The sequence below is a fragment of the Clostridium sp. CAG:221 genome (genome assembly GCA_000435835.1).
Taxonomy (GTDB): Bacteria; Bacillota; Clostridia; order Clostridiales; family Clostridiaceae; genus Clostridium.
The window spans coordinates 57,672-106,273 of sequence record FR883405.1 but is presented as its reverse complement, the minus strand read 5'-3'; the positions used below and the strand labels follow the sequence as shown (position 1 = coordinate 106,273).

Here is a 48,602-nt window from a genome sequence, read left to right as displayed (position 1 = left end):
AGATTAGTAGGAGCTCTTCCAACAATCAAATACTTAGTAGAAAATGGAGCTAAAGTTATACTTTGCTCACACTTAGGAAAAGATGCTTCTAAGACATTAGCACCAGTTGCTGTAAGATTAAGCGAAATGTTAGGTAAAGAAGTAGTTTTCGCTAGAGACGAAGAAGTAGTTGGAGAAAACGCTAGAAAAGCTGTTGCTGATATGAAAGACGGAGACGTTGTATTATTAGAAAACACTAGATGTAGAAAAGAAGAAACTAAGAACGGTGAAGAATTATCTAAGGAATTAGCTAGTCTTTGCGATATCTACGTTAACGATGCATTCGGAACTGCACATAGAGCTCACTCTTCAACTGAAGGTGTAACAAAATTCGTTGATACAGCTGTATGTGGATACTTAATCCAAAAAGAATTAAAATTCTTAGGAGAAGCTGTAAACAATCCAGTTAGACCATTCGTAGCTATATTAGGTGGATCTAAAGTTTCTGATAAGATTGCTGTTATCAACAACCTTTTAGAAAAAGTTAACACAATAATCATCGGTGGAGGAATGGCTTACACATTCTTAAAAGCTCAAGGATATGAAATAGGAACTTCTTTATGTGAAGATGATAGATTAGACTACGCTAAAGAAATGATAGCTAAAGCTGAAGCTAACGGAGTTAGATTCTTATTACCAGTAGACCACAGAATAGCATCTGAATTCAAAGATGTTGAAGCTACTGTAACAGAAGATCAAAACATACCAGCTGGATTCATGGGATTAGATATCGGACCTAAGACAGAAGCTTTATATGCTGATGCAATCAAAGATGCTAAGACAGTAATCTGGAACGGACCAATGGGAGTATTCGAATTTGAAAACTTCAACAAAGGAACAATTGCAGTTGCTAAAGCTATGGCAGATGCAGATGCTACAACAGTTATCGGTGGAGGAGACTCAGCTGCTGCTGTTAACATCTTAGGATTTGGAGACAAGATGACTCACATCTCTACAGGTGGTGGAGCTTCACTTGAATTCTTAGAAGGTAAAACTTTACCAGGAATAGCTGCTTTAAACGATAAATAATCGTTTAAAATTATAAATTATAAATTATGAATGATGAATGATGAATTTAGGAATAAACTCCTTAAAGGAGTTTAGAAATAGAACTTTATTTCAAAAATTCTCTAAGAATTTTATCCTTAATTCATCATTCGTAATTCTTCATTCATAATTAAAATTTTAAAAAATTTTATGAGGTGAATATAATGAGAAAAGCAATAATCGCTGGAAACTGGAAAATGCACTATACTCCAGAAGAAGCTGTTAAATTAGTAAACGAATTAAAACCATTAGTAAAGGATGCTACTTGTGATGTAGTAGTTTGTCCTACTTTTGTATGCTTAGATGCAGTATTAAAAGCTGTTGAAGGGTCAAACATTAAAGTTGCTGCACAAAACATGCACTTTGAAGAAAAAGGAGCTTTCACAGGAGAAATCGCTCCAGGTATGTTAGAAGCTATGGGAGTTAGCTATGTTGTTTTAGGACACAGTGAAAGAAGAGAATACTTCAATGAAACTGATGAAGCTTTAAATAAAAAAGTTAAAGCTGCATTTGCTCACAACTTAACTCCAATCCTTTGCTGTGGAGAAACTTTAGAAGAAAGAGAAAACGGAACAACTAACGATGTTGTTGGAGCTCAAATAAAAGCTGATTTAGAAGGTTTAGCACCAGAATTAGCAGAAAAAGTTGTTATAGCTTACGAACCAATCTGGGCTATAGGAACAGGTAAAACTGCTACTGATGAACAAGCTAACGAAACAATTATGGCAATCAGAAACATCTTAGCTGAAATGTTTGGAAAAGAAGTTGCTGATAAGATAAGAATCCAATACGGCGGATCAGTTAAGCCAGGAACAATCAAAGCTCAAATGGCTATGTCTGACATAGACGGTGCTTTAGTTGGTGGAGCTAGCTTAGTTGCTACTGATTTTGCACAAATAGTTAACTACTAATTAGAAAAAAAGGAGCCTTAGGGCTTCTTTTTTATGTTTTTAGAAGCATTTAAGGTATATGTAAGTTATAAGTGTATAAGAAAATTTTAATGAGGAAATATTAAAATTTTAGCTGATGAATAATATTTGTAGGCAAACCTTTACAAAAATAGCTATTTTATTGTTATACACGTATAATTATAGTATAATAAATGTGAATTAAATTAAAGATAATAAATATAAAGTAATTTATTGTTTTTAATCTATTTAAAGCATTAATTGATAAACTTTACAATAATTTGTGTTATTGTATAAAAAAATGATTTACGATATTTGGAGGGAATTATGGCTAAAAAACCAGTAATGTTAATGATATTAGACGGATTTGGAATAGCTCCAAAAGGCGATGGAAATGCTGTTGAAGCAGCAAAAAAAGAGAATTTTGACAAATTAGTTGCTAAATATCCACATAGTGAATTACAAGCAAGTGGAATGTCAGTGGGATTACCTGAAGGACAAATGGGGAACTCAGAAGTTGGACACTTAAATATAGGTGCAGGAAGAATTATATATCAAGAATTAACTAGAATAACTAAAGAAATTCAAGATGGTGGATTCTTTACAAATGAAGCTCTTTTAGCTGCAATGAATAATGCTAAGAAAAATAATGCAGCTTTACACTTAATGGGATTATTATCTGATGGTGGAGTTCATTCTCACATCGATCATTTAAAAGGTTTATTAAGATTAGCTAAAGAACAAGAAGTTCAAAATGTATATGTTCACTGCTTCATGGATGGTAGAGATGTTGCTCCAGGTTCAGGAATTGAATTTGTTAAAGATTTAGAAAGCTATATGGCTGAAATAGGTGTAGGACAAATAGCTACTTTATCAGGTAGATATTATGCTATGGATAGAGATAATAGATGGGAAAGAGTTGAACTTGCATATAATGCTATGGTTCTAGGAAAAGGTGAAAAAGCAGCTAGTGCTGTAGAAGCTTTAGAAGCATCTTACTATGACAATAAATCAGATGAATTCGTATTACCATGTGTTGTAAATGAAAATGGTAAAATTAAGAATGGAGATTCAGTAGTATTCTTCAACTTTAGACCAGATAGAGCTAGAGAAATAACTAGAGCTATCAACGATAAGGTATTTGATGGATTTAAGAGAGAAACATTAGATCTAGTATTTGTTACTATGACTCAATATGATAAGACATTAGAAGGTGTTGAAGTTGCTTACAGACCACAAGTAATTACAAACACTTTAGGTGAATATGTTGCAAGCAAGGGATTAAACCAATTAAGAATTGCTGAAACTGAAAAATATGCTCACGTAACATTCTTCTTCAACGGTGGTGTTGAAAAAGAAAATGAAGGTGAAGATAGAGCTTTAATTGCTTCTCCAAAGGTTGCTACTTATGATTTAAAACCTGAAATGAGTGCACCAGAAGTTACTGAAGAATTAATAGCAAGATTAGATTCAGGAAAATACGATATGGTTATCTTAAACTTTGCAAACCCAGATATGGTTGGACATACAGGAGTTTTAGAAGCTGCTAAGAAAGCTATTGAAGCAGTTGATACATGCTTAGGAAAAGTTGTAGATAAAGTATTAGAATTAGATGGTACTGTATTTATAACAGCTGACCACGGTAATGCTGAAGTTATGATTGATTACTCAAATGGTAAGCCATTCACAGCTCACACTACTGATCCAGTACCATTCGTATGGGTTTCAAACCATACTGAAGGTAAAACTTTAAAGAATGGTAAGTTAGCTGATATAGCTCCAACTATGTTAAATGTAATGGGACTAGAAGCTCCAGCTGAAATGACAGGAGAAAACTTAATAGTTTCTAAATAATAAAAAAATACCCTTTCGGGTATTTTTTTATTATAATAATGTTTGATAATCGAAATGTTTGACATTCTAAGATAGTACTAATATAATGACAATATATTAAATGTGAAAATATTTGGGAGGTTATAATGTCTATTAAGATAATAACAGATTCATCTTGTGATTTAGGAATTAATTTTATTGAAGAAAATAATATAGAACTTATTCCATTATTATTAAATTTAGATGGTGAAACTTTAAAGGATGATTTAGGTAAGAGTTTAGGATATAGAGAGTTTTATGAAAAATTAAGGGCAGGAAGTATGCCTAGTACTTCACAAATAAATATTTATACTTTTGAGGAAAAGTTTAAAGAGCTATTAGATAAAGGATATGAAATATTATATATAGGACTATCTTCTGCTTTAAGCGGAACCTTTAATAGTGCCAATATGGCTAGGAATAATATCTTGGAGGAAAATCCAAATGCTAAAATAGCTGTAGTTGATAGTATATCAGTGAGCATGGGCCTTGGAATGCTGATAAAAAAAGCTTGCAAGATGATAGAAGAAGGTAAGATGCTAGAAGATATTGTACAGTGGATTGAAGAAAATAAAAGTAAAGTAATCCATGCTATATTGGTGGATGATTTAAAACATTTAAAAAGAGGTGGAAGACTATCAGCATCATCTGCAGCAGTAGGATCAATATTAAATATAAAACCTTTACTTAAATTAAATAACAGTGGAGCAGTTGAAGTTTCAGAAAAAATCAAAGGGAAAAAGAAAGGGTTAAAGCGTTTAGCTTCTATTGTAAAAGAAAACGCAATAAATATTGAAAATGAAATACTATATATAATGCATGGTGATGTGTTAGAAGAAGCTCAATATTTAAAGGGAATAATTTTACAGGAATTAAACTTTAAGGATGTTAAAGTAGAATATATAGGAACAGTCATAGGAACTCATGGAGGACCTGGAACTATTGCAACTGTATTTTGGGGAAATGAAAGATAAAGTTTAAATGAATTTTATATGAAGATAAAAACTATTAAAAATATTAATTTGGAAAATAGAGAAAATTATTTCTTTGTTTTTCTAAATTAATATTATTTTTTTTATAAATAAAAATAATTTCTTGTCGATAATTAATTAGTAAAAATAGTTGATTTGATAGGAGAGTGTAAAATGAAAAAGAAGAAGAAGAAGATAGGCTTACGAACTATTATTACCTCAACGGTAGTAGTATTAGTTAGTATAATATTATTAGTGTCCACAGTAATTAATTATTTTGTAGTAAAAAGTAAGGTAATAAAAGAATTAGATGAAAAAGCAATACTAGTAGTTGAAAAGTATGGTGACAGAATTAATGATTGGATAAATAAAGAAGTGACGTCCCTAGAGGAATTATCAAGAATTTTATCTTTGGCTAATAATTTTAAAAGTGATTATATTAAAAAATGTTTAGAAGAAGTTGGAAACGATAATGAAAATGTTTTAGTATACTATGTAGCATTAAATGATGGTACTTACATTGGTACTGATCAATGGACACCAAGTGCTGATTACAATGCTTTATCAATGGAATGGTATAAAAGTGCTTATGAAACAAAAAAGGTAGCAATAAGCAAGCCTTACATTGATTCAGCAACAGGAAGTACTGTAATAACAATTTCAGTTCCTTTAGGAAATGAAGAGATAGTAGGTGTTCTAGCTACGGATATATCTATAGATAGTCTTTTACAAGTGGTAAATGAAGTTAAAAGAGAGAAAGACGAATACTCATTTATAGTTGATGAAAATGGAGAGATACTTATTCATATTAATGAAGAATTTGTTAATAGTAAAAAAGACCTAGCTTCAATAAACAATGGAAGTTTAAGTAGATTAAATGAAGCTATACAAAATAGCAACACAGGCGTAATAAAAGCAGTAGATTATGATAAAGTGACAAAATATTTTGCATATACCACTATAGATGGAGTAAATTGGAAGTGTGTTATGGCTATTCCAAAAAACCAATATTTATATAGTGTAGGCATATTATTAGTAATATCTATAGTAATTTTTGTCGTAGCTGTAATAACAACTTGGGTGATAGGATATTCTGCACTAGCATTATTAGTTAAGCCAATAAAGAGAGTGCAAGAAGAAGCTGTTCTATTAGCAGAAGGTGATTTTAGTGGTTTTATTGAAAGCAATTCTAGAAGTGAAATTGGTGAATTAATAGCTAGCGTTAATTCAATTAATGAAAAGCAAAGTATATTTATTAGTGATCTTAAAGATATAGTAAGAGATACTAATATAAAAAATACTGAATGTAAAAATCAAATGGATAAGATTTCAGATTCAGCAAAAGAAATAAATAATGGTGTTGAAAGTGTCACAATGGGAATTAATGAACAGGCACAAGATATGATTAACATGGTTGATGAGTTAAATAATTTAGCAGATGGAATTGTTAATATTGAAGGTATGTCAAAAGAATTATTAAATATGAGTGATATAGTTAAGACTAAAAATTCAGAATCTATTGAGCTTATTAATAATATTAAAGAAAATATACTAGCTAATTTAAATAGTGCAGAAAATTTAAATGAAGAAATTATCAGCTTATCAGATAAGTTTAATTCAATAAACATTATTACTAATACTATAAGAGGAATTGCTGAGCAAACTAATCTTTTAGCATTAAATGCAGCAATTGAAGCAGCAAGAGCTGGGGAGCAAGGAAAAGGATTCTCTGTTGTAGCTGATGAAGTAAGAGAACTTGCTAATCAATCATCAGAATCAGTAAATGAAATACAAGAAATAATAAAAGAAATAGTATCATCAGTAGCAAATGTTAAAGGTGAAGTAACAGAAACTTTATCAATTGCTAAAAAGTCAGATGAGCAAATAAATAAGACTATGGAAGAGTATGAGGAGATTGTAGAAGCTTCTGAAAAGTTAATAACAGAAATATATAACGTAGGTAATGAAATTAATAAAGTAAATGAAAATCAAAAAGAAGTTATGATTAAGGTTGATAGCGTTACCCAAATAACAGAAGAACAGTCAGCACATATAGAAGAGATTAATGCTACAATACAAACTCAAACAGAATCTATTGAAGAAGTAACAAAAGTAGTTTATGAAATAAATGAAATAAGCAAGAGAATTGATGAGAAGGTAGCTAAGTATAAAATTAGAGAAGAAATAGTAAGTATAAACACTGAAGAAGAATAGTATAATTAAGTAAGCATTTATTTTAGGTAGGTATAATGGCTAGGACATATGCATATTCGGCAAACTTTAATAAGGAAGTAGAAAAGCTTTTTAGAGAAGCGAAGCTTTTAGGGGAGGGGCATAATGGAATAGTTTATGAGCTCCCTGATAATAAGGCTGTTAAGATATTTATTGATAAAGACATATGCAGGGAAGAGGCAAAAATATTATATAAAGTGAGAAAATCTAAATTTTTTCCGAAAATCTTTAAGTATGATGAAAATTATATACTTAGGGAAATGGTTCCAGGAAAGAGGCTTGATCACTATATTAAGGAAAATGGAATGTCTAAAAAACTTGTGATGAATTTATATAAACTTTTTAATGAAATGAAAAGATTAAAGTTTTCTAAGCTAGATGCAAGATGTAGGGATATATATGTTGACGAAGAAGAAAATATCAAGGTAATAGATCCTAAGCAATGCTATACAAGAAAAGTTTCATTTCCAAGGCACTTAATGAAGGGGTTAAAAGGGATAGATTCCTTAGATATATTCTTAAATTATATGAGAGAAATTGATTATAAAAGTGCAAAATACTGGGAAATAAAATTTGAAGAATATTGTAATGAAGAAGAGTAAAAAATGGACTGTTTTATAGATAAACGGTCCATTTTTTATAACTAAAATTTTATGAATATTATTTTATATAGATGCGAAAAATAATGAAGTAGTTTAAAGTGCTTATTATTTTTTTACATAAAGGAGGAAATATTCATGAAAAATTATGTTGAAATAGTAGATGTAGTTGCTAGACAAATATTGGATTCAAGATGCTTTCCAACAGTAGAAGTAGAAGTCTATCTTGAAGATGGAACTATGGGTAGAGCTGCAGTTCCTTCAGGAGCATCTACAGGTATTTATGAAGCAGTTGAATTAAGAGACGGAGACAAAGACTACTTTATGGGAAAAGGAGTCTTAAAGGCAGTGGAAAATGTTAATGATACTATTGGAGAAGAGTTAATAGGCTGTAACGTATTTGATCAAACTTATATTGATAAAATGTTAATTGAACTTGATGGTACTAGCAATAAGGGTAAATTAGGAGCTAATGCTATCCTAGGAGTTTCATTAGCAGTGGCACAAGCTGCAGCAAATTATTTAGGAATACCACTATATCAATATGTAGGTGGAGTTAATGCTAAAGTTCTTCCAGTGCCTATGATGAATATTATAAATGGTGGTTCCCATGCAGATAACTCTGTAGATTTACAAGAATTTATGATAATGCCAGTAGGATTTAACTCATTTGATAAAGCAGTTCAAGCTTGTGGGGAAATTTATCATTCATTAAAGAAAACATTGAATGATAAAGGATATTCAACAGGTGTAGGTGATGAAGGTGGATTTGCACCTAATTTAAAATCAAATGCAGAAGCAATTGATGTTATCCTAGAAGCAATTACTAAAGCTGGATATGAACCAGGAAAGGAAATTTTTATTGCCATTGATGCAGCTTCATCTGAATATTACAAAGATGGAAAATATGTATTAGAACATGAAGGTAAGACTTTAACTGCATCTGAAATGGTAGATTTCTTTGAAGATTGGGTGAATAAGTATCCAATAATTTCAATTGAAGATGGTATGGCAGAAGAAGATTGGGAAGGTTGGAAGCTATTAACTGATAGATTGGGAGATAGAGTACAACTAGTAGGTGATGATTTATTTGTTACTAATACAGACAGATTAAGTGATGGAATATATAGAGGAGTTGCTAATTCAATACTTATTAAATTAAATCAAATTGGAACACTTACAGAAACTTTAAATGCAATAGAAATGGCAAATAGAGCTGGATATACAGCAGTTATTTCACATAGAAGTGGTGAAACAGAAGATACTACTATTGCAGATCTTGTTGTGGCAGTAAATGCAGGACAAATAAAGACTGGTGCTCCTGCTAGATCTGAAAGAGTTGCAAAATATAATCAATTAATAAGGATAGAAGAAGAATTAGATGATGTTGCTGAATACAGAGGTAGAAAAGCATTCTTTAATTTAAAATAATATATATTAAGGGTGTTTCCTAGTAATTAGGAAACACTTTTGTTATAAAATGAAGTTACATATTATGTAACTTCTTGTAATTTAAATTTTATTATGTTATGATAAAATTATATGATTAAGAGCGTACATATGGGAGGTGCACCATGTTAACTAAAGTTTTATTTGGAATTGAAATTGTGTTAGGATTAATAGTTATAGTGTCAGTATTAATGCAAAAAAGTAAAGCAGATGCTTTAAGCGGACTTGTTCAAGGAAGTAAGAATGAAACTTTCTTTTCTAAAAATAAGGGAAGAACAAAAGATGCATTATTAGCAAAGATTACAATGATATCAATGTTATTATTTGCTATTAATACAGTAGTTTTAAACATAGTTTAATAGATTATACATAGACCGCTATAAAGTATAGTGGTCTATTTTATTGTTAATAATAAAATAGAATAAATATCTTAGAATATAAATTTATATGAATAAAATATAGATATAAAAATGGAGGAATAAATTTATATGGGAATAAAAGAAACATTGTTAAGCTTCATGAGAGAAGAAGCATATAGACCGATGGATATTCAAGAGCTTGTTGATGTTTTTGATATAAGTCAAAATGAGTATACGGACTTTAAATGGACGTTGAAGATTATGGAAAAGGAAGGGCTTATTGTAAGAACTAAGAAGGATAAGTTTGCAGTTCCAGAGAGAATGGGATTAATAACAGGAAAATTACAGGTACACAAAAAGGGCTTTGGTTTTTTAATACCTGAAAATGAAGATGAAAATGATGTATTTATACCTAGCTCATGTATGAATGGGGCCATGAATGGAGATAGGATATTAGTTCAAATTACAAGAGACGATTTAAATGGTAAGAAGAGAGAAGGAGAAGTTGCTGAGATTCTAGAAAGAGCTAATACAAAAGTTATTGGTGTTTATGAAGAAAGTAGAAACTTTGGGTTTGTAGTGCCAGAAGATACAAGACTTACACAAGACATTTTCATTTCTAAGAAAGATAGTAATGGAGCAAAGCATGGGGATGTGGTAATAGTCAAAGTTGTTAAATGGGCAGATAAAAGAAGAAGTCCAGAGGGAATTATAACTGAAGTATTAGGAAAGAAAGGCGAAAAGGGTCTTGATATTTTAACAATAATCAAAAAACACGGACTTCCAGAGGAGTTCCCAGAAAAAGTTTTAAAATATGCTGAAGGAATATCAGAAGAAATAGATCCTGCTGAAATTGCTAGAAGAAAAGATATAAGAGATTTAAGAATGGTTACAATTGACGGAGAAGATGCTAAGGATTTAGATGATGCTGTATCTATTGAAAGATTAGATAATGGTAATTATAGATTAGGTGTGCATATTGCTGACGTTTCACATTATGTTAGAGAAAAAAATCCACTAGATAAAGAAGCCTTAAAAAGAGCAACTTCTGTATATTTAATAGATAGAGTTATTCCAATGCTTCCTAAAAAGCTATCAAATGGTATATGTTCATTAAATCCAAATGTTGATAGACTTACATTAAGTTGCTTCATGGAAATAGATAAAAAAGGTAAAGTTCTAGCTCATGAAATTGATGAAACAGTAATTAAAACAAATGAAAGAATGACTTATACTGATGTAACTAAAATACTTGAAGGCAAAGCTGATGAAGAGTTATTAAAGAGATATGATTATTTAATAGAAGACTTTAAGACTATGGAAGAACTATGCTTAATCTTAAGAGAAAAGAGAAGAAAAAGAGGGGCAATAGACTTTGAATTTGAAGAATCAAAAATAATACTTAATGAGCTTGGACGTCCAATTGATATCAAGCCATATGAGAGAGCAATAGCAAATAGAATAATAGAAGAATTTATGCTTGTATGTAATGAAACTATTGCTGAAAATATGTATTGGCAGAACCTTCCGTTTGTTTATAGAGTCCATGAAGAACCAGATGATGAAAAGCTTCAAAGATTTAAAGATTTTATTCATAACTTAGGATATACAATTAAGTCTTCACAAGAGATTCATCCAAGAGCTCTGCAAGAAATCTTAGAAAAGGTTCAAGGTAAGCCAGAAGAAACAGTAGTAAGTACACTTTTACTTAGAAGTATGATGCAGGCTAGATATTCACCAGAATGTGCAGGACACTTTGGTTTAGCAGCACAATATTATTGTCATTTCACTTCTCCTATAAGAAGATATCCTGATTTACAAATTCATAGAATAATTAAGGAAAACCTAAATGGTAAGATAAATGATAAGAGAAGAGAAAGACTTGCAGTTATTGTAGACGAAGCAGCAAAACAATCATCTGAAATGGAAAGACTAGCAGAAGATGCTGAAAGAGAAGTTGATGATTTAAAGAAAGCTGAATATATGATGGATAGAATAGGTGAAGAGTATGATGGAATAATTTCATCAGTAACTTCATTTGGTATTTTTGTTGAGTTATCAAACACTATAGAAGGATTAGTTCATATAACAGATTTAGATGATGATTACTATGTATATGATGAAGCTCATTTAATGCTTATTGGTGAAAGAACAAAGAATATCTATAGATTAGGTGATACAGTAAAAGTAAGATGTAGCAGAGTAGATATTGATAATAGAGAAATATTCTTTGATATAGTGAAGAATGAAGGAGAAAAAGAAGAAATAGTTCCAAGTGAAAGAACAGCTTCAATAATTGCTGAAATCAAAAAAGAATTTGGAACAAAAGAAGGAAACCAAGAAGAGAAAGATGTGGCAGAGAGCAAAGCTGAAGATGAAGACATGTAAATAATTGCGTAGAAATTATTTACAGTTAAACGCTATGCTAATTAAACGCTACAGCTAATGAGCACTGCATTAATATAATTCATAATTAAAATTTACTCAATATTAATTTATTGAGTAAATTTTAGGTAGTTGTTATAATAAAAGAAAAAAGTACGTAATAAATAAAGTGGGTGGAAAAAGTGGCAAGGGTTAAAAACAAAAACAACTTAGCTGAAAATAGAAAGGCTCGTCATGATTATTTTGTAGAGGAGACTATAGAAGCAGGGATAGCTCTAGTTGGAACTGAAGTAAAATCTATTAGAGCTGGTAAATGTAATTTAAAAGATTGTTATGCAGATGTAAGAAATGGTGAAGTTTTTATTTACAACATGCATATCAGTCCTTACGAACAAGGTAATATATTTAATGTTGATCCATTAAGGGAAAGAAAGTTACTTTTGCATAAAGAGCAAATATCTAGATTTAATGGGTTAATAGCAAGAGAAGGATATACATTAATTCCTTTATCTCTATATTTAAAAGAGGGAAAAGTTAAGGTGGCTTTAGGATTATGTAGAGGTAAAAAGAATTATGATAAGAGAGATTCTATGTTAGAAAAAGCCCATAAGAGAGATATGGAAAGAGCACTTAAAGAGAGAAATAGATAATTATAAAAACAGATGTATTAGAAAAATTTTAGGTACATCTGTTTTTTTTATCATAAAATCACCAAAAATGAAGCTAGGTATATTATAAAGTATAGGACTAGCTAAGATACTTATTTCACTTTACGAGAATAGGGGGTGTGTCATATATCCCATAATAAATATAAAAAAGACAAAAATGCTGGAAGAAATGAAACTGGTTATTCTGAAGAAACAATTAATAAATATAATAATTATACATTACAAGATTTGCAAGATATAGAATTATTGCAGACCCAATGGAAAGCTCAATTAATTTTAGTATTAGGATATTTATTAGAATATACAGCTTCAGTTCAAGGGATAAATATATTACAATTTAGAATTAAAAGGAGAAATGAAATTTTTCAAGCTGGCCAATATGGTGATAAAGAAGAAAGTGAGCTAATTAATGAAGTTGCAGATGAATTTGAAGATATGGGAATTAATGTTGATGCTACAGCAGTATTAGCAGCTCAATTAGAATTATTTGGACAAACTATATTAACACCGATTTATTGGACAAAGTATCAAAGATTACCACATAATTTAGATACTGAAGATTTTTTAGTTACTAAAAGTGCAAATAAAGAAATATTTATTGGAGCTGTATTAGAAGAAATAGCATATATTTTTAATTTGATAGGAACCACTGCATTATATCGGGAGAATAGTACAGGTGATACAAATAATGTAGATGATTAGTTTTTATATTTTTTATATAGGATGTTTAGTATTTTGAGTATAATACCATATAGTATATATTACTATAAAAATAAGTATATATTTATAGTAATATATACTATAATAGTAATAATGGATAAGTGTAGGAGATAGAGAGGACTAGAATATATCCTGCTGATATATAAAGTGAGGGATAAGAAATGACATTAAATATAATTGATATAGCCAAATTAGCAGGCGTATCAAAATCTACAGTTTCAAGATACTTAAATAATGGCTATGTTGGAGCAGAATCCAGGGAAAAAATAAAGAAGGTAATTGATGAGACTGGTTTTATGCCACAAAGTTATGCTAAATCATTAAGGACTGGTAAGACAAACCTTATTGGAGTAATAGTGCCAAAGATATCTACAGAAACAGCACCAAGAGTTGTACAAGGAATCACAGAAGTGTTATCGGAAAATAATTATGATGTACTGATAGCTAACACTAACCTTTCAGTGGAAAAGGAATTTGAATATTTAAATATTTTTAAAAACAATCAAGTGGATGGCGTAATATTTATGGGAACTAAAATAACGCCAAGGCATAAGGAAATTATGAATAAATTAAATGTGCCTATAGTTGTGGTGGCACAGTATATGGATAATTATCCTTGTGTATATCATGATGATTTTAATGCTGCAAAATATATGACAGAATATCTTATTGGAAAAGGTCATAAGAATATTGGTTTCATAGGAGTTTATGAGGAAGATAGATCTGTAGGTCTTGAAAGAGAAAATGGTTATATAGCTGCTTTAAAGGAAAATGATTTAGAAGTAGACATGGAAAATTTAAAATTAGGAGATTTCTCTTATGAAAGTGGTTATGAATTAACTAAGAAGCTTATTAAGCAAAAAAATATACCAACAGCAATTTTTGCAGTTACTGATAATCTAGCTATAGCTACCATAGATTGTTTGAAAGATAATGGGTTAAATGTACCAGAGGATGTGGCAGTGGTGAGTATTGGTGATACTAGGATTTCACAAGTTGTATCTCCAAAGTTAACTACAATCCACTATCATTATAAGACATCTGGTAGAAAGAGTGCAGAAATAATGATAGAATTGTTAAAAAGTGGTATAAGAACATCAAAAACTATCAAAAAAGACATAAAACTTTCATATAGACTTATAGAAAGAAACAGTGTATAATAAAATCAGCTTAAGACGAGAATGTTATATTTAAAAATGTGGGAACGATACCTTATCTTGCAAATTTATTTTGAAACTTATGAAAAGGTTTTATGTAGTAAGATATTACCAGTTAATACTGGTAAACATTTTTATGAGATGTAGGAACGTTCACGCAAATACATAATATTAAAATCTAGTTTAAATGTAGCAAGGATAATTAGATGGTGCTGCAATTGGTGGTGCAGCAGCTGGAGCTTATGTAGTAGCTACTAAAGTTCAAATGACAGCAGTTGGTGTTACAGCTTTACCAGCTATAGCTATTACAACTAGTAATACAATGTTAAATTACTGCATAGGATTAATTATTGCAGGAGCAGTTTCTTTCATTGCTACTTTTATTATGGGAATTAAAGAAGAAGCATAAAATAGTGTCAAAAAGTATAAAAATGAATATACTATAAATTATAAAGGTGATAGAAGTTATTAAGTTTGGGTAGCTTTTATCACTTTTTTTATTAAAAATTATCAGCTAATGTTTTACATTTTATTAAAGAAAATAATTCTTATGGACGAAAGACTATATTATAAGGAAATAGTTTATAATATGTGTTTGGGGAGTATTGAAGAGGAAAAAGGTGGGCAGAAGATGAAAAAGTATGTTCTAGGAAATGTACTAAGATTATTTAGTTATATTCTTAAGGGAATAGATGAAGAATTATTTTTACACGGTCACAGAGTTGCATATATATTATTAAAATATTTGGAAGAACAAGGTAAATATAGTGAATATGAAATAAACCAAATGGTACAGATAGCTATTTTACATGATATTGGAGCTTGCAAATTAGAAGAACGATTTAAACATGAATTTCCAGAAGCTGATTTAAGTAATCATTCAGTATGCGGATATATTTTTTTAGAAAATTATACTGTTTATTCTACAGATATGGCTGAGATATGTTTATATCACCATTTGCCATATGAGAAATACTCTTTAATTAATAGTAGATATAAAGAAATAGCCATGTTGTTTAATATATTAAATGATATCGATAATATATATATAAATAAGCTTCTCTTAGATATGGAAGATATATTAAGTAATGTTGATGAAAATTTTATAACAGAAGTTAGTAATATTTTTTTAAAAATAAACAAAGATAATATTTTATACAAGAAGATAATTAGTGGTGAATATTGGAATGAGCTTTATGATTATTTAGACACTATAGAAATATCCAAAGAAGAATTAGAACAATTTACTAAGATGGTAGTTCAATGTAATAATTTTAGAAGTAAAGGTACATTAGAACATTCCATAACAGTAGAGGTAATTACATATAATTTATATAAGCTTTTAGGAATAGTAAGAGAAGATATGAATACTATTCTCTTTGCGGCTTTTTGCCATGATTTAGGGAAATTATTAACACCAATTGAAATATTAGAAAAGCCAGCTAAATTAACTTATGAAGAAATGGAAATAATGAAGGATCATGTAATACAAACAGGTATGATTTTAAAAGGACTTGGTTTAGAAGAAGTAGGAAGAATAGCAGAAATGCATCATGAAAAGTTAGATGGCACTGGGTATCCATATGGACTTAAAGATGAAGAAATACCTATGGAAGCTAAGATATTGGCGGTAGCTGACATTTTAAGTGCATTAATGGAAAAGAGGTCTTATAAAGAAAAGTTCTCTAAAGATAGAACTCTTGATATATTACAAGCTATGGCAGAGGAAAATAAAATTGATAAAAATGTTGTAAGGGTAGTTGTAGAAAATTATGACCATCTTGTTAATATATGTGAAAGAGTAAAAAGAAAAAATAATTTTAAGTATAGGGATATAATTAGAAGGTATAATGAAGTAAATAATAAATATGAAGAACTTTGTAAGGGATAAAACTGTAAGTTGACAATAAATTTTATATAGATTATAATTAAATCCTGATAAGAAATTTATCAGGATTAAAAACTTAATATGGATGATAATTAAGCTATCATTCCATGTTACTACATGGGGGCGTTTTGGCTTCGACGGGGGTAAGATGGGTTTGATAAGCGAGCCGAGGCAAGCATGTCACCTCGATAATAAAGTATGCATTAAATATAAACGCAGAAGACAATTTTGCATTAGCAGCTTAATTTAACGCTGCTCATCAGCCCTGTGTGCCCACGCATAGGATTACTGGTGTCATTAAAGTGGGGAACGAAGTTTAGCAAAGCTTTGAGCTAAAGGGGTATTTATGAAGCTAGGGAATCAGGAGTTTGTTTGTGAGCGAACTGAGGACCGAAATTTTAGTCACAAACTACGCTCGTAGAAAGTCAGACTGGTCTGCTTTCGGACATGGGTTCGACACCCATCGCCTCCACCACAATAAGCCGTGAAAATTTTTCACGGCTTATTTCTTGTATAAAGAAAACCCTTGCTATGAAAAGGTGTTTAGAAAAGCTTTAGTATTCAGTATGTTAAAAAACCTCCTTTTGTTAATACTTTAAGGTTTGTCGGCCAGATTTAAATAACAAAAGGAGGGACAATATAATAATATGGATACTAATAGTTTAGCACATACTAAATGGAATTGTAAGTATCATTTAGTGTTTGCACTTAAATTTAGGAGAAAAGAAATATATGGAGAACAAAAAGCGGAAATAGGAAAAATTTTAAGGCAATTATGTGAATGGAAGGGCGTAAATATCATGGTAGATCAAATAAGTTTTAGGTGTATAAAAACACTCCCACTGTATAGAGATTAATAATTAGTTGGATTATCAAAATATTGACCCAATATGTATATAATGGTAGAATGACGTGTAAAAATAATAGGTAAACTCTTTAGAGTAGCTTTTTTTTTATATCAACTTAATGTACTTATGAGACAATAAATTACTTTGGGGGAGAAATATGCACAGAAGAAAACTATCAGCCTTAATTATGTTAGCAACCACTTTTAACTTTTCAGCACAAACTATAGATGTTTTTGCTAGTGAGATAAAAGAAGATATCAAATTATCTAGAAGTATATCAAATGAAGAAAATGGAAATATACAATTAAATCAATCTAAAGTAAGTAAGTTTGATTTACTTAATAGTAGTTATTTAGAAGAGTATAATAAAGCTTTTAAATTAGATAATTCTAAAATAATTTCAATAGCTAATAACGGAGGACAATATTCATCATCAAACATATCTAAAGCTATTGATGGAAACTTTAGTACTCATTGGGAAACAGGAAAAGTTAACAGTGAAACCTTTGAAAATGAAGTAATACTTACACTAGAGGAAGTGACGAAATTAAATAGAATAGTATATGGTGCAAGACAAGATGGTGCCAAAGGTAAAGGTTTTGCTGAAGAATTTGAAATATACTCTTCACTTACAGACAATGGGGATGATTTCACTTTAGTAAGCCAAGGAAAATATACAGATTCTACTAGAGATATAGTAGAAATAGAATTTGAAGAAACAGAATTTAAAAGAGTAAAATTTAAATTCAAAAAAGCTAATCAAAATTGGGCATCTGCCTCAGAGTTTATGCTTTATAAAAAGGATACACTATCTGAAATAATAAATAATATTTTTACAGATGGTACAATGACAAAGTTAAAAGATGAATATAACAATATAGATGTAATAAATAATTTAGAAGCGGAACTTAATAATCATCCTTTAAAAGAACAATTAGTATATTCTATAGATTTAGCAAAAGAAATTTTAAAAGGTGATAAAGATTACTCAGATAGAACATTTACACTGACACAATATGGTGATACACATGCAAAAGCAAGAAATCAATTAAAAATGTCTACTTTTGGTACAGACTTACAATCTACAGGTATAGTGGCAAAACCAGGACAAGTATTTAGAGTTTTTGTTGATGCAGAAGACGGGGCACCACTTCCAATAATTGCATTTACTCAGCAAGAAGGTAGATTTGGTTACTGGAAAAAAGAGTATCAATTACAAAAGGGTATGAATGTTATAACAGTACCTGAAATATATAGTGACTCATGGAGTATGAAATCTACAAAGGGTGGAGCAGTATATTTAATAAACAAATATACACCTGAACAACAAGGAAAAGCTCCAGTTGTACGTATAGAAGGTGGAGAATTCTTCCCATCATTCAAACCAGGAGATGATAAAGAAAAATTCTTAAAATTATTAAAAGAATATAAAGAAAAGCTAGATAAAGATCCTGAAAATACAGTTGATATATATGAATTCAGTACAAAAAGAGTATTATACACAGGAACTGCAAAAGCAGCATATAAAGTATATGTAAATGAAAACGTAGATGTTGAAGAAAGTGTAGATGTTTGGAATAAGAAATTCCAAGAAGCATTTGATTTTGCTGGATTAAAAGATGATACTAGCGATCCAGATAATGATTCTACAAATGTTAGAACAGCAGTAAGGTTAATGCAACCTTATGGTGCAGCTTATGCATATACTGATCATATAGGTATTCAAAGACATATACAAGAAATTGTATTAAGAACTGATGAAAGTAGTATAAACAGTATACTTTGGGGAATGCTTCATGAAGCCGGACACCAAATGGATATAAAGGCAAGAGAGTGGGGCGAAGTTACTAATAATATGTGGGCAAACAATGCTTATATAAAAAATGGATTAAATGATAGAGTACAATATGATAAATTATATGAGTATTTAGCACCAGAGAAATCATTAAAAACGTACGAAGAATTAGATTATTCTGAAAAACTAGGAATGTTCTGGCAACTACAAATAAAGAAAAATACTTATTGGCCAGAGTTAGAAGCATTATATAGAAAGAGAAAACCTAATCCTAGCACTACACAAGAAAAGCAAGATTTATTTGCTGAATATTCATCAGAAATTATAGGTATGAATCTAAGTAATTATTTTGACAAATATGGATTTAAATTATCAGATGAATGTAAAAATAGATTAAAAGAGAAATATTCAAATGTAGGACAAAAAATATGGTATTTAAATACTAGTGCTATGAATTATGAAGGAAATGGATTTGAAAACAAAGATACTTCTTTAGAAGTTTCATTATCAAAATCAAATTCTGGAATAAAACTAAGCATGAGTATTGCTAGTGAAGCAAAAGATGACTTCCTTGGTTATGAAATAGTGAAAAATGGAAAAGTGATAGGGTTTACTACATCTGGAACTTATACAGATTCAGAGGCAACTAATATAAGTGAAAATATAAATTATGAAGTAATACCTTATGCAAAAAATTTATCAACAGGTGATAAAGTACAAATAAATTCATTAACACCAAGCATAAGTATTCAACAAGAAACTATAACATTAAATTTAAATGAAGAATTTAATGCTATGGATTATGTTAAAGGATTTACTCACTCAGGAAGTGACATAACATCAAAAGTTAAATTTGAAAGTAATGTAGATACTACTAAGCATGGAAACTATCAAGTTAAATATACAGTAGAAGATAATGATGTAACTTTTAATAAAATATTAAATGTAAAAGTAGTAAGTGACTATGATTATTTATCAGATTTTGAGTGGAAATCTGTATCAACAGCATGGGGGACTCCAAGAAGAAACTCTAATATACAAGGTAGAGTAAATGGAAATATAAAAACATTTGAAAAAGGTTTTGGAATACATGCTAATGGTAAGATAACTTATGATTTATCAGATAAAGAATATGATACATTTGAGGCATTACTTGGAGTTGATCAATCATCAATACAACCAAATAATAATTCAAGTATCAAATTTAAAATAATAGCAGATGGTAAAGTTTTAGCATCTACAGATGTTTTAGGATATTATGACAACATGGCTTATGTAAATGTTCCTGTATCAGGTGTTAAAGAGCTTGTAATTGAAGTTTCTGATGCTGAAAATGGAAATACAGCAGACCATGGACTAATAGCTAATCCAAAATTAACTACAAATAATGCTAAACCAAAAATTATAGCAGAAAATAAAAACTTAAAACTTGGACAAGATTTCAATCCAAGAGAAGGTGTTGAAGCAATTGATGTGGAAGATGGAAATTTAACATCAAAAATTGAAATTGAATCAAATAGTTTTGAAAAAGATAAAATAGGAAAATTTGAAGTTGTATATAAAGTAACTGATAAAGATAACAATGTAACAAGTAAAAAAATATATGTTACAGTATCTGAAGATTATACAGTTACAAAATCTAAGTATGGGCAGTTCTCAAATTTAGATGGATATAACGAAGAGTTTAAATTACCTATAGTATCTGCAAAAAATAATGCAGGAAATTACGGAAACAGTGTAATAGGCAATGCAATAGATGGAAAAATAAATACTCATTGGGAGACAAACTCTCCAAATAATAGTTCATTTAAAAATGAAGTAACATTTGATTTAGGTGAAGTTCAAGAAATAAGCAAGATGGCATATGCATCAAGACGTGACGGAAATAACAAAGGTTTTGCTATTGAATTTGAAATATATGTATCAGAAAGTGAATCAGGAGATGATTTCTATTTAGCAGGACAAGGCTCATATTCTGGAGCAATAAGCGATACTGTTGAATTTAATATGAGCAAAGTAAATGCAAGAAGAGTGAAGTTTAAATTTGTAAAAGCAAGTGGAGAATGGGCAAGCTTCGGTGAAGTGGCATTTTATAAAGAAGATAAATTAGCAGATAAAATGGCTGGTTTATTTACAGATGAAAACAAAACAGAAGTAGCACAAAGCTATAATACTTTAGAAAAATTAGAAGCTTTAAGAGAAGAGGTTAAAAATCATCCAGCATATGAATTATTCAAAGTTGAATTGGATAATGCTGAAAAAATAATAAAAGCTAAATTCCCAACTTTAACATTTGAAGAATTTACAATGATTGAGAAAAATACTGAATTAAATTTAATGGATGGAGTAGTTGCAAGTGATCAAGAAGATGGCAACATAACTTCAAATATAGTAGTAAATGATGGTGGATTTTCATCAAACAAAGTAGGAACATACAAAGTAACATACACAGTAACTGATAGTGATTCAAATATAACTACAAAGGAAAGAACAATAGTAGTTTATGGTCAAAGCAAATATTTATCAGATATGAATTGGGAGTCAGCTACAACTGGATGGAGAAGTGTTGTTAAAGATATGGCAGTTGGCTCAACTAATAAGATTAAACTTAACGTAGATGGAACTGTTAAAACTTTTGATAAAGGTATTGGTGCTGCAACAAATGCTAAAATAGTATATAATTTAGATGGAAATTACAACTATTTTACAACATATGTGGGAACAGATAAAAACTATAACTTAGGAAGTACAACAATAAGATTTAGAATACTTGCTGATGGAAAAGAAGTTTATACTTCTGATGTAATAAAAACAAATACTCCTGCAGAATATGTAAGATTAGATGTTACAGGAGTTAAAGAACTTACTTTAATTGCTGATGATGTAGATGGAAACTTAGTAGGAGATTTTGCATCTTGGGCAGATACTAAATTATATAAAAATTATTCAAAACCAGTAATAGAAGGTAAAGATTTAGCAGTATTTAATGTAAATGAGGAAGTAGATTTACTTCAAGGAATAACAGCAACTGATTATGAAGATGGAAACTTAACTTCTAAAATAAATGTAAAAACAGATTATGAAAAAGGAAAAGTTGGAATATTTGATGTTGTATATTCTGTAACAGACAGTGATAACTTAACAACTGAATTTACAAGAAAAGTAGCAATTACAGATGAAGAAACTTATGTATCTGATTTAGAATGGAAATCAGCAACAATAGGTTCAGGGGCTATAGGTAAAGATAAATCAGTAAGACAACAACCTATAAAACTTTTAAATGAAAATGGAACTTATGATACTTTTAAAAAGGGTATAGGAACTCATTCTTATTCAGAAATAGTATATGATTCAACAGGATATGATATATTTGATACTTGGGTAGGTCTTGATGAATTTGTATCAAATCAAAGTGCATCAAGTGTTATATTTAAGGTTTATGTAGATGGTAAATTAAAAGCAGAAACTGATGTTATGAAATCAAATTCACCAAAACAACGTTTAATGGTAGATGTTAGAAACTCTAATGAAGTTAAATTAGTAGTAGATTCAGCAACTAATGGTATTACTTGGGATCATGCAGACTGGGCAGAGGCAAGATTTAGAAATATAGCAAAATTTAATACAGCTAAATTAGAAGAAGTTTTAACAAAAGCTGAAAATATAAATTTAAATAATTATACTCAAGAATCTATTGAAAGATTAGAAAATGCAATAAATGTTGGTAAAGAAGCTTTAAGTTCAGCTAATCAAGAAACAATAGACAAAGCTATTGAAAAATTAAAAGAAGCTATGGATTCATTAGTAGAAGTTAATTTAAATGAAACAGTGCAAATAAAAGATGAATTTTTAAAAGCTAGTATACAAAAAGAACTTGGAATATCAGGTGAAATAACAGTTGGAGAAATGAGAAAGCTTACTTCACTAAAAGTATCACAAGTAGAAAGTTTAGAAGGGTTACAACATGCCATAAACTTAGAATCATTAGATATAGACTATAATGAAATAAGAGATTTATCACCACTTAAAAATCTTAAAAAATTAAAAGATTTAAAAGCAAATGTTTTAGGTGGATTAATGCCAGGGAGTATTTATTCAAAAGATAATAAAGCAACTGTAAACTTGGATGTTATAAATAGAAATGGTGAAAAATTATTACCAAAATCAGTAATAGTGAAGCATAATAAAACACATGAATATACTACTTTAGATATAAAAGATTGTGTAGATGAAAATGGAGTTGTAACAATAGATACTACAAATTTTGACTCATATATATATACAATTACTTTAGTATATGAAGATGAAGTTGATAATTATACATCACAATTTATGTTTATGCTTGATAATAGATAATAATATATAGAATAGTAAAATTAATTATTTTTAATATGCACTTTGACTGTTTTTAGGCTTTTTCAGTGTTTATGCACATCTCTTAGTTGAATTTTTACTAGGGGGTGTGCATTTTTATGCAAATGGTGCTGGAGTAGGGGGTGTAATGTCTTTTGCAGCACTTTATAGTTTAGAAACTGTAGGGTTGGCAGGAGATGTTAAAGTAAAACAGAAGAAAAATGAATATGTGAATAATAATATTCCATATGCACATATGTAATAATCATCCTCAGCATTATAAGTCATATCTTCTCTCTTACTAATATCATTTTTAAATTTTTTACTTTTTGACTTTTTGTAGTTTTGTGGTTTAATATATGGATTTTGATTATGTTCACTTAAATATTTATAATTTTCTTCACTTTCGTATCCAGCGTCAGCTATAACATTTTTAAATTTTTCAGGTAAATCATTTTCAAGTTTATTAAGAAATGGTATGAATGTTAATTGATCTGCTCTTTCACTTGAAACATCAACACCGACTATGTATTCTCCTTCAACACCAATTTGAATATTATACCCTGGTTTAAGTTGACCATTTTTCATATGGTCTTCTTTCATATGCATGAAAGTCGCGTCTTTATCAGTTTTTGAAAAGCTATTTCGACCATCAAAGATGCTATTATATTCATCATATTTACTTTGTTTTTCTATAAATTCTTCAAGTGATTCAAAGTATTTTTGCAATTTGCTTTTTCTTTTACCTTTTCCATGAACAAATTCAATTTTATTTTCAATTTTAATAGTATCTAACTTGTGTAATATTTTAGATACGAAATCAACTGTTATTTTATCATTGTTAATATTGATTTTTATACCTAACTCATCTTTTAAATGTTTTAAAGTATCTTTAATTTTTTCTTGTAGTTTATTTTCAAATTTATCAGTTGCTTTTTTCCATATAAAAGTATACTTATTAGCATTCGCTTCGATTTTTGTACCATCTACAAATAAATTTTCATATTGAATTTCATTATTTTCTCCTAAATAAATAATAAGTTGATTAAATAAATCACGAAGGCAATTTGCTAAACGTTGACTTCTAAATCTAGCAATTGTATTATGATCCGGAGCCTTTTGCCCCTGCAAAAGCCAAATAAAGTTTATATCACGTTTGCAAGCTTTTTCTAATTCTCTACTGGAGTATATTTTATTCATATCTCCATATATTAATAGCCTAAATAAAGTGACTGGATCGACTGCTGGATTTCTACCTAATGTAGAGTATGTTTTATATAAATTTGTATAATCTAATCCCTCCGTAACTTCAAATAGCAGTCTTACAGGATCATTTTCTTTAGGTATAAAAGGGACCTGTATTGGAAAACCTATTTGTTGCATAGGTATCACATTCTTTTTGAAGTTTTTCATAACGATATTATATGCAAAAAAGGGAATTCAAATACGAATTCCCTTTTTTTATCGGTTAGTATCAAATATTATTTTGATACAGCCCCTTCTTTGTTATTAGATGCAAGTTTTAATTCTCTTTTATTGAGATACATATTTTTATCAGCTTTTTTATAAACTTCTTTCAATGATATAATTTCATCTTTTTTTCTTATAGCATATCCACATGAAGCTGATATTTTATATTTCTTATTATTTATTGTATTAAAGCTTAATATATTATTATTAAATTCTCGTATAATTTTTTTAACCTTAGTTACGTCATATCCACTTAATATAACAATGAATTCATCTCCCCCCATACGTCCAATAAATCCATATTTTTCAAAGGTTAATTTTAATATTTTTGCAAAATCACATAAAAGCTCATCTCCAACATTATGTCCCATTGTATCATTCACAATTTTAAAGTCATTTAAATCTATGGATATTATAGCCAAGTCTTCTTTGTAACCATTATCAATTCTAGTAAATATATAATTACATTTATTTCTATTAGCAATTTGAGTTAATGAATCTATATATACCAACTTATCATTTCTTATATACTTTGCAATTATACGTACAATAAGACCTAGCAAAATTATGAACAACATTGTACTAAAATACTGTAAATACTTGATATTTCTAATTTCCTCTAAAACTTCCCTTACAGACACAACAAAAACAACTTTCCAAGGTACACCATCCAGTAATGAATAATTTGCATAATAATTCTCCCCATTAATTACCATTAATCCATTATCATTTTTCTTGTCACTATCTAATAATGTAGCATCATAATTTTCAAGTTCAAAAATATTAATTTTGTTATGAACTAGATTCATATCATTACTTACAACATAATTACCATTATTATTAATTACAAAGCCAAAACCGCTTTTCTTAACTTTCACACTTTGAATCTTATCGTTTATTTCCTTTAAATTCAGAGCACCACATAAAGTTCCAACTCTATTTCCATTATTATAAATTGCAACACTTATAGTTGTAATTGATCTATTTTGGTACTCTTCTAAAAATGGTTCCGTTATATATTCTTCTTTATCTTTAATATTCTGAAAAAACTCTTCATGTGATTGTTCTTTAATTTCATCACTTTGAACATAATAACCATATCCTTCATTATCCAAAATAAACATATGCTCAAATTTTGAATATATTGTTTTCTCTTTTAAAAATTTATACTGTTCATCCCAATTCATATTGTATATTTCAGGAAATGATGCTATAAATTTTAACAAATCAATTTTTTCCTTAAGAAAACCATCTACATTATCTTTAAAATCCATAGTTAGAGTTGCTAAATATTGTTCTACTTCTTCAATTTTGCTTTTTGTTATATTATCTATACTCACCACTGTAAGAATTAGTGAAATTATTATAAGTATAACAGTTGCACTTAAAACTATCTTATCATATAACTTCAGTGTTGATAAAGATTTTTTCACCCTTTTCCCCATATTTATCCTGTATAACTACTTTAAACTTATTATTATACATTATCCTTTCTTCTATTATTTAACATATTATTATTTTCGTATAATCTTTGTATAATATTAAGTATTTTTTATATATTTTGTCAATTTAATTAAAACTTTTTTAACTTCCTATTTTTAATTCTATATCTTTAAATTTACTTATTATCAAATTTCATATTGCCAAGTAAAGCTGCAAATGGATTATCCTCCATTGCTTCCTTTTCTGCTTCTTTTTTCATCTTAGCCATGATTCTTTGAGTTTCTCTTTTATCTACTTTTCCCTTTTTATCAAATCTTTTTTCAAAGGAAGATGCTTTTTCTCTAAAGTTACAATTAGTTCCTGTACAAACGTATATCTTTCCTTCACCTTGTCCTCTAATTTCTAATTTCTTCTTACATTCAGGACATCTTGCATTGGTAATTCTAGATACACTTTCTCTATAACCACATTCTCTATCTTGGCAAACATTCATTGTGCCATTTTTACCTTTAACTTCTAATAGGTATTTACCACAGTTAGGGCATTTCTTACCTGTTTTATTATCATGAACAAATTTAGAATTAGCACTCTTAACATCTTCCACTAAAGCCACAGAATAATTTTTCATATCTTTAATAAATCCATGATCATTTCTCTTACCTTTAGCTATTTCATCAAGCTGCTTTTCCCATTTAGCTGTTAAAAGTGGTGATTTTAAATCAGCTGGTACAAGCTCTATAAGTTGCTTTCCTTTTGAAGTAGGTACTATTTCTTTACCTTTCTTTTCTATAACAAAAGAATTACATAGCTTTTCAATAATATCAGCTCTTGTGGCAACTGTTCCAAGACCACCTGTTTCACCTAAAGTCTTAGCTGCTTCTTTTCCTACATTAATATACTTATGAGGATTTTCCATAGCTGATAAAAGTGTAGCTTCGGTAAATCTTGCTGGTGCTTTAGTTTGACCTGTCTTTAATTCAATCTTAGTTAAACTAACTTTATCACCTTTATTTACTTTAGGAAGTACTTGCTCTTTTATATCATCTTCGCAGTTATCTTCTTCTAAATGATCATATAACTTTTTCCACCCCTTTGATTTAACCACTTTACCTTTAGCAATAAGTCTTTCACCTTCTACATTTGCTTCAATGGTAGTTTGCACATATTCAAATGGTGGAAGCATTACGCTTAAGAATCTCTTCACCACTAAATCATAAATTTTTCTTTCTTCTGAAGAAAGTAATGCTAAATTTGGCTTTTGTTCTGTAGGAATAATGGCATGGTGATCACTTACCTTAGAATTATCTACAAATCCCTTATGACCATTTATCTTAGTTTTTAATAGTGCATCAGCTGTGGCTCTATACTCACCAATGGCAATAGCTTTTAATCTATCTGGAATAGTTGCAACTATATCAGTGGTTATATATCTTGAATCAGTTCTTGGATAAGTTAATATCTTATAATTTTCATAAAGTCTTTGCATTATGCTTAAAGTTTGCTTTGCTGAATATCCCCATATCTTATTGGCATCTCTTTGAAGTTCAGTTAAATCATATAAAGCTGGTGAATATTTCTTTTTATTAGCTTCTACGATATTTACAATTTGTCCTTCAGCATTTCTTAGCTTTCCTTCAATTTTCTTAGCAAATTCTTCATCAAATATTCTTGGCTTATTATCCTTGTTAACCCATGATAATTTATATCCATTGGCATTAGCCCCTAAAGTATAATATGTTTTAGGCTTAAAACTTCTAATTTCTTCTTCTCTATTAACTATCATGGCAAGTGTTGGAGATTGAACTCTACCTGCTGATAATTGAGCATTATGCTTACAAGTTAAGGCTCTAGTCACATTTAAACCTACTAGCCAATCTGCCTCTGCTCTACAAACAGCTGCTTTATATAAATTGTCATAGTCACTGCCTGGCTTTAAATTTTTAAAACCATCTAAGATAGCTTTATCAGTTTGTGATGAAATCCATAATCTTTTAAGTGGCTTATTAACTCCTGCCTTTTCAATAATCCATCTAGCTACAAGCTCACCTTCTCTTCCTGCATCTGTGGCAATAACTATTTCACTAACATCGCCTCTGTTCATAAGCTTTTTAACTTCATTATACTGTTTAGCAGTTTTTTTAAGCACAGTAAGCTTCATATACTTTGGTAGCATTGGTAGTGTTTCCATCTTCCATTCTTTATATTTATTATCATATCCTTCTGGATCCATAAGTCCAACTAAGTGTCCCATTGCCCAAGTAACTATATACTTGTTTCCTTCTATATATGAACCTTTATTTTGATTACACTTTAATACTCTTGCTAAATCTCTTCCTACTGAAGGTTTTTCAGCTAAAACTAATATTTTACTCATATTTTTACCTCTTCATTGTAGTTTTACTTTATTATATCATATAACATTTTATCAGTATTAATATCTTCTTCTGCGTCTATTTTTTCTATAGTCTGCATGTCTTCTTTCTCTAAATCTATAATCATATCTTTCTTTTTTAGAATCATTTATTATTTTACACATTCTACATCTATCGCTTGGATAATCCCAAGATAGTTTCTTACCACAACCTATACATACTCTTTCATGATCAAGAAGGTTTGTTAAAAGTAATTCATTTATCTTATTTGCTGTATTTTCTTTTTCACTGCAAATAAATCTATTATTAATCATCATATTAAAATTCTTACCAAAGGAATAATTTAAATCCAGTGATTTATAATAACTTTCTAGCTCATCAAGCTCTTTTTTTGCACTGGCATTTTTCTTTAATGTTGGTTTCATTAAATTTACTGCACCAGCACTATACATCATGCAATATTCTTCCCACAAAGCAAAAACTGTCTTATTATTTTCTTCAAAGGGAATTGTTGCCATCTTAATGATATCCTCATTAGATACATCTATATCCAACTTTTTAAGTCTATTTAAAAGATAAATAATTCTTGTAATATCAGTTTTTTCATAGAAACCTTTCAGTGACATAGAACTCCAAGTCTTTAATGCATCTATGATATCTATATCAATATTTATTAGCGACTCTGGAATGCCAACATAACACTTTTCAATTTTCTTTGGCTTTGCTTTTAATGCATCTCTTATAAGATCAATGTCCTTGGTTGTTGCAACATAGCCTTTATCGTAAATACCTTTACGTCCTGCTCTACCAGCTATCTGTTTTATTTCAGATACCCTTAATTTTCTCATGGACACTCCATCATACTTTCTAGTTTCTAAAAATACAATACGTTTTATAGGTAAATTCACTCCCATACCTATGGCATCTGTACATACTATTACTTCAGTTTCACCACTTAAAAATCTATCAAACTGCTTTTTTCTTGTGGAATATGGTAGCGAGCCATAAATAATACTTGTCTTTATGTTATTATTAAGCAATTGTGCAGAAACTGCCAAAGCTTTTTTCTTTCCAAATACAACTAAAGCATCACCTTTTTTAACATCTCTCTCCAAATTAAACTTCTTATCTTCAACAATTAATTCAGTATCTCTTTTATGACGTATAACTTCATATGTGTCATCACAATCTTTTATTAGCTTAATTACTATATCAAGTGCTTCTGGTGCCATACAAATATGCACTTCCGGTGCTAATACTCCAATTATAGCTCTCGTCCATGCCCAACCTCTTTGGTTGTCAGCAATCATTTGTGCTTCATCAATGACACATACATCATAAGGCGTGCCTAATTGTAATTTTTCAATGGTAGATGATACATGATAAGCATAAGTAATGATGTCCTCTTCTTCTCCTGTTAAAAGAGAACAAGCTATATTTTCACTATTAAGCTTATCTTGAATTTCTAAGGCTAACAATCTAAGTGGTGCTAAATACACTCCACTTTCAGCTTCCATGAGCCTTTTAATACTTGAATAAGTTTTACCTGTATTAGTTTCACCAACATGAAGATAAAAGTGTCTTTTCATACGTCTTGTTTCTTTATATTCATCTATCGGATTATCTAAAATTATTTCTTTAATTTCATCTTTTGCTTTATTTTTAATATAAATATTTTCTGATGCCCATACTAACCCTTTTAAGCATATCCATGGAATACACTCCTTAAACTCTTCCATTTCTTCCAATGATGGTGCATTTTCATTTTTCTCTAAATAATTATTGTATATGATATTTTCAACTATAGCTATTCTTCTTATTATCTGCTTAATTTTATCTTCCTTATATATAAGTTGATTTCTAAATCCTTTTAAATTTACGCTTTTATAATAGCCAAAGACCATTTCTCTAGCATTTTCTAAGAATAAATTCATATGATCTTCAGTTTTATAAATCTTCATATTAATAAGATTATCAAGCTTACTATCAATGGAATTAATAACCTTAACCTTAAGTCTATTGATACCTTTAGCCATTGAAACAGCTTCTTTAACATTCTTTTCCATAAGTTTTATTAGAGCTTCTTCATTATAGCTATTATCTTCACTTACAAATTCTATATAATATTCATTTTCTACTCCTAAAAGACTGCATCCTCTTTCATATATATCTAAAAGCAATTTATCTTCTAGTGAAGACACTTTACTTGCTACAGGACTTCCCCATCTGCTTTTAAAGGCATTTCCTACCTCAGTCTTTATCATTTCTTGTAAGCTTCTTTTTTTATCATCACTTATTTCTTCTAAATCTATATCATAATAAATTTTACCTTCACGGCTTCTCTTATACCACCTAACACTATTAAAAAGATATTCTTCAGTATATCTCTTTTTAAATTCTTTATATAGCTTACCTTTCTTTGTTTCCATGATAGCATCTACTTTTTCATATATAACAGTAGCTATATCCTTGCCTTCATACTTAAACACTTTTTTACCTTCAATAGTATCTTCATCTTCTTCTAAAACTTCAACATATGAACCTTCCCAAGATAATTCATAAAGAAAGTCCTTCACATACATATAATCATGGATATTAAAAGCTCCATTATCTTTTAATTCCACTCTAGAGTCTATATCACTTTCATCATAATTAGAGTCATCAATTACAACCTTACTGGTTGTCTTTATGTAATTAACAATTTCCTTCATGGTTTCATTCATAAATTCATTGTCTATGTATTTTGCTATTTCATTTTTAATTTCTTTTCTTAAAGTACATTTATTTGAACCCATCTCCATATCACATCCTTTATAATTTAACCTTATTATATATTATAAATTTTCTTCTGTCATAAACTATAATAAAAAATGATAAATCAAATAAAAAAGATTAATTATCATTTTTAGATAATTAATCTTTTTTCTTTTTTATCTAACAAACCTTCTAGTTAAAATTCCAATTGCTATTCCCATCATAATAAATCCTAGTATCATCTCAATATTTGCAATAACGTAGCCATAAGCACCAGGAATACAATTAACTACTCCTACCCCTGCAAACATCCCTACACTTAAGGTAAATGCTTCATTAAAATCAAATATAAAAGTTTTTATATCAAAATTTTTTATAGTATGCAATCCATATCTTACCATATTATCTTCAATATCAATTCCCACTACTAAATATGCTATTGCACAAATAATAATTATAATTAGAGATGTTATAAATGGTGCTAAAACCCTTTCACCATATCCTGTAGCAATCCAATTAATATATGAAAAAAACTTAGGTACTATTTTTAATGATTTTCTTTGAACGTTTCTACATAAATAATAATATTCACCAAAATTATTTTTTAAATTATTATCTTTAAATTTATCAGCGATATTTTCATATATTTCATATATACCCTCGTATTCATCTCTATTGTTATATTTTAAAGTAATCTTATCAAAAAATGTTTTTTCATCCATTTTTGTTTTAAGATTATCATTGAAGCTAAAATCAATCATATAATTATTTAAAAATTTCCCACCACTAAGATCACTATCTACTATTTCCATCTTATCAATATTGCACTTATTAATTATTATGCTTCTCATATTAGTAAGTTCTAAGATAGTATTTTTTATAAGGGAATCTTCTATTATCAAATATGAAATATCAGAGCCTTGAAATTTTACATACATATTACAATTTATAAATTCACAAGATAAATTTTCCTTAACATTTAACGATGGAGTCTTTTCTGTTTCCACTTTAACTAAAGTACAATTTTCAAATATTACTCCACCTCCACTAAAATCACAATTTTCAAAAATACATCCATAAAAATTACATTCCTTAAACTTAATATTATAAAACTTACAATTGATAAACCTAGCACATATAATTGTTTCATTGGCTATTTCTAAAAATTCATCTTCTTTTAGTGTTTTAGAATTATTAATAACCCTATCAGTAATGTTTCTAAAACTATATTTTTTATCATATTCAATATTTAAGCTTTCTTTATGTTCTGTAAGATTTTTAATTATATGTGCATTGTTTTCCCTTCGTACTTTTAATTGATTTTCTGTTTTAAATTTTTCTTCTTTAAAGTTTACATATGACATAAATATTACCTCTATTATTATCCCTAGTATTATTCTCTATATATTATCTATCATTCTTTCTTAAATATACTAAAAAGAGGAAGTACCTAAATTGATATTTCCTCCTCTAAATATAAACTTAGCTCCATTTCAGGTTCTTTAATGCTAAGTCCAAGCCTTTCATAAAACTCAACGGCATACTTATTAAATTCCCATATAGTCATTTGAAAAGCTACTGCCTTTTCCTTTCGCACAAAATTAACAATGTGATTAAAGAACTTATTTCCAATACCTGCTGATTTATACTTTTCCTTTATAGCAAAGGAATCTAAGAACGCTATTTTACCATTATTTCTATTAATGTTCCTTGATGATACAATTTTTAATATGGCATAAGCCACTAATTCATTTTCTTCTCTATTTTCTGCCACAAATACCTTATTATTGCCTTCATTAATAAAAGCAATAAAATGATCTCTACCATTTTTATTGTCTTCATCTAAATATACATCCGGTCTATTATCATATTCAATATTATGTATATCTTTTATAAGACTGTTTATGTCATCATAATCTTCTGCTACAGCTTGTCTTATATAGTAATTCATTAAAACTCACCTCTGTTATTATTTTGAAATAATTATCATTTATTACATTTATTATATACAAAAAACAGCAGTATTTCTACTGCTGCTTCTTCTTTATCCATGAAAATACCCTGTTCTTGCATTTACTGTAACGTAAGGAACTTCTTTTCCATCCTTTATAACATATGCAGTGTACAAGTCACCTTCTAAATATTCTACTTTACTTATTTTTTCTCCATAAGTGCTATTTATTTCTTTTTTAAACATTTCTTGCCAGTTACTTGGAATTGGTGCATTTTCAGTAACGTACTTAGCTACAGCTTCTACATCTACTGCATTTCCTCCATTAGCTACATATTCATTATAAAGTGAATCTATATCAACTTCTTCAAGGAATCTTGCATTCCATTTCAACTGTTCTGCCGCTGGCTTTTCCACTTGTCCAAGAAGAATATAATCTTTCACCTTTTGACTCATATTTTCATCAGCAATTTCATTATCATCTGGTAAAGTTTCTTCTTCTTTTACTGGCTGCTCTATTGTAACAGTCCCTTCAACATTCTCAGAAATCTTTTCTGTATTATCTTCATTAGAAACTATCTCTGTACTTTCACCAGTAGAAGAATTTTCACTTTCACTTATTGTTGTCTTATCATCGGTAGATTTATTGGAACCATCTGAGTTTCCAGTAGAACAAGACATTAATAAAACTGCACAAAGTGATAAACATATCAGCATCTTTCTCTTCATATCAATATCACTCCTTTATTTTTGTTTTATTTTTGAAACATCCTTAAGATAAAACTCAATATATCCACATTTTGGACATACAGCACAGCTTACCTTACCTAAATTATCTGTAAATATGCCTTGCTTGGTTATCTTAAGTCCATAAGCACCTCCCTCTACCTTAACATCAAGGTTTTCGACCATTTCACGGGTACATCTAATACATTTCCTCATATTTCAATAACCCCCAAATCTACTTTAAAAATTTTATTACCGCATCGGCAATTTCATTTGGTGCATATTCATATACCGCATGCGGACCTGAAACGTACTTTATATCTATATTCCCTAATGCTTCTATATATTCTAACTTATCTGTTAAAAGCTCCTTGCCTTTTTCTATTTTTTCTTCTATTTTCTCATTATCTCCATCATATTCCTTATTTAATCGCTCTTTATAGACATTATCAAAATAAGCTCCATTATAACTATTTGCTACTATATATAATTTAAGTATATCTTTAATTTCTCTGCTATTAAGCACTTTTCTTGCATTATCATAATAAAGTTTCATTTCAGAATATGTTGCTCTTGAATAAGTATTTCTATACATAAGTGATAACCGTAATTCCTCTTCCTTATCAGTATAAATATCATTTTCATCCTTACCAATTAGCATATCTTTGGAAACTAGTAATCGCTGTAGTCCTGTGCTACAAAAAATATTTTCTGCTTTAGCTATTGCTAGAGTGCTAACTTTAGGTTTTCCTTCTTCTACATAGCATTCAGCTGGTGTGGCATCTAAATAAATTATAGCTTCAACCTCATCTAGATAGAGACTTGCCCAGTATTCTGCATACATTCCCCCTATAGAATGGGCCATTAAAATATACTTTTTATTGGAACTACTTTGCTTCAATGCCAAACGATATTCTTCTACAATTTCCTCTACTGTTCTATCAGCTTTTGTATCACTGCTCATACCATTCCCTGCACGATCTATTAGATAGATATGAAAATCATTTTTTAGTTTATCAAAAAGTGGCCTTGTTGAAATAATTGTATCCCCACTTCCTAGCCCTTGTATATAAACAATAGTTTGCTGGGAATCTTGTTTTCCTATTTGATATACGTTAATATCTTTTCCATCTACATTTATAATTTCTCCCACTCCATACTCTTCTAACTCCCTCTTTTCCTGTACAAGCCGATAATTGTGATAAATCTTCATCAATATAATAAACGCCAATAAGACTCCTAATGCTGTAATACATATCTTTTTATTCTTCCTCTTCATAATTCTCCTTAAATTTCCATTTGTAATTATATTATATCATTAAAAAAATAAGTAATATAAAAAAAGAAACTTTCCCCTAAAGAAAGTTTCCTCCTTAATTTTTCATTTTAATTTTTCACTTTTAATTTTGTTATTCTTCATTTTCCATTTCTAAGATATAATCTGTAAATCTATGCTCATCAGCATAAGAGCCCAGTGCTAAAATAAGACTACATATAAATGATCCTGCATTTAACAAATCAGTTCCATATCTGCGTATATGATAAACAGAGTATAATAAAACTACTGTAGAAATAATTGTTACAATATTACAGATTTTTATTTTCTTATCTAGTCTACAAAGTAGTTTTTCAGTTTCCTCATCTATAAGTTCTTCCTTTACCTCTTCTTCTAAACTATTATTCTCCATTTCCATATTCTCCTCCTAAAAGTCACTATAAATTCACGTCAATATATTAATATAATTATACTCCCATAAGGTCTATACAGCAATATTTTCTATTATTTAAGCAAAATGTATTATTATCAAATTGTATACATATACTTTAATAAAGTATAAATAATAAAAAAGAGGTGCCTATTTCATTGGCAAAGATTATTAAAATTGAAGATGACTTGATTTTTATCGGCCTTGATGATGGTAGTATTAAAAAGGTTAATAAATCTTTTTGTAATTTTTCGCCTGACATAAATGATGAAGTGGAAATTTATGAATCTGAAGGCTGTATAGTAGTCAATAAAATAAATACAACTAAAAAAAAGAATAATGCCACCGACCAAAAAATAGACATTAATGTCAATAATAATTCACCAACAGGTAGTCCTGTATATGTAGCCAATAATAAAAAAGCAGTAAATAAGGTTATTTATTGTGTCCTTGCCCTTTTGCTAGGATGGATTGGCGCTCATAAATTTTATGCAGGAAAAATTGCCGCTGGAATATTATATTTATTATTTTCTTGGACATGTATTCCTGCCATAATTGCTTTTATTGAATTTATACTTGCATTATGCAAGACTGAAGATAGCAATGGTAATATTTTGGTATAAATGACAAGGGGCATTAAATTACTCTTTCACCACTTCACTCCAATAAGCTCACATTAATGTTCCCTTAATTTATATATTTTTTTGCAAATGAAAAATATGAGACATATGTTGCTTTCGTACTCCCCTTTCTATATTAAAGTGATGAAAGCCTCATATGTCTCATTATATTTTATTATCAATGATTTCTCTGTTTATCAATTATATCATCAATAATTACCACTAAAGCTATGATAAATGCTTCATTATCATAATTAATATCTACATAATAATTATCAGTAAAGGCTAGTATCTCCTTATTTATTTCTGCTATAACTCTACCTCCAGCAATAATTCTATAGTTAAAATCAAAGAAATCTCCTTCTATTTGAAAGTCACCATACTTACTCTCCACTTCTATACTATCCCTAAAAAATGTGAAGTTTTTTCGTACTCTGGCAATTAAATCATTATTTTCATTAAATACTTCATAGCTTGGTAAAAACTTAAAAAGCTTTTCTCGTACTCTATATCTTATCATATTATTTTGTTCAACCTTAAATTGAAGACCAAAAGTAAAAAACTCCTTATCTACAAAAAAGCACTTATTACCACTTCCATCAGTAACCCAAAAATCCTCTTTGATTTTAAATAACTTTGATTTCATGTAATATCTCATAAAATTCTCCTAAATTATAATAATTCTTTATAAAGCCTTAATACATTTTTAGAAAATATCTTTTCCACTTCATCATAAGTAAATTTATTCTTTAATAACTCATGAGCCAACCTAGGCATATATGAGCAGTCTTTCATTTCAATATTTCCTGGTATACCATCATAATCAGAACCTAAACCAATACAATCAATTCCAGCAATATTTCTTATGTATTTTATATGTTCAATGGTATCACTTATAGTTCCAAAAACATGTCCATTAGTTGCTGGTGATATAAATGCAGCACAAAAGTTTATTCCCATGACTCCACCTTTATTAGCCAGTAGCTTAATCATTTCATCATCCATATTTCTTACATGATTGCAAATGCTTCTTGCATTACTATGACTTGCTACAAAAGGCTTTTTGCTATGCTTTAATACATCATAAAAACCTGCATCTGATAAATGTGATACATCAGGTATTATTCCTAAATACTCCATGGCTTCTAATAGTTCAAATCCCCATGGTGTAAGACCATTATTCTTATCTGCCTTAGTAAAATCAGGCTTTTCAATTATCTTTCCATTTTTATCAACATTAATTTTTACATTAGGGTGCCCTACTCCATTGGGATAGTTCCAATTAAGAGTAATCATTCTAATACCTCTCTTATATATATGCTGTAAATTTTCTAAGCTCCCTTCTAATGCTCCACCTTCTTCTAAAGTTAAAAGGCTTGATATTTTCCCATTGGCTTCATTTTCTACAATATCTTCATATTTTAAAACTTTAGCAAGCTTATCTTTATTATCTTCTATTTCCTTATCATAGCACTCTATCATACCCAATAATGTTTTATAAGGATTTTTATATCTTTTAAGATCAATAAACATGGCAAAATTCTGCATAAGATAATTTCCCTGTTCCATTTTATTTACATCAAGGTGTAAATCATTCTTCCTTAAATTACAGGCTATCCCCTTATTCCTTTTTTCAAATATTGCTCCTATAGTATCACAGTGCATATCAACAACCTTCATAAAAATGCCCCCTATTTTTATTATCTTCATTTTCTTCATTATATCATATATAGATAAAAGGCAGGATACCTAAGTTTATCAAGTACCCTGCTATGAGTTTCTTATTATTTCTTTTCCTTTTCTTCTTTTTGCACCCTTGCAATGAATTCTTCCAATGATGTGCTTCCTTCATCTCCGCCTTCTCTGCTTCTTAAGGAAATATTGCCATGAGTTTTTTCTTGTTCCCCTACTATAATCATGTATGGAACTCTTTCATTTCTTGCTTCTCTAATCTTATAGCCTATTTTTTCACTTCTATTATCTATTTCACATCTTATGCCAGCTTCTCTTAATTTACCAATAACTTCACTGCCATATTCTACAAAGTTATCAGAAATTGGCAGAACCTTTACTTGTACTGGTGCAAGCCATACTGGGAATTTTCCAGCAAAGTGTTCAATTAATATACCAATAAATCTTTCAATACTTCCAAAGATTACTCTATGGATAACTATTGGTCTATGCTTTTCTCCATCACTGCCTATATATTCAAGTTCAAATCTTTGTGGTAATTGGAAATCAAGCTGAATAGTTCCACATTGCCAGCTTCTGCCTAAGCTATCTTCAATATGAAAGTCTATCTTAGGTCCATAAAAGGCTCCGTCTCCTTCATTAATCTTATAATTTAGTCCACCTTCATCTAAAGCTTCTTTTAATGAACTTTCTGCCATAGTCCATTCTTCATCACTTCCCATAGAATCTTCTGGTCTTGTTGAAAGCTCTATATTATATTTAAATCCTAATGTGCCATAGACTTCATCAATAAGCTTTATTACTCCAAGAATTTCAGATTTTATTTGTTCAGGTAACATAAAAATATGTGCATCATCTTGAGTAAAAGCTCTTACTCTCATAAGCCCGTGCAATGCTCCTGAAAGCTCATGTCTATGAACTCTTCCAAGTTCTCCTACCCTAAGTGGTAAATCTCTGTATGAATGTCCTTCGCTCTTATAAACAAGCATTCCTCCTGGGCAATTCATTGGTTTTAAAGCAAACTCTTTATCATCAATCATTGATGTATACATATTTTCCTTATAATGATCCCAATGTCCTGATCTAATCCAAAGTTCTTTATTAAGCATTATAGGAGTTTCTATTTCCACATATCCTGCTTTATTATGAAGCTTTCTCCAGTAATCTATAAGAATATTTTTAAGAACTACTCCCTTAGGAAGGAAAAATGGGAATCCTGGTCCTTCATCCATGATTTCAAAAAGTCTAAGTTCCCTGCCAAGCTTTCTATGGTCTCTTTTTTTAGCCTCTTCTATCATATTTAAATACTTATCTAATTCCTTTTTAGTGGCAAAGGCCACCCCATAAATTCTTTGAAGCATCTTGTTCTTTTCACTGCCTCTCCAATATGCTCCTGCAACAGAAGTAAGCTTAAAAGCTTTAATAAATTTGGTAGATGGAATATGTGGTCCTCTACAAAGATCTGTAAAATCTCCTTGCTCATATAAGGAAATATTTTCACTTTCATCAAGATCATTAATTAGCTGAACCTTATAATCCTCACCTTTTTCACTCATAAGCTTTAAGGCTTCTTCCCTTGATACATCTTTTCTCTTAAACTTTAAATCCTCATTTATAATTTTATTCATTTCCTCTTCTATTTTTTCAATATCGCCATGTGTAAGTGGTGTATCTAAATCAAAATCATAATAAAATCCATTCTTAACAGTAGGTCCTATGGCAAGTTTCACATTCCCATAAATCCTTTTTACTGCTTGAGCCATTACATGGGCAGTAGAGTGTCTAATTATTTCTATCCCCTCTTCACTGTCTACAGTAATTATTTCCACCTGATCACTTTCCTTAAGCTCATGACTTAAATCTACTAACTTGCCATTAACCTTTGCTGCTACAGCTTCCTTAGCTAATTTTCTACTTATTGATGTGGCTAGAGAATAACCATTGCTACCATCCTCTATTTCTTTCATACTTCCATCCATTAATTTTACTTTTATCATAATCTATATAATAGCTACCGTAAATAATGATAACTATTATTTTTCACTTCCTTTCTTTTTACAAATTTCTCTTTTAATATATTGTCTTTTATATTAATATGAATTTCCGTCATAACTTTTTTCCCCTTCTCTTGTTAGCCAACCAAAAGGTTCTAAAAGAAAAATAGGTCCTTACAAAAATTTAATTAATTTATTTTTCTTTTAAGGTTCTTTTGGGGCACTATAATTTTCTTTTTAACGCATTAGTAACACTGTATATAAGAAATGGCTAATTTATTTGTATTCCCTATACTAAAAATTTTATAATTTCCTAAGCGTTAAAAAAAACATCCATCCCAAACAAATGGGACGAATGCTTATATCCGTGGTTCCACCCAAATTAAATTAAAATTTAATTTATCTTATTTCTTAATAACGGCATTACCGATGGCATTTCTCTTACGATACTAAACCATAGCTCAAGGGTAGTCTTCTTATAAATCATATTTAGAAATGATCTCAGCTGATTCATTTCCTCTCTGTAAACTGTATTTTTATAATACTCTTCCTTTTCATCGCACTATTTATTATATAACTCTTTTATATATTATTCTCATAAATTAATTTTTTATAATATAATATTATCACTTTTATATATTTTTTGCAAATATTTCCTTCTATTTTAATGTTTAACCAATTCTCCACTATACAATTCATATTAATTAAAATAAATATTTTCCATGAATATTTTAAAAAAATTTGGGCTATACTTGTAGATAAATTTATTGAAGGAGGTAGAAAAAATGAAACATACTAAAATACTAATTGGAATTGTTTTAATTTTAGTAATAAGCATACCTGCATTTCTTTATTTTATCTATACTGATAAACCTCTTACAAAAAATACTTCATCTACTATCAATATTGAAAATAAAGAAACTGATACTAATGATTCCAATAACAATTCAAATTCTAACAATTCTACAAATGATAGCAGCAGTAGAAAGACTAATTCAAACACCACTAGTTCTACAACAGACACCACTGGTTCTTCAGCATCAACAGTAACATATAATATGACTTATCTTTCATTAAATGATTTTGCCTCATCACTTAGTTGTGTAAACTATACAATTAAAGAAGGTGATACATTAACTTCTATTTGCAGTAAATATAAAAAATATTGCAATTTAAACTCCAGCATTAATTTGGTTACTCTTATTAATAATATTACCAATCCTGAAGAACTAACCATTGGAGATACCTTAAAGATACCTGAAAGTACTTTTGTAAGTGGTACTTTATACAAAATTAAAGACGGTGATTCTTGGTATAAAATAAGAGATACTTATTATAAAAATTATGATATAGATAATTTTATGAATTTTATCATCGATTTAAATGAGCTTCCAAATGATATGCTTCCTTTAGGAGAAACTATATTTCTACCTGCTTTACGCGTATAATTAATATTTTTCATTAAATTTTCTTTAAATACTTTAAGTTATCCTTTCATATAGTTGATTAAACTTTCTTTTCGAAATATACTAAGTTATATAAGGATATTAATAAATTTAGTATTTTAAGGAGAATTATATGAAATATTTATCAGACTTACATACCCATAGTATAGTTAGTGGGCATGCATACTCAACGCTATTAGAAAATATAAATTATTGTGCAGAAAAAGGAATAAAAATTTTAGGTACTTCAGAACACGCACCTACTATGCCTGGTGCTCCACATTATTGGTACTTTGGTAATATGAAGGTTGTACCTAGAGTTATAAATGGAGTTACCATCTTAAGAGGTTGTGAAGCCAATATACTAGACATTGACGGTTCATTAGATATGACAGATGAATCATCAAGAAATCTTGATTATATGATTGCTTCATTCCATGAACCTGTGTTCAAACCTAAATCAAAGGAAGAAAATACAGCAGCCATATTAAATGTTATGGATAAATATGATAAAGTAGAAATTCTAGGACATCTAGGAAATCCTAATTATGAGCTAGATTACGAAGCCATAGTAAAAAAAGCTAAAGAAAAGAATATTATGATTGAGATAAATAATAGTTCATTACTTGGTTCATCAAGAGTTGGTAGTGATGTAAACTGTAAGAAAGTTGCCCTTCTTTGCAGAGAAATAGGAACAAAGGTTATTTTAACTTCTGATTCTCATATAAACACATGCATAGGTGTATTTAATAAAGGAATTGAGCTTTTAGAAGAAATACAAATGCCAAAAGAACTGGTGATGAATGATCCTGAAAAATTAATAGCACACCTTAAGTCTAAAGGTAGATTGTCAGATTTATAATAATTTGACAATATCCTCTTTACTTAATTATATAAATAAAAAAAGATGGAAAAACTTTAATAAAAAGCTTTACCATCTTTTTTAATATAAGTTCTTGGCGGGGGCAGTCGGAATCGAACCAACATTGACGGAGTCAGAATCCGTTGTCCTACCGTTGAACGATGCCCCTCTATTTTTAACAAGCAAACCTTACTGCTCATCACTATTCCATAATAATACATTTTTTACATTTTGTAAATATGTTTTGAAGATTTTCATCTATCCTATATTCATTATTAGGTTAAATTTAATTATATATGTCTTACTATTATTCTCACTAATTTCAATACTACTCTAAACTTTTTATATACATAATATCGCTATTAGAAACACTAGTATCGTCATCTAAATATATATATTCCTTTCCCTTATATTCAACCGTCATTAAATAAGCCTTTACTTTACTACCTTTTTCTGCATTTCTAGATTCTTTGCTGCTTTTTACCTCGCTAAGAGTACTAAAGGTACTTTGATAATTCTCATAATTTACATCTATATAATATCTAGTTAGTTCTCGCTTTAATGTCTTACCTTTCTTATGATATTCTTCATATTCTTTTTTGGCATAACTATCTGTCACAACTGCCTCTACTTCCACAGATGAAATAATCTTACAATGATTAGCTTGACCATTTAAATATTGTCCAAAAGCAAATAATCCAATTGGCACAGCCACATATAATACATTTTTTATTTTTTTAATAATGCTCATTTAAAAATTCCTCTCATTATAACTTTCTATACTTTATTTCTTTTAATTATATAACGCTATGTTTAAGAATAATGTTGAAAATTAGATATTTAAAAAGGACCGACTAAATTGTTGGTCCTTTTAGTTCGTTATTTATTAAAATTGTTCCGTATAACTCCTCAACAAATTGGAATTTTAGAGCAGTTATAACCTCTCACACATCAGTTTATTTTAATAAATACTGATATATAAATTAAACTACTAACTTCATTACCAACTCATTATCATCACGTTCACCTGTATCTTTGAAACCTATCTTTTCATAAATATGAATTGCAATTGAATTATCTATATTGCATGTTAATATAACATCATTTGATGACCCAAATGGTTTTGATTTTATATAATCTATGCATAACTTTATTGCTATACTTCCATATCCTTTTCCTTGATATTTTTCATCAATCATCATATGCCAAATATTATATGTTTCTTCGTCGTAATCATAAATAACCATAACATAGCCTACAATAGTATCATTGCTATAAATTCCAAATGGTGTACATTGATTATAATATACATATGCTTGTGCTAAACTACGGATAGGATGTGATACAAATCTATCTTGTCCTTCACCAAGACTTAAATTAAAACATTCAATAAAATTACTTTCATCAATCTTCCTTAATTTTAATTCTTTACTCATAAACTCTCTCCTTAATGTATTGCATACTACTTATTTTTTAGCCAATTATTGTTAAAATAATGTCTCTATAAATTCCTATTTATCGAGTAATTTTAAAATTAAACCACTTCGTCTTATATAACGACTACGAATTACTTTCTTATTTAATTATATACAAATAACAGTAAATATTAAACATTATTTACCATTAACTCTTTTTCAAGATTTTAATCAAATATCAACATATATCTTAAACATAGAGTTATATAAAGAAAGAGTATTACAACTAACTGTAGTAATACTCTTTTAAATTAATCTTCTTTTTTTCTTAAAGACTTTATTGCATGAGTTAATTTAATTGGATTACCATATCTTAAAGTACCCATTCTATAAATTTTAGATGCAAATACTCCAATTAATAAAGTTGATACTATTAAAATTATTGCTGAAATTACCATTTCTACTATTGAAATAGATCCTAAAGCTACACGAGTAACTATAGTCATACATGAAGTAAATGGAACATAAGATGCAACCTTAACAATTGTATTATCTGGATTCATTAAACCAAAGATAGCAATAAAGAATCCAATCATAAATATAAAGTTGATACTTCCAATACTCTTACCTATATCCTCTGTTTTTGATACAAGAGCACCTAATGCTGCATAGATAAACGAATAGAATATATATCCTACAAATCCAAATACTGAAAAAGTTAATAATATATTAGCTGGTATAGCTAAGAAATTATCCAACATTCCATTCCAAGCTGCTCCAGTAATTTTATAAGTAATAACTCCACCACCAAGCATTACCCCTACTTGAATAACACTTGCTATAGTACCTGCAATTACCTTGCCAAAAATTAAACTATTTGTTGATGTACTTGTTACTAGTACTTCCATAGCACGACTGCTTTTTTCTGAAGCAACTGATGTTGCTATAAGCTGTCCATACATGATTATCATAAAGTATAAAATAAACACTAATATATAAGCGTAAAAATAGTTTTCTGAACTATCTTTTCCAAGAACATTAACATTTGATTCTATTGGCATATTATATATTGCATCTATTTCATTAAAATCAAGACCTTTTTCACTTATAGCTTGTTGCTTATACATATACCCTAAAGCTTGATCAAAAACAGCTTGTTCTGAATCATGTAATCCTTTATTTTTTACAAAGTATGTATACTTTGTAAGGCTTTCAACTTCAAATCCACCTTCAACTTGTCCATCTTTCACTAATTTTTCCAATTCATCATTACTACTTGCTGTTTGCCATTCTGAATTTGGATAAAAACTCTTTAAATACTCCATATCTATTATATTATTTTCATCATAAATGGCATATTTACTTTTATCTTCCTCTGACTTTGCTTTTTCATCTTCTTCAGCTTTTTCTTCTGTAGCTAGCTGTGGAATAATACCTGATAAATCTACCATTGATGGTAGACATATTCCTACTATCAAAAAAGCTGTAATTAAAACTGTTGTCAGTATATATGCCTTACTTTTAAAATAATTGTTTAATTCAAATCCTACTACCTTAAAAAAATTATTCATTATTATCACCTGCTTTCAAAACAAATATATCAGTAAGGGTAGGCTCATATTCACCAAACTTTTCTATATCTACTCCACTATTTATAAGTGCTAAAAGTAGCTGTTTCTTACTTATATCTTTCTTCAATTCCAATACAATGAATTCCTTTTTAACTTCATTTACGTCAACAAGCTCTGAAAAGTTATTTTCACAAACTTCCTTTAATTTCTCTAATGAATAGTTGCAAGCACTTAATACAAGCCTATTTTCACCAAATTTCTTTTTTATGTCCTTTAGGTTACCACTTAGAATAATTTCTCCCTTATTAACTATGGCAATGTCTTCACAAAACTCTTCTACATAGCTCATTTGATGGCTTGAGAAAATTACTAACTTATTATCTGCAATAAGTTCATTGATACAATCTTTCAATATTTGTGAATTAACAGGATCTAGTCCACTGAAAGGTTCATCAAGTATTACTATTTCTGGATTAGCTACCAGTGTCTGAGCCAATTGCACTTTTTGTTGATTACCTTTTGATAATGTATCTAATTTTCTATCTGCATACTCTTCTACACCTAATTTTTTAAGCCACTTATAAGTATTTTCTTTTGCTTCCTTTTTAGATAATCCTCTTAAAGTAGCAAGATAAATTATTTGTTCTGCAACCTTTCTTTTAGGATATAAACCTCTTTCTTCTGGCAGATATCCTATCTTATAATCCAATGGTTTGAATTTTTTCCCATTTATTAATATTTCCCCACTATTTGCTCTGAAAACATCCATCAATATACGAATTGTTGTTGTTTTACCTGCACCATTTCTTCCTAATAACCCTAAGGCTTTTCCACTTTCTACTGTAAAAGATATTCCATGTAGAACTTCAGTTTCGCCAAAAACCTTCTTTAAACCTTTTACCTCTAATTTTAACGCACTCAAAGTTTTCTCCTCCCTTTTATGTAGTATTGTATAACTCATATTACATTATGAATAACACTTTGTCAACTTTTTCCTAATAAAATTCTATACACATTTTTCAATACATGTATTGAATTTCCATATACTTTTTACATCCATCATTATCATATTTGCCCTCATTGTCAATTTTTCCTATGATTAATTCCCTAAAACACTATAAAAGCAGCGGTTTGAGATTACTTCCGCTGCTTAATTTTATCTTATGGTATTAAAATTTTTTCCTTATTCCTTTTTATCCCATTCCTTTAATGCTTCTTCTACAGACCTTTGCATTTCTTTAGAAAATGGTGCTTTTACCTTAAAATTATAATGCATTTGCGCATAGTTTTTAGCATTATATTTATTCTTTGCAGTAAATAATTGCTCCCTTTTTCTAAACATATCATCAATATCTTCCTTGGAAAGCTCATTATATCTTTCTTCAAAGACTACATATTTTTCCGCAAACCTCTCTTTTAATGGCACCATGTAATCTTCTGGATAATATCCTAAAGTAAGCATTGCCACTGGAAACACATATTCTGGCAAATTAAACAATGTCTTATGATATTCCTTTTGTTCCATTATGTCTCCAATATAGCAAGAACCAATCCCAAGACTTTCTGCTGCTATTACTGCATTTTCTGCTGCTATTACTGCATCTTGTACTGCCAGAACAAAGCTTCCAGCAGAAGGCCCAGCAAAGGTTTCTCCTCTATCCTTTTGAAATTCTCTTACACCATTTACTTCATAATATTTATACCATTTGCTATAATCAGCTAAGAAAATCAATATTAAAGGTGCCTTTGCTATAAAAGGCTGATTATCACAGCTTATAGCTAATTTTTTCTTTGTTTCCTCTCTTCTTACAGTAATTATTGAATATGTCATCATATTACCAGCTGTCGGTGCCCTCATGGCAGCATTTAAGATAATATCTAAATGCTCATCTGATATATTTTCTTCCTTATATCTCCTTAAAGAGCCTCTTTTCATTATGGTACAAATTGTTTCATTCATAAATACCCCTCATTTCCTCTTTTAACCACTTATCTATTACTTAAACTAAAAGGCATAGTTAATACTATGACTTTAAATTTTCTGTTGTTAAACTAAATATGCTGTTAATAACTTAATTGTATTCTCAAGGGCTGAAACATGGGTCCTTTCCATACCATGGGAAGCATGTACTCCTGGCCCTATCAATGCCCCTCTAATATCATTTCCACCTCTTAAAGCAGCACTAACATCAGAACCATACATTGGATATATATCCACTGCATAGCTTAATTCATTTTTCTTAGCTAAGTTTACTAGCTCCGTTACCATATTATAGTCATATGGGCCACTTGAATCTTTAGCACAAATTGAAACATCATATTCGCTACAGCTTAAATCTTCTCCTATACATCCCATGTCCACTGAAATCATTTCTGTTATATCTTCTGGTATATATGCTGCTCCATGTCCTACTTCTTCATAAGTAGAAATAAGTATCTTGGTAGTATACTTTGGAGTTATATTTTCTCTTTTAAACATTTCAATCATAGCTATAAGTGCTGATACGCTTCCCTTATCATCAATGAACCTTGATTTAATAAAGCCTGATTCTGTTATGGTAGTCTTTGGATCTATAAAAATAAAATCGCCTGGTGCTATACCTAGCTTTTCTACATCTTCTTTTGACTTTACCACTTGATCAATTCTAACTTCCATGTTTTCATCATCTCTTTTTTTAGTGCTGGCATCTTTAAAAACATGGGCAGCAGGACTTGTACTTAAGAAAGTACCAGTATAAAGCTTACCTTCTCTTGTTCTTATAGTACAATATTCTCCATCTAAAGTAGGTACTATAGGTCCACCTAAAAGAGTGAATCTTAATGTTCCTCTACCTGTTATTGAACGAACCATAGCTCCTAAAGTATCCACATGAGCAGAAAGCCCTACAACTCTCTCATTACTTTCTCCTGGTATTGTTATAACTGCACAACCTTTATTAGTTCTTTGAAAATTATATCCATAAGGCTTTAACATTTCTTCAATTTTATCTATTATTTCAAAACAAAATCCTGTTGGACTATTAAAACTTAATATTTCCTTTGACGTATTTAATAGAAACTCTCTATTCACATTATATTTCATAACCATTTCCTCCCAACTCTTCTTTACATAATCTATTTAAAACTATTTTCTTTCTTTGGTCAATAAATATAAATTACATCTATATATTATTTAGAATTAACTAAATAAATCTATTATTTCATCTCTGGAAAGCTTTCCTATGACATTACTTCCTATTTCCTCACCACTTATGACTTTATTAATTAGTTCTCTCTTATCCTCTTGCAATC

Annotated in this window: 37 protein-coding genes, 1 other RNA gene, 2 pseudogenes and 1 other annotated feature (1 of these 41 only partly in view); of the genes and pseudogenes, 20 read left to right on the top strand and 20 right to left on the bottom strand. The window is 29.3% G+C overall.

All coding sequences use genetic code 11. The features are described from left to right. From Q5O44_RS09425 to Q5O44_RS09345, 17 genes and pseudogenes are all read left to right on the top strand, one after another. Window positions 1–1,068 (top strand): phosphoglycerate kinase (locus Q5O44_RS09425; RefSeq protein ID WP_302637749.1); only part of this gene is annotated, 1,068 nt, incomplete at its 5' end. Between the two features lie 182 nt (window positions 1,069–1,250). Next, window positions 1,251–1,997 carry a triose-phosphate isomerase gene (tpiA, locus tag Q5O44_RS09420; protein ID WP_022168165.1) on the top strand — a complete coding sequence of 249 codons (747 nt, stop codon included), beginning with the start codon at window positions 1,251–1,253 and terminating at the stop codon, window positions 1,995–1,997. 324 nt (window positions 1,998–2,321) lie between these two features. Beyond that, the gene (gpmI, locus tag Q5O44_RS09415; RefSeq protein ID WP_022168164.1) at window positions 2,322–3,848 is read left to right on the top strand and encodes a 2,3-bisphosphoglycerate-independent phosphoglycerate mutase; all 1,527 of its coding nucleotides are present in this window, start codon (window positions 2,322–2,324) and stop codon (window positions 3,846–3,848) included. A 125-nt stretch (window positions 3,849–3,973) separates the two neighbouring features. Then, a complete protein-coding gene (locus Q5O44_RS09410; protein ID WP_022168163.1) occupies window positions 3,974–4,840 on the top strand; it encodes a DegV family protein in 867 nt (288 codons plus the stop codon). A 171-nt stretch (window positions 4,841–5,011) separates the two neighbouring features. Beyond that, window positions 5,012–7,051, top strand: coding sequence for a methyl-accepting chemotaxis protein (locus tag Q5O44_RS09405; RefSeq protein WP_022168162.1), 2,040 nt, complete (start codon window positions 5,012–5,014; stop codon window positions 7,049–7,051). Between the two features lie 35 nt (window positions 7,052–7,086). Next, a complete protein-coding gene (locus Q5O44_RS09400; RefSeq protein WP_022168161.1) occupies window positions 7,087–7,671 on the top strand; it encodes a hypothetical protein in 585 nt (194 codons plus the stop codon). Between the two features lie 135 nt (window positions 7,672–7,806). Beyond that, complete coding sequence (eno, locus tag Q5O44_RS09395; RefSeq protein ID WP_022168160.1) at window positions 7,807–9,099, top strand: phosphopyruvate hydratase; 1,293 nt, start codon at window positions 7,807–7,809, stop codon at window positions 9,097–9,099. Between the two features lie 143 nt (window positions 9,100–9,242). Further along, window positions 9,243–9,476 carry a preprotein translocase subunit SecG gene (gene secG / locus Q5O44_RS09390; RefSeq protein WP_022168159.1) on the top strand — a complete coding sequence of 78 codons (234 nt, stop codon included), beginning with the start codon at window positions 9,243–9,245 and terminating at the stop codon, window positions 9,474–9,476. A gap of 129 nt (window positions 9,477–9,605) precedes the next feature. Continuing rightward, complete coding sequence (gene rnr, locus Q5O44_RS09385; RefSeq protein ID WP_022168158.1) at window positions 9,606–11,864, top strand: ribonuclease R; 2,259 nt, start codon at window positions 9,606–9,608, stop codon at window positions 11,862–11,864. Window positions 11,865–12,043: 179 nt separating this feature from the next. Further along, entirely contained in the window at window positions 12,044–12,511 is a 468-nt protein-coding gene (gene smpB / locus Q5O44_RS09380; protein ID WP_022168157.1) for an SsrA-binding protein SmpB, read from the top strand. A 135-nt stretch (window positions 12,512–12,646) separates the two neighbouring features. Then, window positions 12,647–13,231 carry a hypothetical protein gene (locus Q5O44_RS09375; RefSeq protein ID WP_022168156.1) on the top strand — a complete coding sequence of 195 codons (585 nt, stop codon included), beginning with the start codon at window positions 12,647–12,649 and terminating at the stop codon, window positions 13,229–13,231. A gap of 179 nt (window positions 13,232–13,410) precedes the next feature. After that, entirely contained in the window at window positions 13,411–14,409 is a 999-nt protein-coding gene (locus Q5O44_RS09370; protein WP_022168155.1) for a LacI family DNA-binding transcriptional regulator, read from the top strand. A 262-nt stretch (window positions 14,410–14,671) separates the two neighbouring features. Beyond that, entirely contained in the window at window positions 14,672–14,815 is a 144-nt protein-coding gene (locus Q5O44_RS09365) for a hypothetical protein (RefSeq protein ID WP_291662823.1), read from the top strand. 222 nt (window positions 14,816–15,037) lie between these two features. Beyond that, window positions 15,038–16,297, top strand: a complete 1,260-nt coding sequence (locus tag Q5O44_RS09360) for an HD domain-containing phosphohydrolase (RefSeq protein WP_302637744.1) — start codon at window positions 15,038–15,040, stop codon at window positions 16,295–16,297. A gap of 116 nt (window positions 16,298–16,413) precedes the next feature. After that, window positions 16,414–16,769: a transfer-messenger RNA gene (gene ssrA / locus Q5O44_RS09355) on the top strand. Between the two features lie 172 nt (window positions 16,770–16,941). After that, a pseudogene (locus Q5O44_RS09350) lies at window positions 16,942–17,097 on the top strand (transposase); the annotation flags it as partial. A 202-nt stretch (window positions 17,098–17,299) separates the two neighbouring features. After that, window positions 17,300–23,293: an NPCBM/NEW2 domain-containing protein gene (locus Q5O44_RS09345; protein WP_022168152.1), complete on the top strand. Its 5,994-nt coding sequence runs from the start codon at window positions 17,300–17,302 to the stop codon at window positions 23,291–23,293. Between the two features lie 246 nt (window positions 23,294–23,539). Here Q5O44_RS09345 and Q5O44_RS09340 read toward each other — a convergent pair. The 10 genes and pseudogenes from Q5O44_RS09340 to Q5O44_RS09295 all read right to left on the bottom strand — a co-directional run. Continuing rightward, window positions 23,540–24,703: pseudogene (locus Q5O44_RS09340) on the bottom strand (IS1182 family transposase); the annotation flags it as partial. Between the two features lie 68 nt (window positions 24,704–24,771). Then, window positions 24,772–26,193: a sensor domain-containing diguanylate cyclase gene (locus Q5O44_RS09335; protein ID WP_302637742.1), complete on the bottom strand. Its 1,422-nt coding sequence runs from the start codon at window positions 26,191–26,193 to the stop codon at window positions 24,772–24,774. Window positions 26,194–26,378: 185 nt separating this feature from the next. Then, window positions 26,379–28,577, bottom strand: coding sequence for a DNA topoisomerase III (locus Q5O44_RS09330; RefSeq protein ID WP_022168149.1), 2,199 nt, complete (start codon window positions 28,575–28,577; stop codon window positions 26,379–26,381). A 57-nt stretch (window positions 28,578–28,634) separates the two neighbouring features. Further along, on the bottom strand, window positions 28,635–31,376 hold the full coding sequence (locus Q5O44_RS09325) for a DEAD/DEAH box helicase (protein ID WP_022168148.1): 2,742 nt from the start codon (window positions 31,374–31,376) through the stop codon (window positions 28,635–28,637). Window positions 31,377–31,505: 129 nt separating this feature from the next. Next, the gene (locus Q5O44_RS09320; RefSeq protein ID WP_022168147.1) at window positions 31,506–32,693 is read right to left on the bottom strand and encodes a pentapeptide repeat-containing protein; all 1,188 of its coding nucleotides are present in this window, start codon (window positions 32,691–32,693) and stop codon (window positions 31,506–31,508) included. Between the two features lie 86 nt (window positions 32,694–32,779). After that, complete coding sequence (locus Q5O44_RS09315; RefSeq protein WP_022168146.1) at window positions 32,780–33,280, bottom strand: GNAT family N-acetyltransferase; 501 nt, start codon at window positions 33,278–33,280, stop codon at window positions 32,780–32,782. Between the two features lie 93 nt (window positions 33,281–33,373). Further along, window positions 33,374–34,009 (bottom strand): hypothetical protein, encoded by a 636-nt coding sequence (locus Q5O44_RS09310; protein ID WP_022168145.1) that lies wholly within the window; start codon window positions 34,007–34,009, stop codon window positions 33,374–33,376. 15 nt (window positions 34,010–34,024) lie between these two features. Further along, window positions 34,025–34,222 (bottom strand): nucleic acid-binding protein, encoded by a 198-nt coding sequence (locus Q5O44_RS09305; RefSeq protein ID WP_022168144.1) that lies wholly within the window; start codon window positions 34,220–34,222, stop codon window positions 34,025–34,027. Window positions 34,223–34,241: 19 nt separating this feature from the next. After that, window positions 34,242–35,285 carry an alpha/beta fold hydrolase gene (locus Q5O44_RS09300; RefSeq protein ID WP_022168143.1) on the bottom strand — a complete coding sequence of 348 codons (1,044 nt, stop codon included), beginning with the start codon at window positions 35,283–35,285 and terminating at the stop codon, window positions 34,242–34,244. A 130-nt stretch (window positions 35,286–35,415) separates the two neighbouring features. Further along, window positions 35,416–35,700: a hypothetical protein gene (locus tag Q5O44_RS09295; RefSeq protein ID WP_022168142.1), complete on the bottom strand. Its 285-nt coding sequence runs from the start codon at window positions 35,698–35,700 to the stop codon at window positions 35,416–35,418. A 170-nt stretch (window positions 35,701–35,870) separates the two neighbouring features. Here Q5O44_RS09295 and Q5O44_RS09290 point away from each other — a divergent pair, with 170 nt between their 5' ends. After that, the gene (locus Q5O44_RS09290; protein WP_022168141.1) at window positions 35,871–36,335 is read left to right on the top strand and encodes a TM2 domain-containing protein; all 465 of its coding nucleotides are present in this window, start codon (window positions 35,871–35,873) and stop codon (window positions 36,333–36,335) included. 175 nt (window positions 36,336–36,510) lie between these two features. Here the strand turns inward: Q5O44_RS09290 and Q5O44_RS09285 are convergent, their stop codons facing one another. From Q5O44_RS09285 to thrS, 3 genes are all read right to left on the bottom strand, one after another. Continuing rightward, the gene (locus Q5O44_RS09285) at window positions 36,511–36,990 is read right to left on the bottom strand and encodes an LURP-one-related/scramblase family protein (protein ID WP_022168140.1); all 480 of its coding nucleotides are present in this window, start codon (window positions 36,988–36,990) and stop codon (window positions 36,511–36,513) included. A 14-nt stretch (window positions 36,991–37,004) separates the two neighbouring features. Beyond that, complete coding sequence (locus Q5O44_RS09280) at window positions 37,005–38,012, bottom strand: dipeptidase (protein ID WP_022168139.1); 1,008 nt, start codon at window positions 38,010–38,012, stop codon at window positions 37,005–37,007. 104 nt (window positions 38,013–38,116) lie between these two features. After that, window positions 38,117–40,021, bottom strand: a complete 1,905-nt coding sequence (gene thrS, locus Q5O44_RS09275; protein WP_022168138.1) for a threonine--tRNA ligase — start codon at window positions 40,019–40,021, stop codon at window positions 38,117–38,119. Between the two features lie 341 nt (window positions 40,022–40,362). After that, window positions 40,363–40,585, bottom strand: a binding site (T-box leader). A gap of 218 nt (window positions 40,586–40,803) precedes the next feature. Here thrS and Q5O44_RS09270 point away from each other — a divergent pair. Continuing rightward, window positions 40,804–41,466 (top strand): LysM peptidoglycan-binding domain-containing protein, encoded by a 663-nt coding sequence (locus Q5O44_RS09270; protein WP_022168137.1) that lies wholly within the window; start codon window positions 40,804–40,806, stop codon window positions 41,464–41,466. Between the two features lie 130 nt (window positions 41,467–41,596). Next, window positions 41,597–42,325 carry a phosphatase gene (locus tag Q5O44_RS09265; protein ID WP_022168136.1) on the top strand — a complete coding sequence of 243 codons (729 nt, stop codon included), beginning with the start codon at window positions 41,597–41,599 and terminating at the stop codon, window positions 42,323–42,325. A 328-nt stretch (window positions 42,326–42,653) separates the two neighbouring features. On the opposite strand, the gene Q5O44_RS09260 is transcribed toward Q5O44_RS09265, so the two are convergent. The 7 genes from Q5O44_RS09260 to Q5O44_RS09230 form a co-directional block, all read right to left on the bottom strand. After that, a complete protein-coding gene (locus Q5O44_RS09260) occupies window positions 42,654–43,076 on the bottom strand; it encodes a hypothetical protein (RefSeq protein ID WP_022168135.1) in 423 nt (140 codons plus the stop codon). Window positions 43,077–43,308: 232 nt separating this feature from the next. Next, a complete protein-coding gene (locus Q5O44_RS09255; protein WP_022168134.1) occupies window positions 43,309–43,761 on the bottom strand; it encodes an N-acetyltransferase in 453 nt (150 codons plus the stop codon). Window positions 43,762–44,051: 290 nt separating this feature from the next. Then, window positions 44,052–45,311, bottom strand: coding sequence for an ABC transporter permease (locus Q5O44_RS09250; RefSeq protein WP_022168133.1), 1,260 nt, complete (start codon window positions 45,309–45,311; stop codon window positions 44,052–44,054). Then, complete coding sequence (locus Q5O44_RS09245; RefSeq protein ID WP_022168132.1) at window positions 45,304–46,233, bottom strand: ABC transporter ATP-binding protein; 930 nt, start codon at window positions 46,231–46,233, stop codon at window positions 45,304–45,306. The genes Q5O44_RS09250 and Q5O44_RS09245 overlap by 8 nt, the downstream gene beginning before the upstream one ends. A gap of 261 nt (window positions 46,234–46,494) precedes the next feature. Continuing rightward, the gene (locus Q5O44_RS09240) at window positions 46,495–47,271 is read right to left on the bottom strand and encodes a nitroreductase family protein (protein WP_022168131.1); all 777 of its coding nucleotides are present in this window, start codon (window positions 47,269–47,271) and stop codon (window positions 46,495–46,497) included. Between the two features lie 87 nt (window positions 47,272–47,358). Beyond that, complete coding sequence (locus Q5O44_RS09235; protein ID WP_022168130.1) at window positions 47,359–48,393, bottom strand: M42 family metallopeptidase; 1,035 nt, start codon at window positions 48,391–48,393, stop codon at window positions 47,359–47,361. A 96-nt stretch (window positions 48,394–48,489) separates the two neighbouring features. Beyond that, window positions 48,490–48,602, bottom strand: the final stretch of a protein-coding gene (locus tag Q5O44_RS09230) for an SNF2-related protein (protein WP_302637734.1). The gene runs 2,974 nt beyond the window's last position; only the last 113 of its 3,087 coding nucleotides appear in the window; its start codon lies off the right edge, out of view; the stop codon is at window positions 48,490–48,492.

Bases quoted from the DNA above. Each gene is read 5' to 3' on its own strand.
- tpiA (WP_022168165.1), top strand. From the start codon at position 1,251: ATGAGAAAAGCAATAATCGCTGGAAACTGGAAAATGCACTATACTCCA.
- gpmI (WP_022168164.1), top strand. From the start codon at position 2,322: ATGGCTAAAAAACCAGTAATGTTAATGATATTAGACGGATTTGGAATA.
- Q5O44_RS09410 (WP_022168163.1), top strand. From the start codon at position 3,974: ATGTCTATTAAGATAATAACAGATTCATCTTGTGATTTAGGAATTAAT.
- Q5O44_RS09405 (WP_022168162.1), top strand. From the start codon at position 5,012: ATGAAAAAGAAGAAGAAGAAGATAGGCTTACGAACTATTATTACCTCA.
- Q5O44_RS09400 (WP_022168161.1), top strand. From the start codon at position 7,087: ATGGCTAGGACATATGCATATTCGGCAAACTTTAATAAGGAAGTAGAA.
- eno (WP_022168160.1), top strand. From the start codon at position 7,807: ATGAAAAATTATGTTGAAATAGTAGATGTAGTTGCTAGACAAATATTG.
- secG (WP_022168159.1), top strand. From the start codon at position 9,243: ATGTTAACTAAAGTTTTATTTGGAATTGAAATTGTGTTAGGATTAATA.
- rnr (WP_022168158.1), top strand. From the start codon at position 9,606: ATGGGAATAAAAGAAACATTGTTAAGCTTCATGAGAGAAGAAGCATAT.
- Q5O44_RS09370 (WP_022168155.1), top strand. From the start codon at position 13,411: ATGACATTAAATATAATTGATATAGCCAAATTAGCAGGCGTATCAAAA.
- Q5O44_RS09365 (WP_291662823.1), top strand. From the start codon at position 14,672: ATGACAGCAGTTGGTGTTACAGCTTTACCAGCTATAGCTATTACAACT.
- Q5O44_RS09360 (WP_302637744.1), top strand. From the start codon at position 15,038: ATGAAAAAGTATGTTCTAGGAAATGTACTAAGATTATTTAGTTATATT.
- Q5O44_RS09345 (WP_022168152.1), top strand. From the start codon at position 17,300: ATGCACAGAAGAAAACTATCAGCCTTAATTATGTTAGCAACCACTTTT.
- Q5O44_RS09330 (WP_022168149.1), bottom strand. From the start codon at position 28,577: ATGAGTAAAATATTAGTTTTAGCTGAAAAACCTTCAGTAGGAAGAGAT.
- Q5O44_RS09325 (WP_022168148.1), bottom strand. From the start codon at position 31,376: ATGGAGATGGGTTCAAATAAATGTACTTTAAGAAAAGAAATTAAAAAT.
- Q5O44_RS09320 (WP_022168147.1), bottom strand. From the start codon at position 32,693: ATGTCATATGTAAACTTTAAAGAAGAAAAATTTAAAACAGAAAATCAA.
- Q5O44_RS09315 (WP_022168146.1), bottom strand. From the start codon at position 33,280: ATGAATTACTATATAAGACAAGCTGTAGCAGAAGATTATGATGACATA.
- Q5O44_RS09310 (WP_022168145.1), bottom strand. From the start codon at position 34,009: ATGAAGAGAAAGATGCTGATATGTTTATCACTTTGTGCAGTTTTATTA.
- Q5O44_RS09305 (WP_022168144.1), bottom strand. From the start codon at position 34,222: ATGAGGAAATGTATTAGATGTACCCGTGAAATGGTCGAAAACCTTGAT.
- Q5O44_RS09300 (WP_022168143.1), bottom strand. From the start codon at position 35,285: ATGAAGAGGAAGAATAAAAAGATATGTATTACAGCATTAGGAGTCTTA.
- Q5O44_RS09295 (WP_022168142.1), bottom strand. From the start codon at position 35,700: ATGGAAATGGAGAATAATAGTTTAGAAGAAGAGGTAAAGGAAGAACTT.
- Q5O44_RS09285 (WP_022168140.1), bottom strand. From the start codon at position 36,990: ATGAGATATTACATGAAATCAAAGTTATTTAAAATCAAAGAGGATTTT.
- Q5O44_RS09280 (WP_022168139.1), bottom strand. From the start codon at position 38,012: ATGAAGGTTGTTGATATGCACTGTGATACTATAGGAGCAATATTTGAA.
- thrS (WP_022168138.1), bottom strand. From the start codon at position 40,021: ATGATAAAAGTAAAATTAATGGATGGAAGTATGAAAGAAATAGAGGAT.
- Q5O44_RS09270 (WP_022168137.1), top strand. From the start codon at position 40,804: ATGAAACATACTAAAATACTAATTGGAATTGTTTTAATTTTAGTAATA.
- Q5O44_RS09265 (WP_022168136.1), top strand. From the start codon at position 41,597: ATGAAATATTTATCAGACTTACATACCCATAGTATAGTTAGTGGGCAT.
- Q5O44_RS09260 (WP_022168135.1), bottom strand. From the start codon at position 43,076: ATGAGCATTATTAAAAAAATAAAAAATGTATTATATGTGGCTGTGCCA.
- Q5O44_RS09255 (WP_022168134.1), bottom strand. From the start codon at position 43,761: ATGAGTAAAGAATTAAAATTAAGGAAGATTGATGAAAGTAATTTTATT.
- Q5O44_RS09250 (WP_022168133.1), bottom strand. From the start codon at position 45,311: ATGAATAATTTTTTTAAGGTAGTAGGATTTGAATTAAACAATTATTTT.
- Q5O44_RS09240 (WP_022168131.1), bottom strand. From the start codon at position 47,271: ATGAATGAAACAATTTGTACCATAATGAAAAGAGGCTCTTTAAGGAGA.
- Q5O44_RS09235 (WP_022168130.1), bottom strand. From the start codon at position 48,393: ATGAAATATAATGTGAATAGAGAGTTTCTATTAAATACGTCAAAGGAA.